Origin of the sequence: Lysobacter antibioticus, from assembly GCF_000731095.1 — a bacterium.
GTDB classification, from domain to species: Bacteria; Pseudomonadota; Gammaproteobacteria; order Xanthomonadales; family Xanthomonadaceae; genus Lysobacter; species Lysobacter antibioticus_B.
The window spans coordinates 114,373-170,939 of record NZ_JMTZ01000021.1 but is presented as its reverse complement, the minus strand read 5'-3'; the positions used below and the strand labels follow the sequence as shown (position 1 = coordinate 170,939).

At 67.3% G+C, this 56,567-nt stretch carries 48 protein-coding genes, 1 other RNA gene, 2 pseudogenes and 1 riboswitch (1 of these 52 running past the window's edge); of the genes and pseudogenes, 16 read left to right on the top strand and 35 right to left on the bottom strand.

Going from position 1 to position 56,567, the window contains the following annotated elements:
* Positions 1-300: 300 nt before the first annotated feature.
* The 6 genes from EX88_RS27060 to EX88_RS0108725 all read left to right on the top strand — a co-directional run bounded on the left by EX88_RS27060 (position 301) and on the right by EX88_RS0108725 (position 6,950).
* Positions 301-714: a pilin gene (locus EX88_RS27060; RefSeq protein ID WP_031371622.1), complete on the top strand. Its 414-nt coding sequence runs from the start codon at positions 301-303 to the stop codon at positions 712-714.
* A gap of 121 nt (positions 715-835) precedes the next feature.
* Positions 836-2,728, top strand: a complete 1,893-nt coding sequence (locus EX88_RS24430) for a hypothetical protein (RefSeq protein ID WP_152566173.1) — start codon at positions 836-838, stop codon at positions 2,726-2,728.
* Between the two features lie 243 nt (positions 2,729-2,971).
* A complete protein-coding gene (locus EX88_RS0108740; protein ID WP_031371620.1) occupies positions 2,972-4,144 on the top strand; it encodes a DegT/DnrJ/EryC1/StrS family aminotransferase in 1,173 nt (390 codons plus the stop codon).
* Positions 4,145-4,259: 115 nt separating this feature from the next.
* Positions 4,260-5,153 carry a lysylphosphatidylglycerol synthase domain-containing protein gene (locus EX88_RS0108735; RefSeq protein ID WP_031371619.1) on the top strand — a complete coding sequence of 298 codons (894 nt, stop codon included), beginning with the start codon at positions 4,260-4,262 and terminating at the stop codon, positions 5,151-5,153.
* Positions 5,140-5,889, top strand: a complete 750-nt coding sequence (locus tag EX88_RS24425) for a class I SAM-dependent methyltransferase (protein WP_051884763.1) — start codon at positions 5,140-5,142, stop codon at positions 5,887-5,889. Before EX88_RS0108735 ends, EX88_RS24425 begins: the two co-directional genes overlap by 14 nt.
* On the top strand, positions 5,886-6,950 hold the full coding sequence (locus EX88_RS0108725; RefSeq protein WP_031371617.1) for an NAD(P)-binding domain-containing protein: 1,065 nt from the start codon (positions 5,886-5,888) through the stop codon (positions 6,948-6,950). Before EX88_RS24425 ends, EX88_RS0108725 begins: the two co-directional genes overlap by 4 nt.
* On the opposite strand, the gene EX88_RS0108720 is transcribed toward EX88_RS0108725, so the two are convergent.
* Genes EX88_RS0108720 through EX88_RS0108710 form a run of 3 tightly spaced genes read right to left on the bottom strand, consistent with a single transcriptional unit; the run spans position 6,921 to position 9,784 of the window.
* Entirely contained in the window at positions 6,921-7,781 is an 861-nt protein-coding gene (locus EX88_RS0108720) for a GNAT family N-acetyltransferase (RefSeq protein ID WP_081930758.1), read from the bottom strand. The genes EX88_RS0108725 and EX88_RS0108720 overlap by 30 nt on opposite strands.
* On the bottom strand, positions 7,774-8,898 hold the full coding sequence (locus EX88_RS0108715) for a glycosyltransferase (RefSeq protein WP_031371615.1): 1,125 nt from the start codon (positions 8,896-8,898) through the stop codon (positions 7,774-7,776). Before EX88_RS0108715 ends, EX88_RS0108720 begins: the two co-directional genes overlap by 8 nt.
* A 25-nt stretch (positions 8,899-8,923) precedes the next feature.
* Positions 8,924-9,784 carry a glycosyltransferase family 2 protein gene (locus EX88_RS0108710; RefSeq protein ID WP_031371614.1) on the bottom strand — a complete coding sequence of 287 codons (861 nt, stop codon included), beginning with the start codon at positions 9,782-9,784 and terminating at the stop codon, positions 8,924-8,926.
* A 135-nt stretch (positions 9,785-9,919) separates the two neighbouring features.
* On the opposite strand from EX88_RS0108710, the gene pilB reads away from it, so the two are divergent.
* Genes pilB through coaE form a run of 4 tightly spaced genes read left to right on the top strand, consistent with a single transcriptional unit; the run spans position 9,920 to position 14,455 of the window.
* Complete coding sequence (pilB, locus tag EX88_RS0108705; protein ID WP_031371613.1) at positions 9,920-11,647, top strand: type IV-A pilus assembly ATPase PilB; 1,728 nt, start codon at positions 9,920-9,922, stop codon at positions 11,645-11,647.
* Positions 11,648-11,650: 3 nt separating this feature from the next.
* On the top strand, positions 11,651-12,919 hold the full coding sequence (locus tag EX88_RS0108700; protein ID WP_031371612.1) for a type II secretion system F family protein: 1,269 nt from the start codon (positions 11,651-11,653) through the stop codon (positions 12,917-12,919).
* Positions 12,920-12,940: 21 nt separating this feature from the next.
* Positions 12,941-13,828, top strand: a complete 888-nt coding sequence (locus tag EX88_RS0108695; RefSeq protein ID WP_031371611.1) for a prepilin peptidase — start codon at positions 12,941-12,943, stop codon at positions 13,826-13,828.
* Between the two features lie 3 nt (positions 13,829-13,831).
* Complete coding sequence (gene coaE, locus EX88_RS0108690; protein ID WP_031371610.1) at positions 13,832-14,455, top strand: dephospho-CoA kinase; 624 nt, start codon at positions 13,832-13,834, stop codon at positions 14,453-14,455.
* A gap of 50 nt (positions 14,456-14,505) precedes the next feature.
* Here coaE and EX88_RS0108685 read toward each other — a convergent pair whose 3' ends face one another.
* The 3 genes from EX88_RS0108685 to EX88_RS0108675 all read right to left on the bottom strand — a co-directional run bounded on the left by EX88_RS0108685 (position 14,506) and on the right by EX88_RS0108675 (position 19,826).
* Positions 14,506-15,462, bottom strand: coding sequence for a Nudix family hydrolase (locus tag EX88_RS0108685; protein WP_031371609.1), 957 nt, complete (start codon positions 15,460-15,462; stop codon positions 14,506-14,508).
* Between the two features lie 106 nt (positions 15,463-15,568).
* On the bottom strand, positions 15,569-18,289 hold the full coding sequence (gene secA / locus EX88_RS0108680; RefSeq protein ID WP_031371608.1) for a preprotein translocase subunit SecA: 2,721 nt from the start codon (positions 18,287-18,289) through the stop codon (positions 15,569-15,571).
* Between the two features lie 625 nt (positions 18,290-18,914).
* Positions 18,915-19,826, bottom strand: coding sequence for a M23 family metallopeptidase (locus EX88_RS0108675; protein ID WP_031371607.1), 912 nt, complete (start codon positions 19,824-19,826; stop codon positions 18,915-18,917).
* Between the two features lie 7 nt (positions 19,827-19,833).
* On the opposite strand from EX88_RS0108675, the gene EX88_RS0108670 reads away from it, so the two are divergent.
* A complete protein-coding gene (locus EX88_RS0108670; protein ID WP_031371606.1) occupies positions 19,834-20,280 on the top strand; it encodes a DUF721 domain-containing protein in 447 nt (148 codons plus the stop codon).
* 305 nt (positions 20,281-20,585) lie between these two features.
* Here EX88_RS0108670 and lpxC read toward each other — a convergent pair whose 3' ends face one another.
* The 16 genes and pseudogenes from lpxC to rnpB all read right to left on the bottom strand — a co-directional run bounded on the left by lpxC (position 20,586) and on the right by rnpB (position 39,327).
* Positions 20,586-21,494 carry a UDP-3-O-acyl-N-acetylglucosamine deacetylase gene (gene lpxC / locus EX88_RS0108665; RefSeq protein WP_031371605.1) on the bottom strand — a complete coding sequence of 303 codons (909 nt, stop codon included), beginning with the start codon at positions 21,492-21,494 and terminating at the stop codon, positions 20,586-20,588.
* A 392-nt stretch (positions 21,495-21,886) separates the two neighbouring features.
* Complete coding sequence (gene ftsZ / locus EX88_RS0108660; protein ID WP_031371604.1) at positions 21,887-23,107, bottom strand: cell division protein FtsZ; 1,221 nt, start codon at positions 23,105-23,107, stop codon at positions 21,887-21,889.
* Between the two features lie 300 nt (positions 23,108-23,407).
* Positions 23,408-24,658, bottom strand: coding sequence for a cell division protein FtsA (gene ftsA, locus EX88_RS0108655; RefSeq protein ID WP_031371603.1), 1,251 nt, complete (start codon positions 24,656-24,658; stop codon positions 23,408-23,410).
* Positions 24,659-24,666: 8 nt separating this feature from the next.
* A pseudogene (locus tag EX88_RS0108650) lies at positions 24,667-25,395 on the bottom strand (cell division protein FtsQ/DivIB); the annotation flags it as partial.
* The gene (locus EX88_RS0108645) at positions 25,392-26,384 is read right to left on the bottom strand and encodes a D-alanine--D-alanine ligase (RefSeq protein ID WP_152566176.1); all 993 of its coding nucleotides are present in this window, start codon (positions 26,382-26,384) and stop codon (positions 25,392-25,394) included. The pseudogene EX88_RS0108650 and the gene EX88_RS0108645, both read right to left, overlap by 4 nt.
* 5 nt (positions 26,385-26,389) lie before the next feature.
* Complete coding sequence (murC, locus tag EX88_RS0108640) at positions 26,390-27,835, bottom strand: UDP-N-acetylmuramate--L-alanine ligase (protein WP_031371600.1); 1,446 nt, start codon at positions 27,833-27,835, stop codon at positions 26,390-26,392.
* A gap of 66 nt (positions 27,836-27,901) precedes the next feature.
* Positions 27,902-29,084 (bottom strand): annotated as a pseudogene (murG, locus tag EX88_RS0108635) (undecaprenyldiphospho-muramoylpentapeptide beta-N-acetylglucosaminyltransferase).
* Positions 29,081-30,406 (bottom strand): putative lipid II flippase FtsW, encoded by a 1,326-nt coding sequence (gene ftsW / locus EX88_RS0108630; protein WP_031371598.1) that lies wholly within the window; start codon positions 30,404-30,406, stop codon positions 29,081-29,083. The pseudogene murG and the gene ftsW overlap by 4 nt, the downstream one beginning before the upstream one ends.
* A complete protein-coding gene (gene mraY / locus EX88_RS0108625) occupies positions 30,406-31,494 on the bottom strand; it encodes a phospho-N-acetylmuramoyl-pentapeptide-transferase (RefSeq protein ID WP_031371597.1) in 1,089 nt (362 codons plus the stop codon). Before mraY ends, ftsW begins: the two co-directional genes overlap by 1 nt.
* Complete coding sequence (locus EX88_RS0108620) at positions 31,484-32,875, bottom strand: UDP-N-acetylmuramoyl-tripeptide--D-alanyl-D-alanine ligase (RefSeq protein ID WP_031371596.1); 1,392 nt, start codon at positions 32,873-32,875, stop codon at positions 31,484-31,486. The genes mraY and EX88_RS0108620 overlap by 11 nt, the downstream gene beginning before the upstream one ends.
* Positions 32,872-34,395 carry a UDP-N-acetylmuramoyl-L-alanyl-D-glutamate--2,6-diaminopimelate ligase gene (locus EX88_RS0108615; protein ID WP_036148358.1) on the bottom strand — a complete coding sequence of 508 codons (1,524 nt, stop codon included), beginning with the start codon at positions 34,393-34,395 and terminating at the stop codon, positions 32,872-32,874. Before EX88_RS0108615 ends, EX88_RS0108620 begins: the two co-directional genes overlap by 4 nt.
* Positions 34,392-36,374, bottom strand: coding sequence for a peptidoglycan D,D-transpeptidase FtsI family protein (locus tag EX88_RS0108610; RefSeq protein WP_081930754.1), 1,983 nt, complete (start codon positions 36,372-36,374; stop codon positions 34,392-34,394). Before EX88_RS0108610 ends, EX88_RS0108615 begins: the two co-directional genes overlap by 4 nt.
* Positions 36,371-36,634 carry a cell division protein FtsL gene (ftsL, locus tag EX88_RS0108605; RefSeq protein WP_031371593.1) on the bottom strand — a complete coding sequence of 88 codons (264 nt, stop codon included), beginning with the start codon at positions 36,632-36,634 and terminating at the stop codon, positions 36,371-36,373. Before ftsL ends, EX88_RS0108610 begins: the two co-directional genes overlap by 4 nt.
* Positions 36,631-37,650: a 16S rRNA (cytosine(1402)-N(4))-methyltransferase RsmH gene (gene rsmH / locus EX88_RS0108600; RefSeq protein WP_031371592.1), complete on the bottom strand. Its 1,020-nt coding sequence runs from the start codon at positions 37,648-37,650 to the stop codon at positions 36,631-36,633. Before rsmH ends, ftsL begins: the two co-directional genes overlap by 4 nt.
* A gap of 11 nt (positions 37,651-37,661) precedes the next feature.
* The gene (gene mraZ / locus EX88_RS0108595; RefSeq protein ID WP_031371591.1) at positions 37,662-38,108 is read right to left on the bottom strand and encodes a division/cell wall cluster transcriptional repressor MraZ; all 447 of its coding nucleotides are present in this window, start codon (positions 38,106-38,108) and stop codon (positions 37,662-37,664) included.
* An 859-nt stretch (positions 38,109-38,967) separates the two neighbouring features.
* Positions 38,968-39,327: RNase P RNA component class A (gene rnpB, locus EX88_RS24435), an RNA gene on the bottom strand.
* 94 nt (positions 39,328-39,421) lie between these two features.
* Here rnpB and EX88_RS0108590 point away from each other — a divergent pair.
* Entirely contained in the window at positions 39,422-39,775 is a 354-nt protein-coding gene (locus EX88_RS0108590; RefSeq protein WP_031371590.1) for a hypothetical protein, read from the top strand.
* Here the strand turns inward: EX88_RS0108590 and rsmI are convergent.
* Entirely contained in the window at positions 39,772-40,599 is an 828-nt protein-coding gene (rsmI, locus tag EX88_RS0108585; protein ID WP_031371589.1) for a 16S rRNA (cytidine(1402)-2'-O)-methyltransferase, read from the bottom strand. The two genes, EX88_RS0108590 and rsmI, sit on opposite strands and share 4 nt — an antisense overlap.
* Before the next feature lie 111 nt (positions 40,600-40,710).
* Here rsmI and EX88_RS0108580 point away from each other — a divergent pair, with 111 nt between their 5' ends.
* From EX88_RS0108580 to EX88_RS0108565, 4 genes are read left to right on the top strand one after another with little or no spacing between them, the layout of a single operon-like run.
* Positions 40,711-42,066: a penicillin-binding protein activator gene (locus tag EX88_RS0108580; protein WP_235186221.1), complete on the top strand. Its 1,356-nt coding sequence runs from the start codon at positions 40,711-40,713 to the stop codon at positions 42,064-42,066.
* Complete coding sequence (locus tag EX88_RS0108575; RefSeq protein ID WP_031371587.1) at positions 42,050-42,463, top strand: YraN family protein; 414 nt, start codon at positions 42,050-42,052, stop codon at positions 42,461-42,463. Before EX88_RS0108580 ends, EX88_RS0108575 begins: the two co-directional genes overlap by 17 nt.
* Positions 42,464-42,475: 12 nt before the next feature.
* Entirely contained in the window at positions 42,476-43,018 is a 543-nt protein-coding gene (locus EX88_RS0108570; RefSeq protein WP_031371586.1) for a metal-dependent hydrolase, read from the top strand.
* On the top strand, positions 43,015-44,400 hold the full coding sequence (locus EX88_RS0108565) for an FAD-binding oxidoreductase (RefSeq protein ID WP_031371585.1): 1,386 nt from the start codon (positions 43,015-43,017) through the stop codon (positions 44,398-44,400). The genes EX88_RS0108570 and EX88_RS0108565 overlap by 4 nt, the downstream gene beginning before the upstream one ends.
* Positions 44,401-44,478: 78 nt before the next feature.
* Here EX88_RS0108565 and EX88_RS25850 read toward each other — a convergent pair whose 3' ends face one another.
* The 12 genes from EX88_RS25850 to glyA form a co-directional block, all read right to left on the bottom strand.
* Positions 44,479-45,765 carry a collagen-like protein gene (locus EX88_RS25850; protein ID WP_051884757.1) on the bottom strand — a complete coding sequence of 429 codons (1,287 nt, stop codon included), beginning with the start codon at positions 45,763-45,765 and terminating at the stop codon, positions 44,479-44,481.
* 151 nt (positions 45,766-45,916) lie between these two features.
* Complete coding sequence (thiL, locus tag EX88_RS0108555; protein WP_031371583.1) at positions 45,917-46,951, bottom strand: thiamine-phosphate kinase; 1,035 nt, start codon at positions 46,949-46,951, stop codon at positions 45,917-45,919.
* A 66-nt stretch (positions 46,952-47,017) separates the two neighbouring features.
* Positions 47,018-47,479, bottom strand: coding sequence for a transcription antitermination factor NusB (gene nusB, locus EX88_RS0108550; protein WP_031371582.1), 462 nt, complete (start codon positions 47,477-47,479; stop codon positions 47,018-47,020).
* Positions 47,476-47,943: a 6,7-dimethyl-8-ribityllumazine synthase gene (gene ribH / locus EX88_RS0108545; RefSeq protein WP_031371581.1), complete on the bottom strand. Its 468-nt coding sequence runs from the start codon at positions 47,941-47,943 to the stop codon at positions 47,476-47,478. Before ribH ends, nusB begins: the two co-directional genes overlap by 4 nt.
* Before the next feature lie 162 nt (positions 47,944-48,105).
* On the bottom strand, positions 48,106-49,266 hold the full coding sequence (gene ribB, locus EX88_RS0108540; protein WP_031371580.1) for a 3,4-dihydroxy-2-butanone-4-phosphate synthase: 1,161 nt from the start codon (positions 49,264-49,266) through the stop codon (positions 48,106-48,108).
* Positions 49,263-49,886 (bottom strand): riboflavin synthase, encoded by a 624-nt coding sequence (locus EX88_RS0108535; RefSeq protein WP_031371579.1) that lies wholly within the window; start codon positions 49,884-49,886, stop codon positions 49,263-49,265. The genes ribB and EX88_RS0108535 overlap by 4 nt, the downstream gene beginning before the upstream one ends.
* Positions 49,887-50,052: 166 nt before the next feature.
* Positions 50,053-50,221: riboswitch (FMN riboswitch) on the bottom strand.
* Positions 50,222-50,482: 261 nt separating this feature from the next.
* Entirely contained in the window at positions 50,483-51,259 is a 777-nt protein-coding gene (locus EX88_RS0108530; RefSeq protein WP_031371578.1) for a class I SAM-dependent methyltransferase, read from the bottom strand.
* Positions 51,260-51,430: 171 nt separating this feature from the next.
* Positions 51,431-52,549: a bifunctional diaminohydroxyphosphoribosylaminopyrimidine deaminase/5-amino-6-(5-phosphoribosylamino)uracil reductase RibD gene (gene ribD / locus EX88_RS0108525; RefSeq protein WP_031371577.1), complete on the bottom strand. Its 1,119-nt coding sequence runs from the start codon at positions 52,547-52,549 to the stop codon at positions 51,431-51,433.
* On the bottom strand, positions 52,546-53,367 hold the full coding sequence (locus EX88_RS0108520) for a hypothetical protein (protein WP_152566171.1): 822 nt from the start codon (positions 53,365-53,367) through the stop codon (positions 52,546-52,548). The genes ribD and EX88_RS0108520 overlap by 4 nt, the downstream gene beginning before the upstream one ends.
* Positions 53,368-53,431: 64 nt before the next feature.
* Complete coding sequence (locus EX88_RS24415; RefSeq protein ID WP_051884755.1) at positions 53,432-54,637, bottom strand: hypothetical protein; 1,206 nt, start codon at positions 54,635-54,637, stop codon at positions 53,432-53,434.
* Between the two features lie 49 nt (positions 54,638-54,686).
* Entirely contained in the window at positions 54,687-55,205 is a 519-nt protein-coding gene (gene nrdR, locus EX88_RS0108510; protein ID WP_031371574.1) for a transcriptional regulator NrdR, read from the bottom strand.
* A 142-nt stretch (positions 55,206-55,347) separates the two neighbouring features.
* On the bottom strand, positions 55,348-56,567 hold the 3' portion of the coding sequence (glyA, locus tag EX88_RS0108505) for a serine hydroxymethyltransferase (RefSeq protein WP_031371573.1). 34 nt of this gene lie beyond the right edge of the window; 1,220 of the gene's 1,254 nt are visible here — the last part of the coding sequence; its start codon lies beyond the right edge, outside the window; its stop codon occupies positions 55,348-55,350.

The window sequence follows — 56,567 nt, the reverse complement described above, 5'->3', positions numbered from 1 at the left end:
GGCGGACAGCGGCTCTGCCCGCATGCGCCCGCTGCATCCGAGTGGGCAAATTTCTGCGGTATCAGCCGATCGCGCCTAGCTAAAAACCAATTGCCGAGCGGCGTTTGAGCGGGGCGCTTCGTACTTTTGCTCGAACAATTGCACGCGACAACGATAAATCGAGTTGTCTATCACATTTTACGGTGCCGCTTACGAAACTTGGCACAGCCTGTGCTTGTACTTGATCAGGTGGCAAAACGTCTCGCCGAAGGCGACGACAGCCAGCCCACGCGAACAGCAAATATCCAGGGGGGATACGCTATGAAGCGGCAAAAAGGCTTTACCTTGATCGAGCTGATGATCGTCGTTGCGATCCTAGGGATCCTGATCGCAATCGCACTCCCCGGTTACCTCGACTACGTCAGCCGGACCAAGAACGCAGAATGCCTCAATGTCGCCGCAGCGGCCAAGCTGTCCGTCTCCGAGACGGCACAGGACCGGGGAGCGCTGAATCAAGTCACTGCAACCAATACCGGCTACAGTTTCGCGGCTTCGAGCTACTGCGCCAGCGTGGCGATCGGCGCGAACGGCGTGGTGACCGCGACGACGTCGCCGAACTCGGGGGTCCCGATAACTTTTACCCTGCGCCCGACCTTGGCGGCCGGCCGCGTGGAATGGGATTGCAGCGTCCCCAGCGGCACCGACTTGACCCGAGTGCCCGCCGAGTGTCGTTGAGAACGATCGCAACCCTGCGCGCGCTCTAAATCGCGCGCTCGGTCACTGCGCGCGCGAGCAGTACTCGGCAGAACCCTGGCCGGCCCGTATAGTCAGCGCCAATCTTTCTGCGGAACGGACTATGCCCGCTCGTATCGTGCTGTTGGTTGCGATGGCTCTGACCTGCTTGATTTACTGGCCGGGTCTTTCGGGCCCGTTCCTGTTCGACGACCTGCCGAATCTCAATCCGGTCCAGAGTTGGCTGACTGGCGAGCTGAGCTGGCAATCGGTGGTGTTCGGCAACCAGTCCGGCATGCTTGGACGACCGTTGTCGATGGCGAGCTTTCTGCTCAGCGCCGAACTGAGCGGTCACAGCCCCTACGCCTACAAGCTGGGCAACCTCGTCATCCACCTGGCCTGCGGATTCCTCGGCTGGCAGGTCATCCGACGGCTTCTCGCCCAGGATCAGCGGCTGTCCACGAATTCCGATCTGTTCGCGAGCATCGTCGTCGCCCTGTGGCTGCTGCATCCGATCAACGTCAGCACCGTGCTCTACTCGGTGCAACGCATGGCGCAGCTGAGCACTCTGTTCGTGTTGGCATCGTTGTGGGCTTACCTCGCCGCCCGCCGCCAACTGATCGACGGCAAGACCCGCAGAGCCTTGCTCGGCCTGTTTTTACTGTTTCCCTTGCTGGTCTTCGCCGGCTTGATGAGCAAGGAGAACGCGGCCGTAGCGCCTGCGCTATGCCTGGTGATCGAACTGGCGTATTTCGTCTCGCGGCCCAAGCCCGATCGGGCCGTCCAAGCCTTCTTCGGGCTGCTCCTGTTGCTTCCGGGACTGGCCGTCGTCGGCCTGTTGATCGCAACGCCCGATCGCCTGCTGAGCGGTTATGCCGAGCGAGACTTCACCCTGGTCGAACGGCTGCTGTCGCAGTCGCGAGTGCTGATGGACTACATCGGGACGGTACTCGTCCCCCGCACACCGTTGCTCGGCCTGTATACCGACGATTTCCAGCCCTCCACCGGCTTGCTCTCCCCACCGACGACTCTGTTCTCTCTGCTCGCTTTGCTGGCGATCAGCGCGGGCTCCATCGCGCTGCGCAAGCGCGCGCCCAGCGTATTTGCCGGCTGGTTCTTCTTCCTCGTGGCCCACGGCGTTGAATCCAGCATTCTTGCCCTGGAACTTTACTTCGAACATCGCAACTACCTCCCCGCGTTCGGCCTGATCCTGGCCGTCGTGGGCCTGGCTTCATTGGTCCCTAAAGACCTGCCCACGAATGTCTTCACTCCCCGCCAATTGGGTCTGGTCATCGCCGCTGGATTTGCCCTGTCGTTCGCCTTTGCGACCGGCGGACGCGCGCATGTCTGGCAAGCCGAGGATCTGATCCTGGAACAGGGCCTCAAGCATCATCCGGACTCGATGCGCGCCCAACTGGTCCGCGCCACGATCGCCCTGAGAAAAGGCGAGACTCAAGCCTCCTACGATGCCTTCGCCGATCTGCTCGCCAGCAAGAACCCGCGCAACCGGGTCATTGGCAGGATCAGCTGGGTGACGCTGGACTGCATGCGGGGCATCGATGTTCCCCCCACGGATCTGCAGCGCGCTCTGATCGAGGCTCGCCCCAAGCTCAGCATGGCCGAGGTTCCGGCCCTGCGCTTGCTCGCCCGCGTCGTCAAGGAACAAGGCTGCGGCAGGCTGACCGACTCGGCGATCGCCGACGGCATTTCGGTCATGCTCGAAAAAGCAAAGACTCAGCCGGACTACTCGCGCTCCAAATGGCTGACCCGGTTCCTGGCTGCGGAAATGTTCCTGCATGCCGGCCGTACGGCAGAAGCCCAGCGGCAGGCGGAACTCGCCTGGAAGGCGAGCGGCGACCTGCCGACCGGCGCCCTGCTCGCGAATATCTATGCGGTCCGAAAGATGCGCCCGGAAGCCGAGCGGTTGCTGGCGGTATTGGATCAACGCATGGGCCCCTACGACACGCAAGGACGCGCGGAACTCGCGAAGACGAAAGCCCTGCTGGGTCAGCAATGAAGTCGAAACGGGCTAACGACGAAATCGCGGCGGCGGTCAGACCGATGCCCCGCCATGCTTCTTGCGCCGCCGTCGACGGAGTCTGCGTCTGATGCAGGCCGGACGGCTGTAACAGGTCGCGAACGCGAGAAGGAGCATCTCGATCCGCGAGACGAGAGCTCAGCCCGGCCGGCCAGATGCTGCCGGCGCCTGCTCTCGAACAAGCCCCAATAGAGCGTCACCCACTCAGGACACCGATCCGCCATGAATTCGACCGAAACCAAGCCCCCCTTTCTGGTTTTTGCCGCTCCGGACATCCAGGAACCCGAGATTGCGGAGGTGGAGGCCTGCCTACGTTCGGGTTGGCTGGGAACCGGTCCGAGGGTCGCTCGTTTCGAGTCCGATTTCGCCCGCTATAAGGGCATCGAGCCGCAGCTGGTCGCAGGCGTGAACTCCTGCACCGCCGCGATGCACGTCAGCATGGTCGCAGCGGGCCTGGAGCCGGGCAGTGAAGTCATCACCACACCGCTGACTTTCTGTGCGACCGTCAACTCGATCATCCATGCCGGCCTGGCGCCGGTCCTCGCCGATGTCGATCCGGTCACCCAGAACATCGATCCGGATGCGATCGAAGCGGCGATCACGCCGCGCACGCGAGCCATTCTGCCGGTGCATTTCGCCGGGCGCCCTTGCAACATGGATCGCATCATGGCGATTGCGAACAAACACAACCTGATGGTGATCGAAGACTGCGCGCATTCCATCGAAAGCGAATACCGCGGCCAGAGGACAGGTACGTTCGGCGACTTCGGCTGCTTCAGCTTCTACGTCACCAAGAACGTCGTAACCGGCGAAGGCGGCCTCATCGTCGGCCGCAATGCCGAATTGATCGCCCGCGCGCGAATGCTGGCCCTGCACGGAATGAGCCAGGACGCCTGGCACCGTTTCAGCGACAAGGGTTACAAACACTATCAAGTCGTCGAGTGCGGCTTCAAATACAACATGATGGATCTGCAAGCCTCGATCGGACTGCACCAACTCGCACGGGTGGAACAGAGCTGGCAGCGGAGACAGGAGTTGTGGGCGGGCTACGGCCACGCGCTTGCGGAGCTGCCGCTGGGCTTGCCTGCCGATCCGGAAAGCCATACCCGGCATGCGTTCCACCTCTACACGGTGATGATCGATCCTGCCCGCGCAGGGATCGAACGCGACACCTTCCTGAATCGCATGAATGCCCACGGCGTTGGTACCGGGGTGCATTATCTGTCCGTTGCCGAGCACCCTTACTATCGCGAGCGTTTCGGTTGGGACCCAGACCAGTGGCCGAATGCCAGAAGGATCGGACAGCAGACCGTGAGCCTGCCGCTTTCGCCCAAGCTCAGCGACTCGGACCTGGAGCGGGTGGTCGATGCGGCGACCCGCGCGCTGACGAGCTGACGAACGAGTCGCGATTGCCTGCTTTATGACCACCCCGCCCCTTAGCACCGACGAGCCCGTAGGCGCAGCGACGACGACGCGCCCGGGTCGCCCCTCGGGCCCGGTCCGCAAGGCCTTGACCTGGCTGCTCGTGCTGGGAGCGCTGGCCTTCCTGGCTCACGCGCTCGAACCGGAAGTCTCGGTGGTCGGCAAGTCCATGGCCGCGATCGGTTGGCAGCAGGTGCTGCTGGCCGTGCTGGTCGCCGTCCCGATGTATGCGATCAAGGGTTGCTACCACCTCGGCCTGCTCGACCGCGTCGCCGGGGAGCGCAGTTCCCGCCGGACCGGGTTGCCGATCTATCTGCAGGCCCAGATCGTGCGCTACCTGCCCGGCAAAGTCTGGGGTATTGTCTACCAAAGCCAGCGCATGTCGGGCACCCATCGCGCGAGCGAGGTGGTGATCGCCAATTTATGGCAAATGGCCACGACCAATGCGCTCGCCGCGGGACTGGTCGTCGCGCTGATGCTCGCTTTTCGCTACTCCCATGCCTGGCTGTTGCTGCTCGTTCCGGTGATCGCTTCGGTGGAATGGATGCATCGTCATCCGGCCATCGAGTCCTGGATGCTGAAACAGCTGTCCCGCTTTCTGCCTCGCCTGGCGCCGCTGACGAGCAGCCGGCCGTTGCCGCCGATGCCCTGGAAAGGCACCGCGCTGCTCTGTTCGGAATGGATTTTCTATTTCGCGTCGTTTGCGATCATGCTGCATGGCCTGGCGGACTGGCCCGAGCGGCTGCTGCTCGGAACCTGGTACGGCGGCGCCTCGATCCTCGCCTTGGCCGCTTTCGTTGTTCCCGCCGGCATCGCCGTGCGCGAGGCGATTTTCGTCGCGGCGCCCGGATTGACCGGGGCGGATGCGGCGACCCTGGCCGTCACCGCGACCCTGGCCAGGCTGGTGTTTCTCGGTGCGGAAATCGCGGCCGCCGCACTGTCCAGCGCGTGGATGCTCGGAGCCCGACGTGAGCCAGGCTGATCGAGAGCAGCGCGCCTACTGGAACTCGTTGGCCTCAATCGATCCCGATGCGGCGATCATCGATCCCCTGGACAGCCGCGGCCACAAGAACAAATATCTGGCGGCCATCCGCAACAGCGCATTTCTAGCCGCATTGAAACGCCGCGGCATCGAATCGGGTTGTCTGCTCGACCTCGGCTGCGGAACCGGCAGTTCCACCCGGCCCTTGCTCGATGCCGGCTACACCATGCTCGGTGTCGATATCGCCGCGGACCTGTTGCGGCATGCCCGGGCACGATGTGGCGATCAGAACTGCCTTTTCGTAGCCATCGACGGCAAACAACTGCCGCTGGCCCCGGGCACGGTCGATGGGGTCATGGTCTATGTGGTCCTGAGCTACCTCGTCGACGACGATCAGGCCAGGGCCTTGCTCGTATCCGTTCGAAACGCGATGAAGCCGGGCGGATCGCTGATCATGATAGAGCAGGCGCGTACGCGCCGATGCGTCACCGAGAAGGGGCTGAAAGTACAACGGACCCGAGAGGAGTGGCAGGCACTGCTGCGCTCGGCCGGGTTTAGCGCGGAGCGATCCTCCGTGCTTCGGCACGGGCGTTTTCCGAGCACTCCGCTGATCGCCATGGGTCTGGTCCCTCGCGCGCTATGGCCGATGCTGCGCGCTGCAGAGGCCGGCATCGCGGCGGTCACCGGCGTCTGGCCGTGGGATTACGCAGAGGTGCTGTTCGAGGCTCGGGCATGATCGCGATCATAGGCGGCGGACCGGCCGGCATCGCGCTTGCGACAGCGCTCGACCGGCTGGGCCTGAACTACGAATTGTTCGAGGCTCGCGAGTTGGGGGCGACCTGGCGGGCCGCGCCGCCCGACCTGCGCGTCCTCAGTCCGTGGTGGACGAACGTGCTGTCGTTCGGCGACGTGCTGCGTGGGAATCCGTTTCGCAAGCCGCATGCGGGCGAATACCTGGATCACCTGTTGCGCATCGCAAAGCGGCTACGCGGAACAATCCATGAGAACAACGAAGTCCTCGGGATCGAAGAGGACGGCAACGGCAACTGGAACGTCCGCACGGCACACGGCATCTCGCCGGGTTATTCGTCGGTCGCGATGGCAACCGGCTATTTCTTTTCGCCGTCGTGGCCGTCCCCGCCCCTGATCGAAGACGGTTCCGTTCGCATTCTCCACGCCTCGGAGATCAGCGACTACGCCCAACTGGAGCAATTGCGTTCGGGCGACCGGCCGGTGGTGGTGGTCGGCAGGCGGGTCACCGCGGGGCAACTGATGCTGGAGCTGCATGATCGCGGCATTCCTTGCGCGTTGAGCTTGCGCTCGCCGATCGAATTCCGACGTCACGGCTTCATAGCCAGCATTCGCGAAACCGTCTATTTCTTCTGGGAAGAGCTGCAGGCTCGATTGAGGCCCGGAATCAAACGCCCCTCCTACCCGGTTATGGACGGAGGACGCAATCGGGGGTTGGTCGAAAGCGGAAAGGTCGAGGTGTGGCCCACGCTCAAGCGAATCGAGAACGGCGAAATCGTCCTCGACGATGGCCGACGGGCGCACGCCGCTGCGGTGATCATGGCGACCGGGTATCGCGCGCTACTCGATCTATTGCCCCGCCCCGTCACTCGCGACGGATTCGACGTGCCACTCAACAGCCGATTCGAAGTGCAGAGCCTGCCCGGCGTGTATCTGCTGGGCTTCGACAATCTCTACGACCATCGCAGCCGCTATCTACGGGGAATCCGCTTCGACGCGGCGCGGCTGGCGAAGGTGCTAGCCGCCCGTCGAACCCCGGCGGATTGAGCCCAGCTTGTTCGACAAGCGCAATGCCGCGGCGAAAGCCCGCGCACGCAGGGGATTCAGCGCGAGATCGCTGACCAACAGCGGGGCGTCGCTGCCGCCCCATGCGCGCTTGTAGGCCCCAAGACTACCTTGGCCGGCCGGCGATGGCAGGAAATCGAAACTGCTCATCCCGGCATCGCGCGCGCAGCGCAACATCGTCAGGAACAATTGATCGGAGGGATAGTGCCCGCGGGCTTCCGGCAGATGCGCGCCATGCATGTAGCACGCTCGCTTGCCGCGAAATCCGGTGCAGACGAAGCCGGATATCGTCCCGTCCAACACCGCCACCAGCGCGGCATGCGGCGCAATGGACTCGAAGTAGGCTTCGGTGTAGCGCGCCGCGCCGCTATGGCGATGCAGCGTCGAAAGATACAAACGATGCAGATGGACGCCGTCGCCCCGGCGCCCTGCCCGGATCTCGAGCTCCGACCTGACCAGACGATTCGCTGCCCGACGCGCTTTCTCCCAACTGCGCTCGTTCCATTCGCCCAGAGCCGGGATGACGATGCTGCCGAGATCATGTCGGGCGAAAACCCGCGCATCTTCGCACACACGCTCCGCCTGGACCCGTATCAAGTCCGCGCGCAAACCGCGGGCGGCATCGACTCTTGCGGCCAAGGCCTCTGCGCCGATGTCCTGTGCGCCGATCAGGAAGTCCGGATAGGCGACCCGGAAAGGGCCGGCGCGAAAACACGCGACCGAGCCGCCTTGCTGTCCGGGCAGCCGGCGTATCTGCGCACCGAGCCCGTCGCGAAGCGCATCCATCCAATGATCCGAGTCCAGGTCAATCATGGCTGGCGATCCGCTGGGCGATCCTCTCTAGCGAGAAGCGTTCGTTCATGCTGCCCAGGGCGCCATCGTCGTGACCGGAATGAAGGCAGGCGCGAATCGCATCGGCAAAGGCATCGGCATCGACGCTTAGTGCCAGCCATCCGGTTCCTTCCCTGATCAGACTCGGCAAATCGCCGACCGGCATCGAAACCACGGGAAGCGCGAACTTCATCGCATCGGAGAACACCACCGGAATGCTTTCGATGCGCGAGGGCAAAAGCAGGCGATCCGCCTCGCCGAACGCTCGCGAAGCTTGTTCGCGATCGAGATATCCGCTGAGACGGACCGGCCGGCCGGCGGCCCGCAGCGCCGCGACGCCCTCAGTGACCTCGTCCTTCAGCGGCCCACCACCGGCGAGGTGAACTTCGTCGATGCGCGCCCAATCTTCGTCGCCGAGGAGCGCCAAGGCGGCGATCAAGAGGTCGACCCCCTTGTTCGGATGCCAGCGGCCGAGAAACAGCAAACGATACGGCGCGGCCCTCGACACCGGACGCAACCGCACCGCAGTCAATTTCCGCGTACTAGGAAGAAAGTCGAACCGGCGCCCCGTAACCCGTTCGGCATCCTGCCCCAAGCGCATACCGTCGGCGTAAGCCTGGGCTGCATCACGCGATACGCCTCGCAAGAACCCTCGAATCAGGGGGATGCGACCGAGCGACCAGATGTCGCTGCCTAAGGCCCACACACTGTACGGGATCCCGCTCTTGCGCTTTAACGCACGCGCGGCCCATCCCGAGGGCAACACCCAGAATGCGAGCGCATGCCGAATACGCGCGTCGCCGTTCGCGGCCAACACCGTTCGCCGCAGCGAGCGCAAGGTCCGCACGATTGCCAGCCAATTACGCGGATCGCCCGGCGACAACAACGACAGGGGCTTATCGGGAGCTTCGAACGACCATACCTCGACGGCCCCATGCATGCCGACCTCTTCCGAGCGCCCGGGCGCTACGACTCTGACCGGCATCAGGCCGGCGAGCTCTTGCGCAAGATCGGATACGAAGGCACCGGCCGCCTCGCTTCCGTCGCCTGCGCGCGCATAGGAAGTGGTGATCAACAGGGCGACATCGGCGCCGCTCATGATTCGCTGACAGCTCGCCGACGGCTCATGGCCTGTCGGCGCGGGTATAGGTAAGCGAGGTAATCTGCTCCGACACCAGACCGATCAGGAAGACGATCACCGACGCACTGAGCATCAAAGCGCTCATGTTGGTAAATCTCCCCTGGGTAGCGAAGGTCCAGGCGTAATGCCCCAGCCCGAGCATGGCAAAGCTCACCGCGGCGGGCGCGAACAACTTAAGCGGCGAATACAGCGTGGCGATCTTGAAAATGATGAGCAAGAAGCGGACGCCGTCGCGCAAGGGGCGGATATGACTTTGGGTGCCGACCCGGCGCGCAACCTCGATCGGCACGTAGGTGACCGGATAGGCGCTGCGGAAAAATGCCATCGTGCTCGTGGTCGGGTAGCTGAAACCGTTAGGCAGCAGATGCAGGAATTCGCGGAACTTGGCCGCGCGCACGGCCCGGAAACCCGAGGTCAGGTCCTGGATCTTGTGCCCGGTCATCCAACTGGCCAGGCGGTTGTACAGGGCATTCGCGGCGCCGCGGCCGACGCTGGCCTGACCGCCGGAATTGCGCGCGCCCACGGCCATGTCATAGCCCGCCTCGAGCCGCTCCAGCAGTAGCCGGATATGGGCCGGGTCGTGCTGGCCGTCGGCATCCATGAACACGATGACCTCGCCGCTGGCGGCTCTGGCGCCACGCTTGATCGCGGCGCCGTTGCCCATCGAATAGGGCGAAGACAATACTTGGGCACCCAGGCCCGTCGCGACCGCGGCGGTGTCGTCGGTCGAACCATCGTCGACTACGATGATTTCGGCGCCGGGCAGGGCCTGGCGCAGGGCTGGCAGGGTGCGGCGAAGCCCTTCCGACTCGTTTTTGGCCGGCAAAACTACAGATACGTGCATGTTCTCTCCCCGAAGGCGCAGGATAGCCTGTCCGCACTGGAGCTAGAACCGTCCGACTCCAGAAAAGCGACAGCGGTCAGCTCGCCAAGGTCTGAGATTGAGGTAAAGTCAGGGTGGGGAAAACTGAGGGCTGAAATGTCCAGCGTCGCGACCGCCAACTTGGTGGGTATCACCGGCATTGCCCGGCGTTTGGTCTTGGATGGAGCTTTGGACGAGGTCAAGGCACGCGAAGCCATGGCCGCGGCCAGCGCCGAGCGCAAACCGCTGGCCACCTACCTGGCCGAGCATCGGCTTGCCACCTCCGCTCAATTGGCCGCCGCCAACTCGATCGAGTTCGGCGTGCCGCTGTTCGATCCCAGCACCCTGGACCCGAGTCAATCGGCAGTGCGGGCGATCAGTGAGGAGCTGATTCGCAAACACAGCGCACTGCCGCTGTTCAAGCGCGGCAACAAATTGTTCATCGGCCTGGCCGACCCGACCAATACCGCCGCCCTGGACGAGATCAAGTTCCAGACCAATGCCGCGGTTGAAGCGATCCTGGTCGATGAGGAGCTGATCCGACGGACCCTGGACCGTTGGCTCGAGAACTCCGACGCCCTCGCCAACGCGGTCGGCGACAGCGATGGGCTCGACACTCTGGAGATCGGCAAGGACGACGATCTCAGCACGACCAGCGACACCGGCATCGACGCCAAGGGCGACGACACCCCGGTCGTCAAGTTCATCAACAAGGTCCTGGTCGATGCGATCCGCCGCGGCGCTTCGGACATCCACTTCGAGCCCTACGAGACCGACTACCGGGTGCGCCTGCGCATCGACGGCCTGCTCAAGCAGGTCGCCAAGGTCCCGAACAAGCTGCACTCGCGCATCGCCGCGCGCCTGAAGGTCATGGCGCAGCTCGACATCGCCGAGAAGCGCGTGCCGCAAGATGGACGCATCAAGCTCAATCTGTCCAAGACCAAGCAGATCGACTTCCGTATGAGCACCTTGCCGACGCTGTTCGGCGAGAAGATCGTGCTGCGTATCCTCGACGGCAGCGCCGCCCGCCTCGGCATCGAGAAGCTCGGCTACGAGGATTACCAGAAAGAATTGTTCATCAATGCCGTGGTCAAGCCCTACGGCATGGTGCTCGTGACCGGCCCGACCGGCTCGGGCAAGACAGTCTCGTTGTACACCGCGCTGAACATTCTCAACGACGAGCAACGCAACATCTCCACGGTCGAAGACCCGGTCGAAATCCGCGTGCCCGGCATCAACCAGGTGCAGATGAACGTCAAACGCGGCATGACCTTCGCCGCCGCGCTGCGCAGCTTCCTGCGCCAGGATCCGGACGTGATCATGGTGGGCGAAATCCGCGACCTGGAGACCGCCGAGATCGCGATCAAGGCCGCCCAGACCGGCCACATGGTGCTGTCGACCCTGCACACCAACGACGCACCGCAGACCATCGCCCGCCTCATGAACATGGGCGTCGCGCCCTATAACATCACCTCGTCGGTGACCCTGGTCATCGCCCAGCGCCTCGCCCGCCGTCTGCATGACTGCAAGCGCGAGGTGCATCTGCCGGAACACGCCCTGCTCGCCGAAGGCTTCAGTGCGGAAGAGATCGCGTCCGGATTCAAGCTGTACGAGCCGGCGGGATGCCCGGACTGCACCGAAGGCTACAAGGGACGTACCGGCATCTACCAGGTCATGCCCATGACCGACGAAATCCAGGCCATCGTGCTGGAGGGCGGCAACGCGATGCAGATCGCGGCCGCCGCCATCAAGTCCGGCGTGAACGACTTGCGCCGCTCCGCACTGATCAAGGTGATGAACGGCGTCACCGGCCTGGCCGAAATCAACCGCGTAACCAAGGACTAAATCATGTCCGCGACCCGACCCGCCACCCGTACCGCAGCCAAGCAAGCCCCCGCGGTACGCCGCGCCAACCCGCTGGACATGTTTGTCTGGCAGGGCACCGACAAGCGCGGCATCGTCATGAAGGGCGAGCAAGCGGCGAAGAACGCCAACCTGCTGCGTGCCGAACTGCGCCGCCAAGGCATCACCCCGACGGTGGTCAAGCTGAAGGGCAAACCCCTGTTCGGCGCGAGCGGCAAGCGCATCACGCCGGGCGAGATCGCGATCTTTAGCCGTCAGATCGCCACGATGATGAAATCGGGCGTGCCGATCGTGACCTCGCTGGAAATCATCGGCGAAGGGCACAAGAACCCACGCATGAAGACCTTGCTCAACACCATCCGCGCCGATATCGAAAGCGGCTCGTCGTTGAATGAATCGTTGTCCAAGCATCCGGTCCAGTTCGACGAACTGTACCGAAACTTGGTCAAGGCCGGCGAATCGGCCGGTGTGCTCGAGACCGTGCTGGACACGATCGCGAGCTACAAGGAAAACATCGAGACCCTCAAGGGCAAGATCAAGAAGGCCCTGTTCTATCCCGCGACCGTCGTCGCCGTCGCGATCCTGGTCAGCGCGATCCTGCTGATCTTCGTGGTGCCGCAGTTCCAGGCCACCTTCAAGAGCTTCGGCGCCGATCTGCCGGCGTTCACCTTGATGGTCATCGGCATGAGCGACTTCATGATCAAGTGGTGGTGGGCGATCCTGCTCCTCGTGGTCGGCGCCGCCATCGCCTTCATCATGACCAAGAACCGCTCGCCGGCATTCGCTCACTTCCTCGACCGGGCCATGCTCAAGATCCCGGTGGTCGGGCAGATCCTGCACAACGCCGCGATCGCCCGCTTCGCCCGCACCCTCGCCGTGACCTTCCGCGCCGGCGTGCCGCTGGTCGAGGCCCTCGACACGGTCGCGGGCGCGACCGGCAACGTGGTCTATGAAAAGGCCGTGTACCGGATCCGCGACGACGTCTCAGTCGGCTATCAGGTCAACATGGCGATGAAGCAGGTCAACCTGTTCCCGCACATGGTGGTGCAGATGACCGCCATCGGCGAAGAGGCCGGCGCGCTCGACACCATGCTGGTCAAGGTCGCCGAGTTCTACGAGCAGGAGGTCAACAACGCCGTCGACGCGCTGTCGAGCCTGTTGGAACCGCTGATCATGATCATCCTGGGCGTCATCGTCGGCGGCATGGTGGTCGCGATGTACCTGCCGATCTTCAAACTTGCTGCGACGGTCTGATCGGGGAAGTATCCTTTCCGCATGGCATTCCTAGATCAGAACCCCGGCCTCGGGTATCCGCTCGCGGCCGGTTTCGGGCTGCTGCTCGGCAGTTTCCTCAACGTCGTCATCCTGCGCCTGCCCAAGCGGCTGATGTGGCAGTGGAAGAAAGACGCGCGCGAAATCCTGGAGCTGCCGGAGGTCTACGACCCGCCGCCGCCCGGGATCGTGGTCGAGCGCTCGCATTGCCCGCACTGCAAGCATCAGCTGTCCTGGTACGAGAACATTCCGCTGTTCAGCTACCTGGTCCTGCGCGGGCGCTGCCGCAGCTGCAAGACCCCGATCTCGATCCAGTACCCGGCGGTCGAGCTGCTGACCATGCTGCTGATGGTGGCCTGCGTCTGGCGCTTCGGCTTCGGCTGGCAGGGCTTCGGCGCGATGGTCTTCACCGGCTTCCTGATCGCGATGTCGGGCATCGACTTCAAGACCCAGCTGCTGCCCGACCAACTGACCCTGCCGCTGATGTGGCTGGGCATCGTCGCCAGCAGCGACAACCTGTATTTCCAGACCAAGCCGGCGGTGCTCGGCGCGATCGCCGGCTATATGAGCCTGTGGCTGGTCAATTGGGTCTATAAGCAGTACCAGGTGGTGGTCAGAAGGGTCAAAGACCCGCACGAGGGCATGGGCCACGGCGACTTCAAGCTGCTCGCCGCGATCGGCGCCTGGGTCGGCCTCAAGGGCGTCCTGCCGACGATCCTGTTGTCGTCCTTCGTCGGCGCCGTGATCGGTTCGATCTGGCTGGCGGTCAAGGGTCGCGACATGGGCATTCCGATCCCGTTCGGCCCGTACCTGGCCATTGCCGGCTGGCTGACCTTCTTCTGGGGCGAGTCCCTGCTCCAGGCCTATCTGCAGTTCTCCGGCCTCGCCTGAGCCATGGCGGCGTTCTGCGTCGGCGTCACCGGCGGCGTGGCTTCGGGGAAAAGCGAAGTCACCCGGCATTTCGAAGCACTGGGCATCGTCGTGGCCGATGCCGATCTGGCCGCGCGTGCGGCAGTCGCAGCCGGCAGCGCCGGGCTGGCTGAAGTAGTCGCCGAGTTCGGCGCGGCCGTCCTGGATGCTCAAGGCGCGCTCGACCGCGCCGCCATGCGCAAACTCGTATTCGGCGACGACGGCGCACGGCGCCGCCTCGAAGCCATCGTCCACCCGCGTGTGCGCTCGATGCTGCGCGACCACTGTGCGGACGCGCCCGGCGCCTACGCCATCGCGGCGATTCCTCTGCTGGCCGAAGGCGGCGGACGCGACGCCTATCCGTGGTTGGACCGCGTGCTGGTGGTCGACGTGCCGGTCGATATCCAGCAAGCCCGGGTGATGCAGCGCGACCGCATCGACGGCGAACTCGCCGCGCGCATGATCGCGGCCCAGGCCAGCCGCGGCGAGCGGCTCGCGATTGCCGACGACGTCATCGTCAATGATGGCCCGATCGAGGCCTTGGCGGCCCAGGTCGCGGCCTTGGACCGCCGCTATCGGGCCTTAGCTTCGAGCCGCGCGGCCGGTTGAATCCGCTGCGGTGCGGACGATCCGGATCGATCCGGACCGGCGGCCGGTAACTAACTCGCGACCCAAAGGCCCCGAATGGCGGCGATGCCCTGCGCGCCGTAGCGACGCGCTTCGGCCACTTCGTCTGGGACCAGGCCGCCGATCGCATAGATCGGCAGCGAGACCGACTCACGCAAGACCGAGAACGCCTCCCAGCCGATGCCCAACACGCCGGGGTGGCTCGGCGTCGGCTTGATCGAGCCGACCACGGCGAAGTCGCAGCCCAAGGCCTGGGCCGCTTTCAGCTCGTCGGCGTCGTGGCAGGAGGCCGCCAAGGGCATCCCGGCCGGGACCGGCCGTTCGCCCAGCTCACGCAGTTGCACGGCACGCAGATGCAGGCCGACACCTAATGCGTTCGCCATGGCGATGTCGCCGTTGACCAGCACTTCGGCCTGCACGGCCCGGCAGCGGGCCGCGGCGGCCGCGGCCAGCCGCTGGCTGCGTTCGGCCTCGACCGTGCGCAGGCGCAGCTGCACGCGGCGTACCCCGGCCTGCAGCGAGCGCGACAGCGCATCGAGCCAGGCGACGTCGCTCTCGCCCGGCTCGGGCGTGACCAGATAGTGTTCGGATTGCTGCAATGCGGCGACCACCGGGCGATCCGCCGGCGGCATCGCATAGCTGGCCAGTTTGTGCGGCGGCACCCAGACCAGGGCCTGGCCTTCGCGGCCGCGCGCGCTGCCGCGCCATTGACGGATCTCGCGCACGTCCAGGACCAGGCGCTTGTCCGGGTAGGCCTGCGGCACGCGAATCACCGCTGCGCCGACGTCGGCCTCGATGCCCAGCTCTTCGTGCAGCTCGCGTGCAAGCGCCGCCTCGGGCGTCTCGCCGGGCTCGCGTTTGCCGCCGGGGAACTCCCACAGCCCGGCCAGATCGCGGCCTTCGGTCCGGCGCGCGAGCAGGACTCGCCCGCGCGCGTCGCGGATCACCCCCGCGACGACTTCTACCAGCCGGGAGCGGGGATTCGGGATTCGGGATTCGGAGGCGGCCAACGCTGCTGCAGCGGCCGCGTCGCCGGGAACGGATTCGGATTCCGCCTTGCGATTCCCGATTCCCGACTCCCGACTCCCGCCGTCCTCAGCCCAACTGCCCATGGCAGTGCTTGAACTTCTTGCCGCTGCCGCAGGGGCAAGGATCGTTGCGACCGGCGTTGGCGAAGGCTTCCTCGGACACCTGCGCGGCTTCCTCGTCGGCGCCGAAGCCACCGGCGGAAGCGTGCTGGAACTGCATCTGCCGCGCCTGCGCTTCGGCCTGGGCGCGTTCGAGCGCTTCCATCTCGGCGACTTCCTGCTCGCTCTGGATGCGCACGCGGGCCAGGATCGTCACCACCTCGCGCTTGACCTTGTCGAGCATCTCCGAGAACAGCTCGAAGGCTTCCTTCTTGTATTCCTGTTTGGGCTGCTTCTGCGCGTAACCGCGCAGATGGATGCCCTGGCGCAGATAGTCCATGCGCGCCAGATGCTCCTTCCAGTTCTGGTCTAGCACGTTGAGCATGATGTGCTTCTCGAGCATACGCATGGTCTCGGCACCGACCTGGCTCTCGCGGGTCGTGAAATGCGCCTCGACTGCGTCCTGCACGTTCTGGGCGACCGTCTCGGCATCGAGCTCTTCGGCCGTGCGCGCGGTCTCGACCAGCGGCACCTGCACGTTGAACTCCTGCGCGATCGTCGCTTCCAGACCCGGCAGGTCCCATTGCTCGTCGACCGAATTGGCCGGCACGTAGCGCTGGACCATGTCGGCGACCACGTCGCCGCGGATGCCCACCACGTTGTCCTGCACGCTCTCGGCTTCCAGCAGCTCGTCGCGCTGGCCGTAGATGACCTTGCGCTGGTCGTTGTTGACGTCGTCGAAGTCGAGCAGGTTCTTGCGGATGTCGAAGTTGTGGGCCTCGACCTTGCGCTGCGCGTTGGCGATCTGCTTGGTCACCAGCGGGCTTTCGATGATGTCGTCTTCCTTCAGGCCCATGCGCGCCATCACGCGCTGGACCCAATCGGCGGCGAAGATGCGCATCAGGTTGTCTTCGAGCGACAGGTAGAAGCGCGAGGAGCCCGGGTCGCCCTGGCGACCGGCGCGGCCGCGCAGCTGGTTATCGATACGACGCGACTCGTGGCGCTCGGTGCCGACGATGTGCAGGCCGCCGGACGCCTTGACCTGGTCGTGGCGCTCCTGCCAAGCCGCCTTGAGGCGCTGGTGGGTCACTTCGTCGACCGGCTCGCCGCCGTTCTGCGCGGCCAGGTCGGCGAGCTCGGCTTCGAGCGAACCGCCGAGCACGATGTCGGTACCGCGGCCGGCCATGTTGGTGGCGATGGTGATCGCACCGGGGCGACCGGCCTGGGCGATGATGTTCGCTTCGCGTTCGTGCTGCTTGGCGTTGAGCACTTCGTGCGCGACGCCGGCCTCGGTGAGTTGCTGGCTCAGCATCTCTGAGACTTCGATCGAGGTCGTACCGACCAGCACCGGCTGGCCGCGCTCGTGCGCCGCCTTGATTTCGCCGAGCACCGCGCGGTACTTGCCGGTGCGATTGAGGAACACCTGGTCGGAGTGATCCTTGCGCTGCATCGGCCGGTTGGTCGGGATCACGATCACTTCCAGGCCGTAGATGCTCTGGAATTCGTAGGCCTCAGTGTCCGCCGTACCGGTCATGCCGGCCAGCTTCTTGTACATGCGGAACAGGTTCTGGAAGGTGATCGAGGCCAGCGTCTGGTTCTCGCGCTGGACCGGCACGCCTTCCTTCGCCTCGACCGCCTGGTGCAGGCCGTCCGACCAGCGTCGGCCCTGCAGGGTGCGGCCGGTGAACTCGTCGACGATCACCACCTCGCCGTCGCGCACGATGTAGTCCACGTCGCGCTGGTAGATGGCATGCGCGCGCAGCGCGGCATTGAGGTGATGGACCACGCTGATGTTGTGGCCAGCGTACAGCGAGTCCTCGTCTTCCTGCAGGATGCCGGCCTTGCGCAGCAGGTCTTCGGCGTGTTCCTGGCCGGCTTCGGACAGATGGACCTGCTTGCCCTTCTCGTCGACCCAGTAATCGCCCTCGCCGTCTTCCTTCTCCTGGCGGATCAGCGACGGCACGATGCGGTTGACCTTGATGTACAGCTCCGGCGATTCGTCGGCCGGGCCGGAGATGATCAACGGCGTGCGCGCCTCGTCGATCAGGATCGAGTCGACTTCGTCGACGATCGCGTAATGCAGGCCGCGCTGATAGCGGTCTTCCTTCGACAGCGCCATGTTGTCGCGCAGGTAGTCGAAGCCGAATTCGTTGTTGGTGCCGTAGGTGATGTCGCTGGCGTAGGCGGCATGCTTGTCGCTGTGCTGCATGCCCGGATAGACCACGCCGACGCTCAGGCCGAGCCAGTTGTAGAGCTTGCCCATCCACGCCGAGTCGCGGCGTGCCAGGTAATCGTTGACCGTGACCACGTGCACGCCCTGGCCTTCGAGCGCGTTGAGGTAGACCGGCAGCGTGCCGACCAGGGTCTTGCCTTCGCCGGTGCGCATCTCGGCGATCTTGCCCAGATGCAGGACCATGCCGCCGATCAGCTGGACGTCGTAGTGACGCATGCCGAGCACACGCCTGGACGCCTCGCGGCAGACCGCGAACGCCTCCGGCAGCAGCTTGTCGAGCGACTCGCCGTCGGCGATGCGCTTCTGGAACTCCGGCGTCTTGGCCTGCAGCTGTGCGTCGGAGAGCTTCTGCATCTCCGGCTCGAGCGCATTGATCCTGACGACGGATCGTTGCAGTTGACGCAGCAGACGATCGTTGCGGCTGCCGAAAACGCGGGTAAGCAAGCTGTTGAGCATGAACGGGTCCGTGTAAAGCGAACGGGGTGGCACAGGCGGGACGGTTTAAGAGCGCGCCGCCGCCGGCAAGTTCCCCAGGAATCCAGACGACCAGCCTGTTCTTGCGTTTCGGCATCCCGAAAACGCAATCGGAGGCGCCGTGCGCCCCCGATCGAATCGAGCCTGGTCTTTGGCCACACGCATTCTAGCGTGGGGGGCGACCTGAACGGTATCAAGGGGGATGTGCGCCGATCGAATGTGGGACTTTGCTCAATTCCACAGTTCGGCGGATTCCCGGGGCTCGGGCGAGCCCGGTGCTCGGCGGGTTTGGACGGACTCGGCAGCCGGCTATTGACCGCCCCGCGCGGGAAGCATTTCGACTTGGATGGCTGTGGAGCCGTATCAGGTCGGTATGCGAGCCAGCGGGCATCGACCAGGACGATGCCTCTCCCGCTCGGTTGACCCGCCGCAGCGCGGCGGGCGTTCGACAGGCCCGCGAGCCAGTGGCTCGCGAGGGGATCGCTATTCGGCAGATGATCGGCCAGCGATGAGCGAATGCTCCCGCTTGGTTTTCCTCGCCCAGCCCGCCGCAGCGCGGCGGGCGTTCACCAAGCCCGCGAGCCAGTGGCTCGCGAGCGGGCTTGGTTCACCCCCTCAGCGGGGATTGCTGGTTGAGGAACTTGAGCGGGTTCACGACCCGGCCGCCTTCCCAGACTTCGAAATGCACGTGGGCGCCGGTGGAACGGCCGCTGGAGCCGGCCTTGGCGATCTCCTGGCCGGCACGGACGAGTTCGCCGACCTTGAGCAGCAGGCTGGAGTTGTGCGCATAACGCGTCACGTAGCCGTTGCCGTGGTCGATCTCGATCACGTTGCCGTAGCCCGAACGCACGCCGGAGTAGCTGACCACGCCGTCGGCCACAGCCAGCACCGGGTCGCCCACGTCGGCCTCGAAATCGATGCCCTTGTGGAACGCGGCGCCGCCGTTGAACGGGTCGGCACGGCCGCCGAAGCCGGAGGTGATATAGCTGTTGGCGATCGGCGCACGCGAGGGCACCGCATTCATGTCGACCTGGCGATTGAACAGCAGCGACTCGAGCACCGAGAGCTGTTCGCCGGAGGCCTTGAACTGGCGATCGAGCAGGTCCATGCCGGCGTCGAGCTCGGGCTTGGCCATGTCGCGCACCGGACCGGCGCCACCGACGCCGACCGGCTTTTCGAAATCGAACTCGCCGTCCTGCAGTTGGCCGATCCGGGTCAGGCGCTCGCCGAGCGCGTTGAGACGGTTGGCTTCGGCCTGCAATTCGCCCATGCGTGCGGCGAGGGCGTTGATCTCGCGCTGCGCGTCGCGGCGCGTCGCGGTGATCTGGGCCTGCTGCTGGGTCAACTGCGCGCGTAGCATGCGGTTGTCGGCGATGCCCGCACCGGCACCGATGCTGACGCCGGTGCCGAGCAGCAATGCGATGGCGAGCGCCGGACGGCGGGAGCCGATCCGTCCGGCCTGCTGGAAGAACTCGCCCAGCCTGGCTCGTGTGTTGTCTACGATGGTTTTATAGGTCATGTGTCCGATGTCTTATTCCAAGCCCAAGCCGCCGTCGCGCGGCCCCTCTAAGCCGCGCATCGCCTTGGATGCACTGCTCGAAGACCCCGCTGGCAACCCGATCCGCCGAGCCCTATGGCTCGACGAACTGGACCGTCGGTTACGCCCCTACCTGCCGCCTTCGCTCGCCGCGCACGCGCGGTTGGCCAATTTCGAACGCGGCAGGCTCGTGTATGTCGTCGATGCTCCGGTGTGGCGCGCCAAATTGAGGCTCGCAGCTCCGGAACTGCTCGACGCAGCCCGATCCGTCGGGCTGGAAGCGGCCGAATTCGTCGTCAAGACGACGATTCCCATGCCGGCGGCAGCGCCGGTGAGGAAGGCCAAACCCATGTCGGCTGCGACGCAAGAAGCGCTGCAAGCCGCGCTGGCATCGCTGAAGAAACCTGATCCGTCAGGGCCCAGCGACGCCGGCTGACACTCGGGGCGGTCCGCGTCGTCGACGCAAACCGGCGGGGGTCCGAGAGCCGGGGTCGGAGAATCCTACTGGCCCTACCCCTCGGCTTTGTTAAAGAGCCGGAAGCATTTCAGAAAGGTTTCGTTAGAAATTAGTTAAGACGTCACGCGCCGTTCACGAGTGTGATCGCGTTAACGTTCTTGATTTTCCGGGCCGGGCGCCGGTCGCGCATTCAGTTTCGGGCGCCGTTTACCGGCCTCCGCACCCGGCCCGATCAGGCCGGCGCGAGTTCCCGATCGGGCCCGAACAGGCCCAATCAAGCCGAATCAGGCCGGAATGGGCTCGCCGTAGGCCACCGGAGTCGGCTCCGAGCCGGTATAGGTGACCTGCTCCCAAGCCGAGCGTTCGGCCAGCAGGGCGCGCACGAGCTTATTGTTGAGCGCGTGGCCGGACTTGTAGCCCTCGTAGGCGCCGATGATCGCGTGGCCTGCGAGGTAGAGATCGCCGACCGCGTCGAGGATCTTGTGGCGGACGAATTCGTCGGCGTAACGCAGGCCGTCGTCGTTGAGCACGCGGAACTCGTCGAGCACAATCGCATTGTCCATCGAGCCGCCAAGGCCGAGGTTGCGCTCGCGCATGTATTCCAGGTCGCGCATAAAGCCGAAGGTGCGGGCGCGGCTGACTTCGCGGATGTAGTTCTCGGTCGAAAACTCGACCTGCGCGCGCGACTGCGCCGCCGGAATCGCCGGATGGTCGAAGACCACGGTGAAACCCAGGCGGAAACCGTCGAAGGGCTCGAAACGGGCGACCTTGTCGCCGTCGCGCACCTCGACCGGATGCTTGATGCGGATGAAGCGCTTGGGCGCGTCCTGCTCGGCGATGCCCGCCGACTGCAGCAGGAACACGAACGGACCGGCCGAGCCGTCCATGATCGGCACTTCCGGTGCCGACAGTTCGACATAGCAATTGTCGATGCCGAGCCCGGCCATCGCCGACAGCAAGTGTTCGACCGTCATGACCTTGCCGGCGCCGTAGGTCAGGCCCGTGCACAGAGTGGTCTCGGTGACCAGGTCGGCGCGCGCAGGCAGCTCCACCACCGGGTCGAGATCGACGCGGCGGAACACGATGCCGGTATCGGTCGGCGCCGGGCGCAGGGTGAGAAAAACCTTCTCGCCGCTGTGCAGGCCCACGCCGGTGGCGCGGATCACATTCTTGAGGGTGCGCTGACGCAGCATGGTCGTGGGGAGACTTTCCGCGGACATGGAGTGTTGGTGTCGGCATCGGTCCGCAAAGCCTGCGGACGCGAAGGGGACCGACCACTGGATGGGGGTGAAACGAAGCCGCGCAAGATTAGCACGCGCAACCCTGAACCTGAACGGAAAGGACACAGTGTCCCGCCGTTGTCAACAGCGTTCGTCAAACTGACCGGTCGACCGCCCCGAGGGGTAGGGCCGACCGGCCCAAAAGCCCCCTGCGCCGGGGCGCGGGGGCAAGATGCCTGAGGCCGGGGACGAGTCCGGCCCGAGGGTGTTCCTTGAAGCAGGAACGAGTCGAGAACAGTGAGGAGTGAGCGAAAGCCGCCCTACTCGTTTCTCACTCCTGCCCACTCATTCCTGGCTCCAACGCTTCAATCCGCCTGGCGGCGCAGGAACGCCGGGATGTCCAGGTAGCTGTTGTCGCTGCCGAAGTCCGCCACGGCCGGGCCGGTCGGTTCCTGGCGCGAGCTGCCGCGCAGGCTGCCGCCGAAGCTCGGCATCGGCGCATGGCCGACATCGTCCATCGCCGAGAACTCCGGCTGGCCGGTGGTCGCGTTGCGCACCAGCTGGATCGGCGCGCGCTGCGATTCGCGGTCGTGGCCGTGACCGCGCACCGACTGCTTGGCGGCGACGCGGTTGAGGCCGGTGGCGACCACGGTGACCTTGACCTCGTCCTGCATGTCCGGGTCGAGCACGGTGCCGATGACCACCGTCGCGTCTTCGGAAGCGAAGTTCTCGATGGTGCGGCCGACTTCGTCGAACTCGGCCATGGTGAAGTCCGGACCGGCGGTGATGTTGACCAGGATGCCGTTGGCGCCGGCCAGGTTGACGTCGTCGAGCAGCGGGTTCTGGATCGCCGATTCGGCCGCGGCCTGGGCGCGGTCGTCGCCGCGTGCGGCGCCGGTGCCCATCATCGCCAGACCCATCTCGCTCATGACCGTGCGCACGTCGGCGAAGTCGACGTTGATCAGGCCCGGACGCACGATCAGGTCGGCGATGCCCTGCACGGCGCCGAGCAGCACGTCGTTGGCGGCACGGAAGGCCTGGATCATGGTCGCGTTGCGGCCGAGCACGGTGATCAGCTTCTCGTTCGGGATGGTGATCAGCGAATCGCAGTGGTGCGACAGCTCTTCGATGCCCTTCAGCGCGACCTGCATGCGGCGGCGGCCTTCGAACGGGAACGGCTTGGTGACGACCGCGACGGTCAGGATGCCCATCTCCTTGGCGAGTTGGGCCACGACCGGCGCCGCGCCAGTGCCGGTGCCGCCGCCCATGCCGGCGGTGATGAAGACCATGTCGGCGCCGGTCAGCGCGTCCATGATGCGTTCGCGATCTTCCAGCGCGGCTTGGCGGCCGACCTCCGGATTCGCGCCTGCGCCCAGGCCCTTGGTGACGTTGCTGCCGAGCTGTAGCTGCAGCTTGGCGCCGCAGTTCTTGATCGCCTGCGCGTCGGTGTTGGCGGTGATGAACTCCACGCCGTCGACGTTGCCGCTGACCATGTGCGCCACGGCGTTACCGCCGCCGCCGCCCACGCCAACGACCTTGATGACCGCGTTCGGGGCCATTTTTTCAACCAGTTCGAAATGTGCCATGTCCTCGTCCTCTTATTAGTGCCGGGATTCGGGAATCGGGATTCGGGATTCGTAAAAGCGAAGCCCTGGTCTCGATGCCGTCCTCTCCGACGTTTTTGGTTTTTTTCTGCCGGGAATCGGGAATCGGGATTCGGGATTCGCAAAAAGCGAAGCCTTGGTCTCGATGCCGTCCTCTCCGACGTTTCGCTACTCGTTTACCGCTACTGCCGTTGCCACAACCTGCCAGTGCTGTTGCTCGTGCTTATTGCTGTTGCCTTTACGATTCCCGAATCCCAACTCCCGGCTCTCGAATCCCGGCCGTCAGAACTCGCCGCGATACCAGTTCTTGATCTTGTTGAAGAAGCTGCCGGCGCGACCGGTGGAGATCACCGGACGGCGCGGGTTCTCAATCTGGCTGCCCATCAGCAGCAGCCCGACGCCGGTCGCGTGGACCGGGTTGCCGACCACTTCGCCCAGGCCGGTGACGTGCTGCGGAATGCCCACGCGCACTGGCATCTGCAGCATTTCCTCGGCCAGCTCGACCACGCCTTCCATCTTCGAGGCGCCGCCGGTCAGGACCATGCCGGCGCGCACGTGATGCTCGAAACCCGAGCGGCGCAGTTCGGCCTGGATCATTTCGAAGATTTCCTCGTAACGCGCCTGCACCGCTTGCGCCAGCGAGTGACGCGGCATGCGCCGCGGCGGGCGGTCGCCGACGCTCGGCACCTGGATCGATTCCTCGGCCGTCGCCATCTGCGCCAAAGCGCAGGCGTAGCGGACCTTGATCTGCTCGGCTTCCGGGGTCGGCGTGCGCAGCATGTGGGCGATGTCTTCGGTGACCTTGTCGCCGGCGATCGGCAGGCTCGCGCTGTGGGCGATCGCGCCCTGCACGAACACCGCGATGTCGGTGGTGCCGGCGCCGATGTCGACCAGGACCACGCCGAGCTCGCGCTCGTCGCTGGTCAGCACGGCATTGCTCGAAGCGAGCACGCCGAGGATCAGGTCGTCGACCTGCAGTCCGCAGCGCTGCACGCACTTGCTGATGTTGGCCGCGGCCGACTGCGCGCACACGACCAGATGCGCGTGCACTTCCAGGCGCACGCCGGTCATGCCGACCGGGTTGCGGATGCCTTCCTGCGAATCGTCGAGCACGTAGTCGCGCGGGATCGCATGCAGGATCTTCTGGTCGGCCGGAATCGCCACCGCCTTGGCCGCTTCGAGCACGCGGTCGAGATCGCCGTAAGTGACCTCGCCGTCGCGGATCGGCGCGATGCCCTGCGAGTTGCGGCACTGGATGTGGTTGCCGGAAATCGAGGCGTAGACCGAGCGGATCTCGCAGCCGGCCATCAGCTCGGCTTCCTCGATCGCGCGCTGGATCGACTGCACCGTCGATTCGATGTCGACCACGACGCCGCGCTTGAGACCGCGCGATTCGTGCGAGCCGATGCCGATGACTTCGATCGGAGTGCCGGGCCGGCCGTCCGAAGGCGTGTACTCGCCCACCAGCGCCACCACCTTGGAGGTGCCGATGTCGAGGCCTACGATCAGCGACTTGTCGCCTTTGCGGTTCATGACTGTCCTTGCTGCTGTTTCGGTGCCGCCTCGGGTGCCTGCACGGGCGCCCAGGACAGCGAAAAACCATTGGTATAACGAAGATCGGCGCGCGCGAGCACTTGCACGCGCTGGGCCAACAACTGCGGCAACAACCTGACGAAGCGGCCCAGGCGGGCGCGCGCTTCGCTGCGTCCGACCACGATCTGCGCGCCGTTGCCCAGACCGAGCGTCCAACTGCCGCGCTGGTCCACCTCGACCTGCCTTACGTCCATGCCGACCGGGGCGAACAGCTCGCGCGACTCGTTGTAGAGCGCGACCACGTCGGCGACCCGCGCGTCGGGCCCGCCGAACTGAGGCAGACCGTCCGGCACCTGGATGCCGTCGACCGGGAACAGGCGTCCCTGCTCCGACAGCAACTGGTCCTTGCCCCAGCGCGCGAACGGCTTGTGTTCGATCACGCTGACTTCCAGCACGTCGGGCCAGCGCTTGCGCACTTCGGCATGCTCGACCCACGGCAACTTGGCGACCGAGTCCTGCGCGGCCGCCAGATCCACCGCGAAGAAACCGCGCTGCGCATACGGCAACAAAGTCTTGCGCAACGACGCCGCATCCACCCGCTCGAACTCGCCGGTCACGCGCAGGCGCTTGAGCGGCCATTGGTTCGCGCCGACCCAGCCGTTGAGCACGGCGACGACCGGCAGCGCGACCAAGGTCAGCGCAAGCAACCATCCGACGAGGCGGAGCATGGCGTTCACGCCGCGTCACCTCCTACGGCGGGCGGCGCGACCACGGTGGCTTCGAGCACACGCCAGCACAGTTCGTCGTAATCGATACCGACCTGGCGCGCGGCCTTCGGCACCAGCGAGTGGCTGGTCATGCCCGGCGCGGTGTTGACCTCGATCAGATACAGCTGGCCGCTGTTGCGGTCGCGCATCACGTCGACCCGGCCCCAGCCCTTGCAACCCGCGGCGACGAAGGCTTCCATCGCCAGCCGGCGGATCTCGGCTTCGTCGGCGCCGTCCAGGCCCGGACACAGGTACTGGGTGTCGTCGGCGATGTACTTGGCGTGGTAGTCGTACCACTCGCCCTTCGGCACGATGCGGATCGACGGCAGCGCGGTATAGCCCTCGCCGTTGACCAGCACGGCCACGGTCAGCTCGTCGCCGATCACCATCTGCTCCATCAACATCTCGCCCGGATAGCGCGCGGCGAGCGCCACGGCCTCGTCGATGTCGGCGTCCTTGAGCACGCGCGACACGCCGACGCTGGAGCCTTCGCTGGAGGGCTTGATGATCACCGGCAGGCCGATCTCGCGCGCCGCCGCATGGACGTCGTCGCCCTTGGCGACGCGCTTGTAGCGCGGGGTCGGCAGGCCGGTCGACATCCACACCTGCTTGGTGCGGATCTTGTCCATCGCCAGCGCCGAGCCGAGCACGTCCGAACCCGTATACGGCACGCCGAGCGCTTCCAGCACGCCCTGCAGCACGCCGTCTTCGCCGCCGCCCTTGTTGCCGTGGAGGATGTTGAAGACGCGGTCGACGCCGCCGGCGCGGATGGTGTCCATCAACGCCGGGATGCCGTCGACCGCGAACGCATCGACCCCGCGCGAACGCAGCGCTTCCAGCACGCCGCGCCCGGAATCCAGCGACACTTCGCGCTCGGCGCTGGTGCCGCCCATGAGCACGGCGACGCGGCCGAACACGGCCGGGTCGGTGACGCGCAACGGCGCGAACTGCGGACTCACCACGCTCACTTCGATTCTCCCTGGAAACCATGGCTGGCGAGCTGCTGCGCGGCCGCGCCGATGTCGCCGGCGCCCATCAGCAACAACAGATCCCCGTCGTTGAGTACGTCGGGCAGCACGCCGGCGAGATCGCCGGCACCGCTGACCACGACTGGATCGATGCGGCCGCGCGCGCGGATCGCGCGCGCCAGCGACTTGGCGTCGGCGCCGGCGATCGGCGCCTCGCCGGCCGGATAGACCTCGGTCAGCACCAGGGCATCGACCGAGGACAGCACCGCGGCGAAGTCGTCGAACAGGTCGCGGGTGCGGCTGTAACGATGCGGCTGGAAGGCCACCACCAGGCGCTTGTCCGGCCAGCCGCCGCGCGCCGCGGCGAACACCGCTTCGAGCTCTTTCGGGTGATGGCCGTAGTCGTCGACCAGTTGCACCACGGCGCCCTTGTCGGTGCGCAGTTCGGCAAGCAGGTTGAAGCGGCGGCCGATGCCTTCGAATTTCTCCAGCGCGCGCGCGATCGCGTCGGCCTGCACTCCGAGCTGCCAGGCCACCGAAGCGGCGGCGAGCGAGTTGAGCACGTTGTGACGGCCCGGCAGCGCCAGGGTCACCGCGGTGCGCGAAGCGTCCGGCAGGCACAGGGTGAAGTACATCGCCCCGCCGCGCTGAGTGACGTCTTCGGCGCGCACGTCGGCGGTCTCGTCGAAACCGTAGGTCATCACGTGACGCGGCGTCTCGGCAGCGAGCCGGGCGACGTTGGCGTCGTCGATGCACAACACGGCCAGGCCGTAGAACGGCAGGCGGTGCAGGAATTCCTCGAACGCGGCCTGGACCTTGGCGAAATCGCCGCCGTAGTTTTCCAGGTGATCGGCGTCGATGTTGGTGACGATGGCGATCTGCGGGTTCAGGCGCAGGAAGCTGCCGTCGCTTTCGTCGGCTTCGGCGACCAGCCACTGGCCGCCGCCGAGGCCGGCGTTGGCGCCGGCGGCGAGCAGCTTGCCGCCGATCACGAAGGTCGGGTCGATCCCGCCTTCGGCCAGCACGCTGGCGGTCAGCGAAGTGGTGGTGGTCTTGCCGTGGGTGCCGGCCACGGCGATGCCGCGGCGGAAGCGCATCAGCTCGGCCAGCATCTCGGCGCGCGGCACCACCGGAATGCGCTGGGCGCGCGCTTCCATCAGTTCGGGGTTGTCGCGCTTGATCGCGCTCGACACCACCACGCAGTCGGTGCCCAGCACGTTGGCCGCGGCGTGGCCGCGGTGGACGCTGACGCCCATCGCCTCGAGCCGGCGGGTCACCGCGTTGTCGGCCATGTCCGAGCCCGACACCTGATAGCCGAGCGTGCACATGACTTCCGCTATCCCGCTCATGCCGGTGCCGCCGATGCCGACGAAGTGCACGCGCGGGAAGGCCTTGGCCAGGTCGCCGGTGTGTTGCAGGCGGCGGCGAAGTGCGGTGCTCATACTGTGTCTCTCGCCGGGAATCGGGAATGGGGAATCGGGAATCGGTTCAAGCAGCTACAACCACGGTTACAAATACGAGTGAAGAAACAACCCGGCATCGACTGCGAACGGACGACGCTCGCGCACCGATTCCCCATTCCCCATTCCCGATTCACGGCCTTCATCGCCCCGCCTCCAGCACCGCATCGGCGACGCGTTCGGCGGCGTCGGGTTTGGCCAGGGCGCGCGCGGCGTTGGCCATCTGCAACAGCACGCCGCGTTCGGCCAGGATTTCGATGGTCGCCGACAGGCGTTCGGCGAGGTCGCCGGCCTGCGGCAGCAACTGCGCCGCACCGCGATCGACCAGGAAACGCGCGTTCTTGGTCTGGTGGTCGTCGACCGCCTGCGGGAACGGCACCAGCACGCTGCCGACGCCGGCCGCGCACAGCTCGGCCAGGGTCAGCGCACCGGCGCGGCAGACCACCAGGTCGGCCCAGGCGTAAGCCGCGGCCATGTCGGCGATGAAAGGTTCGACCGAAGCGACCACGCCGGCCGCGGCATAAGCGCGCTCGGCTTCCTCGCGCAGCTTCTCGCCGCACTGGTGCCGCACCTGGCACGGCACGCGGCCGCGCAGACCGGCGATCGCCGCCGGCACGCCGGTGTTGAGCGCGCGCGCGCCCTGGCTGCCGCCGAGCACGAGCAGGCGCAACGGGCCGCTGCGTTCGGCGAAACGTTGCGCCGGCACCTCGATGGCCGCGATCTCGGCGCGCACCGGGTTGCCGACCACTTCTTCGCGGCCGCCCGGGAAGGTGTCCGGAAAACCGGTCAGCACATGGCGCGCGAAACGCGACAACACGCGGTTGGTCATGCCCGGGGCGCGGTTCTGTTCGTGCACGATCAGCGGCACACCAGCCAGGCGCGCGGCCAGGCCGCCGGGGCCGGCCGCGTAACCGCCGAAACTCACCACCGCGCGCGGCTGGCGCTGGCGCAGCACGCGCTGCGCCGCGCGCACCGAGGACAGCAGGCGGAACGGTGCGCGCAGCAACGTGGCCAGGCCCTTGCCGCGCACGGCGCTGATCGCGATGGTGTCGATGGCGACGTCGTGCTGCGGCACCAGGCGCGTTTCCATGCCGCCGTCGGCGCCGAGCCAACAGACCGGAACATGGCGGCCACGCAATGCCTTGGCCACGGCAAGCCCCGGGAAGATATGGCCGCCGGTGCCGCCGGCAAGAATCATCACCGGGCGTTCGCTCGAACGAAGCTCGCTCATGCGGACCTCCCGAGCGATGGCTCGACGCGCTGACGCAGACGGCTGGTTCCGCGCGCGTTGTCGTGGTTGCGCGTATTGGACGGCGCTGCCGGACCGGCATTCGACGCAGCCGCTGCCGGCGACGCCACGCCCTGCCCCTGCCCCTGCCCGGCTTCGCCGCGCAGGCGCGCGACCTGGCGCTGGGCGCGGTCGAGTTCGTAGGACACGCGCAACAGCACGCCGAGCGCGGCGCAGCTCATCAGCACGCTGGAGCCGCCGTAGGAAATCATCGGCAAGGTCAGGCCCTTGGTCGGCAACAGCCCCAGATTCACGCCGATCGAAACGAAGCTCTGCAGCCCCATCCACAGGGCGATGCCGAAGGCGACGTAGCCGGAGAAATGGCGGCGCATCTCGACGCACTTCAGGCCGATCCACAGCGCGCGCCCGGCCAGCAGCACGTACAGACCGACCACGGTGCAGACGCCGGCGAAACCGAATTCCTCGCCGATCACCGCCATGATGAAGTCGGTGTGCGCTTCGGGCAGGTAGGACAGCTTCTGCACCGACGCGCCGAGGCCGACCCCGGTCCATTCGCCGCGGCCGACCGCCATCAAAGCGTTGGTCAGCTGATAGCCGGTGCCGAACGGGTCGACCCAGGGGTTCAAGAACGAGGTCAGGCGGGTAACGCGGTAGGGCTCGGCGATGGCGATGATCGCCAGCACCGGCAGACCGATCAGCACCGGCCCGAACATGCGCGGCATGTTGACGCCGCCGAGCACCAGCATGCCGGCGGTGATCGCCAGCAGCAGCGAGGACGAACCGAAGTCGGGCTGCATCAGCAACAGCGCGACCAACACCACGGCTACGCCGATCGGCTTGAGCATCGCGCCCCAGGTCGCCGAGATGTCTTCGCTGAAACGCTTGAGATAGCTCGCCAGCCAGACGATGTAGAGCAGCTTGACCGCCTCGACCGCCTGGAAGCTGGCCGGGCCGAGGTTGATCCAGCGCTTGGCGCCGTTGACCTGCTTGCCGATCACCGGCACGAACACCAGCAACAGCAACACCACGCAGACCAGCAGCAGCCACTGGTTGTGCTGCTCGATGGTCTTGAGCTCGGTGCGCATCAGCCAGAAGCCCAGGCCCAGGCCGACCGACAGGAAGATCAGGTGGCGGGTCAGGAAGTAGAACGGATCGACGGCATGGGTCGCGGCGACGCCGAGCGAGGCCGAGCCGACCATGATCACGCCCGCGCAGGCCAGCGCCGCGGACACGGCGAGCAACCACGGGTCGTAGCGCCCGTGGATGGCGTCGAGTCGCGTTGCCTGGCGTGCGGAATTTTCCATCAACGGACCTTGAGCGTTGCCAGACCGACCAGCACCAACACCACCGAGATGATCCAGAAGCGCACGATCACGCGCGGCTCGGGCCAGCCCTTGAGTTCGAAGTGGTGATGGATCGGCGCCATGCGGAACACGCGCTTGCCGGTGAGCTTGAACGAGGCGACCTGGATCATCACCGACAGGGTCTCGATGACGAACACGCCGCCCATGATCACCAGCACCAGTTCCTGGCGGACGATCACGGCGATGGTGCCGAGCACCGCGCCGAGCGCGAGCGCGCCGATGTCGCCCATGAACACCATGGCCGGATAGGTGTTGAACCACAGGAAGCCGAGCCCGGCGCCGGCGATCGCCGCGCAGATGATCACCAGCTCGCCGGCCCCGGGCACCTGCGGGATCTGCAGGTACTTGGAGAACTCGGCGTGGCCGGAGGCATAGGCGAACACGCCCAGCGCGCAAGCGACCAGCACGGTCGGCATGATCGCCAGGCCGTCGAGGCCGTCGGTCAGATTGACCGCGTTGGAGAAGCCGACGATCCAGAAATAGGCGACCACGATCAGGCCTGCACCGAGCGGGATCGCGATGGCCTTGATCAGCGGCACGTAGAAGGTCGTGCTGGCCGCGGTCGACGGATCGGCGGTGAAATACAGGAAAGCGCCCGCGGCCAGGCCGAAGATCGACTGCAGCAGGTACTTCCAGCGCGACTTCAGGCCGTTGGGATCGCGGTGGACGATCTTGATCCAGTCGTCGTACCAGCCGATCGCGCCGAACGCCAACATCACCGCCAGCACCAGCCAGACATAACGGTTGCGCAGGTCGCCCCACAGCAGCACCGAGGCCAGCACCGTGACCAGGATCAGCGCGCCGCCCATGGTCGGCGTGCCGGCCTTGGAGAAATGCGTCTGCGGGCCGTCCTGGCGGATCGGCTGGCCGCCCTTGTACTGGGCGAGCTTGCTGATCACCGCCGGGCCCCACCACAACGACAGCGCCAGCGCAGTCAGCGCGCTGAGGATGCCGCGGAAGGTGAGATAGCCGAACAAGCCGAACAGGCTCTGCAGTTGTTCGAGCCAGCGAGTCAATTCAAGCAACATGCGACGTCCCCTTCCCCTGTTCGGGCTTCTGCGCGGACAGCAACGCCGTCACGATCCGATCCATCGCACTGCTGTGCGAACCTTTGACCAACACCCGTACGCCGTCGCGCAAGTCCGCGGCCAGCGTCTGAGCGAGCGCGGCGTGGCTCTCGTGCACGCTGCCGCCTTCGCCGAAGGCCTTCGCTGCTGCGCTGCTGAGCGCGCCGAGCGCGTACAGGCGGCGGATACCGGAAGCCTTGGCACGGCGGCCGATCTCGACGTGCATCGCGATCTCGTCCTGGCCGATCTCGCGCATGTCGCCGAGCACCAGCCAGTTCTCGCCGCCGATCTCGGCCAGCGCGTCGATCGCCGCCGCGGTCGAGCCAGGGTTGGCGTTGTAACTGTCGTCGATCAGCACCGCGCCGTTGTCGAGGCGGTGGGTGATCAGGCGTCCTTCGACCGGGCGCGCAGCGTTCAGGCCGGCGACGACCGCGTCGAAGCCGGCGCCGGCGGCGAGCGCCAGCGAGGCCGCGGCGAGCGCGTTGCGCACGTTGTGCCGGCCGACCAATTGCAGCGCGATCTCGGCCCGCCCCTGCGGCGCGACGAGCACGAAGGTCGAGCCTTCGGTGCCTAGGCGGACGTCGTGGGCGGTGACCTCGGCGCTGGCGTCCAGGCCGAAGCGGATCATCCGGCGCCCGGCCGCACGCTCGCCGAAGTACGGGGCGAAAGCGTCGTCGGCGTTGATCACCGCCACGCCGTCCGCCGGCAAGGCGTCGTAGATCGCCGCCTTGGTGTCGGCGATGCCGAGCAGGCTGCCCATGCGCTCCAGATGCGCCGGCGCGATGTTGTTGACCAGGGCCACCTGCGGGCGCGCCACCCGCACCAGATAGGCGATGTCGCCGGGCTTGCCGGCGCCCATTTCGTAGATCGCGAACTGAGCGTCTTCCGGTGCGTCGAGCACCGCCAACGGCAGGCCGATCTCGTTATTGCGGTTGCCCGGCGTCGCATAGGTGCGGCCGGCGCGTTCGAGGATCGCCGCGGTCAGGGTCTTGACGCTGGTCTTGCCGTTGCTGCCGGTGATGGCGACGACGGTGTTGCCGCTACGCTGCGCCTGCACCGCGGCGGCGAGGTCGGCGAGCGCGCGCTCGCTGTCGGCGACTACCACCTGGGCGATCGGGGCATCGATCTCGCGCGCGACCAGAGCACCGACGACGGCGCTGCCGGCGAGCTTGGCGACATGGTCGTGGCCGTCGAAACGCTCGCCCTTGAGCGCGACGAACAGCGCTGCGCCCGCCTCGGGCAGCGCACGGGTGTCGGTGACGACCAGTTCGATGGCCGCATCGGCGCCGTGCAGGCGGCCGCCGGTCATGCGCGCGATCTCGGACAGCCGCAGACTCTTCATGGCCGCTCCTGCCCATCCTGGGCCCGCGACACTTGCGCATCCATGTGCGGCGCGCGGGCCTCCAGCGCCGCTCGGGCTACGTCGGTGTCGTCGAAGGCATGGCGCACGCCCTGGATCTCCTGATAAGGCTCGTGCCCCTTGCCGGCGATCAGCACGATGTCGTCGGCGTCGGCCTGGGCGATGGCGTAGTCGATCGCCGCGCGGCGGTCGCGCAGGACCAGCGCCCGCTGCGGATCGCGCAAGCCGGCCATGATGTCCGCGACGATGACGTCGCCGTCTTCGCCGCGCGGATTGTCGTCGGTGACGATGACCAGGTCGGCGCCGTACTCGGCGATCGCCGCCATCTGCGGGCGCTTGCCGCGATCGCGCTCGCCGCCGCAGCCGAACACGCAGATCAGGCGCGCGCCGGCATGCGAGCGCAGCGAGGCCAGCGCCTGTTCCAGCGCGTCGGGCGTATGCGCGTAGTCGATCACCACCAACGGCGCGACGCCGTCGCCGCCGAGGCGGTTCATGCGTCCGTGGATGGGCTGCAACTGCGACAGGGTTTCGGCGATCTGCACCGGCTTGTCGCCGAGCGCGTACAAGGTGCCGGCCACCGCCAGCAGGTTGTCGACGTTGAAGCGGCCCAGCAAGGGCGACACCACCGCGTGGGTCTGGCCGTCGACGACCAGGTCGAAGCCGATGCCGCGGTTGTCGAAGCTCAGGGTCTCGGCACGGACGACGGCGTTGTCGCGATCGCGCGAGCTCAGGCCCACCGCGCGCACCGACTTGGGCAGCTTGGCGATCAGTTCGCGGCCGAACTCGTCGTCGAGATTGATCGCCGCGGCCTTGAGTCCGGGCCAGGCGAACAGACGCGCCTTGGCTGCGCCGTAGCTCGCCATGTCGCCGTGATAGTCGAGATGATCGCGGGTCAGATTGGTGAACACGCCGACGTCGAAATGCACGCCGGCGACGCGGCCCTGGTCGAGCGCGTGCGAACTGACTTCCATCGCGATCGCGCTGGCGCCGGCCTCGTGCATGTCGGCGAGCAGTTCGTGCAACTGCAGCACCAGCGGGGTGGTGAAACCGGTCGGCACGATCTCGCCGTACAGGCCGGCGCCGAGGGTGCCGACGGTGCCGCAGCGGATACCGCGCAAGGCCCAGGCCTGCGCGATCAATTGCACGGTCGAGGTCTTGCCGTTGGTGCCGGTCACGCCGACCACGGTCATCGCTTCGGTGGCGCGGCCGTGGAAGCGGTCGCCCATTTCCCCCAGGCGCGCACGCAGTCCGGGCACGGCGATCGCATCGGCCGGGGCCGGCAGCTCGTCCGGCGCGGGCGGCTCGAACAGGATCGCGCTGGCGCCGTTGGCGCGCGCCTGCTCGACGAAACCCAGGCCGTGCGCGCCGAAGCCGGCGATCGCGACGAAGGCATTGCCGGGGCGCACCGCGCGGCTGTCCATCACCAGGCCGGTGATACGCAGATCGCCGGGGATGCCGGCGATGTCGGGCAACAGTTCGGCCAAGGGCATCAAGCGGCTCATCGCGCGCCTCCCTGGACCAACGCACTCGCGGCGATCGGCGGTGGCGAAGCGACGGTCTGCGTCGCCACCGGAACCACCGGGCCGCTCGGCTTGCCGCCGTTCTGCTTGAGGCGCTTGGCTTCGGCCGCGGCCTGCACCGCCAGCCAGGTTTCGATGTCGTCGGGCGCCACGTCCATCAGGCGCAGGGCGCCGTCCATGACGTTGCGGAACACCGGGCCCGACACCGAACCGCCGTAGTAGCCGCGCTTGGTCGGGTCGGGCTCGCTGACCACCACCACCATCGAGAAGCGCGGCTTCTCCACCGGCACCACGCCGGCGAACAAGGACACGTACTTGCGCGAATAGCCGCCGGTGGCGCTGAATTTACGGGTGGTGCCGGTCTTGCCGGCGACGTGATAACCGAGGATCGCCGCCTGCTTGGCGGTGCCGCCCGGCTCGGTCACGGTCTGCATCATGCGCATGATCTCGCCGGCCACCGCCGGCTCCAGCACCTGCCGCGCTTCGTTGCGCTGGCCCTTGACGAAGGTCGGCTGGATCAGGCGGCCGCCGTTGGCCATCGCCGCATAGGCCATGGCGATCTGCACCGGTGTGGCCGACAGGCCGTAGCCGTAGGACATGGTCGCCTTGGTGGTGCCGCTCCAGCGCGACGGCGGCGCCAGCAGACCCGAGGACTCGCCCGGGAAGCCGCTGTTGGGCTTCTGCCCGTAACCGAAGCCGCGAATGAAGTTGTAGTAATAGTCGTTCGGCAACGGCAGGGCGAGCTTGGCCGCGCCGACGTTGGAGCTCTTGGTGATCACGCCGGTAACGGTCAACACGCCGTTGTTGTGGGTGTCGGTAATGCGATAACGGCCGTTGGGCATCCAGCCCGGCGTGGTGTTGACCAGGGTCGTCGGCTTGACCGCGCCGGCGTTGAGCGCCGCGGCGACGGTGATCGGCTTCATCGTCGAACCCGGCTCGACCACGTCGGTGACCGCGCGGTTGCGGTGGGTGTCGCGGTTGCCGGCGCTGAGCAGGTTCGGGTTGTAAGTCGGCAGATTCGCCATCGCCAACACTTCGCCGGTCTCGATGTCGAGCACCACCGCCGAAGCGCTGCTGGCGCCGGTCTCGACCAGCGCGCGGCGCAGCTCGCGGTAGGTCAGGTACTGGATGCGGCGGTCGAGGGTCAGGGTCAGGTCCTTGCCCGGCTCGGCCGACTGCACCAGGTCGACGTTCTCGACGATGCGGCCGGCGCCGTCGCGGATCACCCGCTTGGTGCCGGGCTTGCCGCGCAGCTCGTGGTCGAACGCCAGCTCCAGGCCTTCCTGGCCGCGGTCGTCGATGTTGGTGAAGCCCAACACGTGCGCCATCGCTTCGCCCTGCGGGTAGAAGCGGCGGAACTCGCGCTGCGAGAACACGCCCGGCACCTTGTGCGCGAGGATCTTGCGCGCCTCGTCCGGATTGATCCGGCGCTTGAGGTACATGAATTCCTTGCCGGCGCGCTGGGCCAGCTTGCGGGTCAGCTCGTCGCGCGACACGCCCAGCGCCTTGGCCAGTTCCGGCAGGCGCTCGGGGTTCTTGGCCAGTTCCTTGGGGTTGCCCCAGATCGACTCGACCGGCGTCGACACCGCCAGCGGCTCGCCGTTGCGGTCGGTGATCATGCCGCGCGAGGTCGGGATCGGGATCTCGCGCAGCGAACGCGCATCGCCCTGCTGGCGATAGAAATCGTTGCTGATGACCTGCAGGTCCAACGCGCGCCCGACCAGGGCGACCGCGCACAGGCCGAGCGAGCCGCCGACTAGGATCAGGCGGTTGCGCAGGTTGAACTGGGCGACGCGACCGCGCGGCTTGTTGCCGCGCGAGCCGCGGTCTTCGCGGGCGCGTGCGAAGCGTTCGCCGATGCCTTCGACGAGACGGTCGAAGCCGCCGCCGCGGCCGCGGTCGCCGAGCACGCGATCGAGCGGCCCGCTGCGGGTGGGGCGCTGCGGCTTGCGACCGTTCATGGCCGGATCACCACGGTTTCGGCGCCTTCCGGGAACTTCATCCCGATGCGCTCGCGCGCGACCTGGTCGATGCGGTTGCTCTCCGCCCAGGTCGCCTGTTCCAGTTGCAGGCGGCCGAACTCGATATTGAGTTCGTCGCGCTCGCGCTGGAGCTTGTTGAGTTGCACGAACAACTGGCGGTGCTCGTGGCGCGCGAACACCACCAACAGGGCCGAAACCACGTTGGCGACGATCAGCAGGGCGAGCAGCAGGCGCATCATGCTGCGCCTCCCTGGTCCGGGAATCGGGAATCGGGAGTCGGGAGTCGGGACGGCGAATGCACGATTCCCGATTCCCCATTCCCCATTCCCAGCTTTTCGGCCACCCGCAGCACCGCGCTGCGCGCGCGCGGGTTGCTCGCGGTTTCTTCGTCGAAGGCCTTCTGCGCACCGCCGATCGCCAGCAGGGTCGGGGTGAACGCCAGCTCGATCGGCATGCGCCGGTTGGCCGGCGGCGCCTTCGAGTGGCGGGCGATGAACTGCTTGACGATGCGGTCTTCGAGCGAGTGGAAGCTGATCACCGCGAGGCGGCCGCCGGGCTTGAGGCGGGCCAGCGCGGCGTCGAGGCCGGCTTCGAGATCGGCCAGTTCGCGGTTGATGAAGATGCGGATCGCCTGGAAGCTGCGGGTCGCCGGATGGATCTTGTTGTCGCCGCGCGGCATCACCGAAGCGATCAGGTCGGCCAACTGGGCGGTGCGCAGCAAGGGCTGCTCGCTGCGGCGGGCGACGATGGTGCGGGCGATCTTGCGGCTCTGGCGTTCTTCGCCGTAGGTCCACAGCACGTCGGCGATCTCTTTCTCCGACGCCGAGGCCAGCCACTGCGCCGCGCTCTGGCCGCTGTCCGGGTCCATGCGCATGTCGAGCGGGCCGTCCTTGCCGAAGCTGAAGCCGCGCTCGGCGACGTCGAGCTGCGGCGAGGACACGCCCAGGTCCAGCAGCACGCCGTCGAGGCCGGCGGCGGTTTCGTCCCAGTGGGCCAGGTCGGCGAAGCTGCCGCGATAGATCGACACGCGCGGGTCGTCACCGAACTCGCGTTCGGCCACGGCGATCGCTTCCGGGTCTTTGTCCATCACCAGCAGCCGGCCTCGCGCTTGCAAAAGCTCAAGTACGCCGCGGGCATGCCCGCCGCGTCCGAACGTGCCGTCGAGATAGGCACCGTTCCCGAGCACCCGCAGGCCATCCAGCGCCTGCCGGTACATCACGGGAAGGTGGCCGGATCGCGCGTGCGTGCGTTCCATGCCACCGCCCGTCATAGCTGCAGGTCGAGCAGCTCGTCGCTCAGATCGTCGTCGGTGATCGTCTGACGGATCTGCGCGTGATGCGCCTGCTCGCTCCATAACTCGAATTTGTCGCCCATGCCCAGCAAGACGGCTTTCTTCTCGATGCCGACCGCGGCGCGATGGCTGCCCGGCAGGGTGATACGGCCGTTGCCGTCGAGTTCGACGAACGCGGCCGCGCCGACCAGCTTGAGCTGCATGTTGCGGTTGACCTTCTTGGCCTTGGGCAGCTTGTTGACCTGGTCGCGGACGCGTTCCCAGATCGACAGCGGATACAGATAGAGAGAGCCCGACTCGAACGGGTTGTAGGTGATGACCAGGCGGTTGTCGCATTCACGCGCGACGACGTCGCGGTAGGCGGTAGGTACCGCCAGCCGTCCCTTGTCATCGATCGTGATGGCGGTTTCGCCCTGGAACATTGCGCACCTTTGCGGTTCCCGTCTCTACCGGACGGGTCACCTCGTTCATTCGCCCGGTTGGACGGCTGGCCTCGAAAACCCACAAAAACCCAGGTTTTCCCTCGGATGTCCACATTAGCAGGGTGCACAAGGTTGTCAACAACTTTCCGGGGCAAATTTCACCAAGCACATCAATGGCTTGCGGCGGACTTCAGAGTCTTATTCAAGACTTATCCACTAACCTTTGTTTCGTCTCACATTTTGAGACTCAGCACGTCACAAAGTGACCCTCACGCGATGGCCGTCACAGTTGTTAAAGTCCTGTTGCGAAGCAGCAAGCTGCGCCGATCAGCGCAGAAGGTCGGATTTGCGTGCACGATCAGCGGCAACTATCGGAACATCCACAAGCGAATGGACAGCCAATGGCTGCCGCATTCCGGCACCCGCCTGCCCCCGCAAATCAGCGAGACGATCGCGCCGAGACGGGCCGCCCAGGCCCTCCACCTGCCCATCCGTCAGGCCCCTGCACCAGGCCCCGAAGAGCAAGGTCCGCAGGGCAATAGCCGAATCCGAGGCACGCCCACCCTCACCCCAGCCCTCTCCCGCACACGGGAGAGGGAGCCAAGCCGCAGCATTGAAGCGACGCAACAACGCCCGTCCACCCTCGTTACCGAGAACCCCCTTTAGTAAAGGGGGCGCCCCGAAGGCGCGGGGATTTGGGTGCACATAGCGGGGCCCGAAATTTGCAACGCAAATTTTGGGGTTCACAGGGCGTAGCCCGGAGAACGCCGCCCCGAAGGGGCGGGGATTTGGAGATGCATAGCGGAGGCCCAAAATTTGCCCTGCAAATTTTAGGGTTTTCCAGGCGCAGCCTGGAAAAGCGCGAAGCCGGCCGATAAGCCGGGTTCTGTCGTGGACAGTCATTCCTCTAGGCGCAACGTCGCCGTTACGCTCAAGCAACCTACCCGGAGACATCGCGGGCCGCGACATAGTCTCCCTATTTGGTTTTGCTCCCGGTGGGGTTTGCCGTGCCGGTCTGTTGCCAGACTCGCGGTGCGCTCTTACCGCACCGTTTCACCCTTACCACGCACCCTTGCGGGCCGTTCGGCGGTCTACTCTCTGTTGCACTTTCCGTCGGCTTGCGCCGCCCAGGCGTTACCTGGCACCGTGCCCTGTGGAGCCCGGACTTTCCTCGGCACCGGATCTTACGATCCGATGACGCGACTGCCTGGCCGACTCCGCACCGGCATTGTCGCACGCGCCGGGCCGAATCGCCGGCGCGCGGTTAAATTGGCGGAAACCACGTCATCCCACGGCAAGGATCGGCCGCCCTCATGCAAAGCGACGACCCCGAAGATCATTACCCGCTGTATCCATTGGGCATGCTGCGCCGCCATGGGCTGACCGGCGCTGAGGATTTGGCCGAGCGTCTGCCCGCATGGAGCGAAAGCGAACTGCGCTCGGCCTTCTGGCCGGCCTATCGCTCGATTCGTGAAACCGAAGCCGAGTTGGAGCGCTGCTTCGGCATCGACGGCGGCGAACACGTCCTGCAGCTCAACGGCCAGCCGATCTTCGTCTCGGAAGACATCTGGAACTTCCAGGTGCGGGCCGGCCCGGAGCTGATGAATGCACTGGTGGCCGCGCTCGAACGTCAGCGCGCGGCGTCGCCAGACACAGCGGCGCCTTAGTCGCCGCTGCCGTACAGGGCTTTGCGCGGCGCGCCGCTGAGTTCCGCGGCCACTTTCGCCGCCGTCGACGGCGGCAGGTGCTCTTTCAGTTTGGCGTACAGGCGCAAACCTTCGACCACCTTGGCGTCGGCATCGTCGCCGGCGCCCTCAACCATCACCACGAACTCGCCCTTGCGCTGGTTCGGGTCGGCCTTGACCCGCGCGGCCAGTTCGCCGAGCGAGCCGTCGAGCACGGTCTCGAACAACTTGGTCAACTCACGCGCCAGCACCGCCGGCCGCTCGAAGCCGAACACGTTGACCATGTCGTCGAGCGTTTCCTCGATGCGATGCGAGGATTCGTAGAACAACAAGGTCTGCGGTTCGGCGGCGAGCCGGGTCAGGCGTTCGCGCCGGGCCGCACCCTTGGCCGGCAGGAAACCTTCGAAACTGAACCGATCCGAGGCCAGGCCGGCGACGCTGAGCGCGGCGATGGCGGCGCAGGCGCCGGGTACCGGCGAGACGCGGATGCCGGCTGCGCGCGCCGCGCGCACCAGGCGGAAGCCCGGGTCGCTGACCAACGGGGTGCCCGCATCGGACACCAAGGCCAGCGAATCGCCGGCCTGCAAGCGCGCCACCAACTGCGCCGCCTGCTGTTCCTCGTTGTGCTGATGCAGCGCCAATAACGGCCGTTCCAGGCCGAAATGCGCCAACAACTGACGGGTGTGGCGCGTGTCCTCGGCGCAGATCGCCGCGACCGTGCGCAAGGTGTCGAGCGCACGCGGCGACAAATCGCCGAGGTTGCCGATCGGAGTTGCCACAATATGAAGGGTGCCGGAGGTCTGCATCGTACGGTTACGGTAAGGGCGGGTAGAATCCTAACCGGTCCCACAGGAACGCCGCTGGACGGCGGATGCAAGCCGATGAATCAAAAGAAAAACCGGCCCGCGATGACATGGATGTTCAGCCTTCTGGCCGCAACCGCCCTGCTCGGCGGCTGCGCCACGGTCGAAACCCGTCCGGTCGCGGCGATCAACGCGGCCAATCCGCTGATCGCCCAGGCGGCCCACCTCGCCCGCAATAACGCCAGCCTCAGCGGCGCGGCGCGGACCGAGAACGAACAACAGATCGAACGCCTGCTATCGCAACTCGACAACGCCGCCCTGGCGCGCGAAGCCGATGCCGTGCCGGTCGGCGATCCGCTCTACAACTACCTCGGCCGCCAGCTGATGCAGCGCGGCCTGCCCTTGCCGCGCCCGTTCGACCAGACCTCGAACTGGAGCTTCAGCGGCGCCGGCCAGCGTCCGCCGGCCGAAAGCGACGGCTACCGTCCGCCGGTCAAGCTCGCGGTGTTGCTGCCGCTGACCGGTGCACTGGCGACCGCTTCGGCGCCGGTGCGCGACGGTCTGCTCGCCGGCTATTACGGCGAAAGCCGTCGTCGCCCCGAAATCGTCTTCTACGACACCTCCGGCACCGCCGGCGGCACTCTGGCCGCCTACGACAAGGCCGCGGCCGCGGGCAACGACTTCGTGATCGGCCCGCTCGGCCGCGACGAGGTCAGCGCCCTGTTCAGCAAGACCGTCCTGCCGGTGCCGGTGCTCGCGCTCAATCGCGGCAACGTCGCTCCGCCCAGCGGCAACGTCAGCTTCTCGCTGACGCCCGAGGACGAAGGCATCGCCGCGGCCGACTACCTGCTCGAGCGCAAGGTCGTGCGCGTGCTCGCCATCGGCGGCGGCGACGAAGGCCAGCGCCGCGCGATCGCCGCACTCAAGGAACGCCTGGCCGCACGCGGCGCCCAGGTCACCGACACCGTCGGCGAAGGCACCGCCGACCTGGCGCCGTTCGTGGCCAAGGAAGGCGGCGTCGATGCCGTGTTCCTGGCGACCAAGGGCAGCGCCGCACGCACCCTGATTCCGAAGCTCGCCCTGGTCGGCTTGGCCGACAAGCCGCGGGTGGCTACCTCGCAACTGCTGTCGGGCACCGGCAAGCCGGAGCAGGACCGCGTCCTCGACGGCATCGCCTTCCCGTCCGAGTCCTGGACCAGCGGCGGCGTGCGCGGCTTGCCGCCGGCCGTCGGCGCCGCCGCGACCCTGCCGACCGCGCGCGGTCCAGGCGCGCGCCTGTTCGCCTTCGGTTACGACGCCTGGTTGCTGTCGGCCTACCTCGAACGCCTGGCCACCCGCTCGGACGCGTTCGTTTCCGGCGCCACCGGCGTGCTGCGCATCGACGGCTTCGGCACCGTGCTGCGCACGCCGGCGTGGTCGACCTTCAGCAGCGGCGTCGCGGTGCCGCTGGCGGATGCCTCGCGCCGCTGATCGCACCCCAGGCCCGACGCCGCCGGCGTCGGACCGGCGCGCGCGCGGCGCCGCGGTCGAAGCCGCCGCGCGGGCGCATCTGCTCGCCGCCGGCCTGCGCGAAGTCGCGGCGAACGCCAACTACCGTTTCGGCGAACTCGACCTGGTGATGCTCGACGGCGCCGTGCTGGTGTTCGTCGAAGTGCGTTACCGCCGCGACGACCGCTACGGCGGCGGCGCGGCCTCGGTCGACGCCCGCAAGCGCCGCAAGCTGGTGTTGGCGGCGCAGAGTTTCCTCGCCGCCCATCCCCGCCTCGCCGACGGCGCCTGCCGCTTCGACGTGGTCGAGGCCGACGGCGATCCCGCCGCGCCGCGCCTGAACTGGTTGCGCGACGCCTTCCGCGCCGACGATCTCTGAGACGACTGCCCGATGCCGACCGTGATGACCCATGCCGTGGTACCGCTCGCCCTGGGTTGGGCGCTCGGGTCGCGGGTAATCGACCGCCGCCTGCTGGTCGCCGGCGCGCTCGCGGCGATGTTGCCGGACGCCGACGTGGTCGCCTTCAAGCTCGGCATCGCCTATGCCGACGACTTCGGCCATCGCGGCGCCAGTCATTCCTTCGCGTTCGCCATGCTGATCGCCGCGCTCGGTGCGCTCGCCGCGCGTTGGTTGCGTGCGCCGCCATGGACCGCGGCCGCGTGGTTGTTCGTCTGCACCGTCTCGCATCCGTTGTTGGATGCGCTGACCGACGGCGGCCTCGGCGTCGCCCTGTACTGGCCCTGGTCGGACCAACGCATCTTCGCGCCGTGGCGGCCGATCGAGGTCTCGCCGATCGGCGCACGCTTCTTCAGCGCGCGCGGCCTCGAAGTACTGTGGTCGGAAGCGCGCTGGATCGCCCTGCCCGCGCTCGCGGTCGGCCTGCTCGGCGCGACGATGCGGCAGTGGTTGCCGCGTTCGGAACGCGCGCAATGACCGCCCTGCCCGACGAACTGCAACACGAGTTGTCGGGCCTGCTCGGCGAAGCCTGGTTGACCGATCCCGGCGAACGCCTCGCTTACGCCTACGACAACTCGCGCCGCCACGCCATGCCCGATGCGGTGGCGCTGCCGCGCACGCGCGAACAGGTGCTCGCGTTGGTGCGCGCCTGCCGTCGCCACCGCGTGCCGGTGATCGCGCGCGGGCGCGGCACCAACACCACCGGCGCCTCGGTGCCGGTCGCCGGCGGCGTGGTGGTCTCGTTCGAGCGCATGAACCGCATCCTCGAGATCCGTCCGGGCGACCGCTGCGCGATCGTCGAGCCCGGCGTGCTCAACGGCGATCTGCAGGCCGCGCTGAAGTCGCACGACCTGTTCTGGCCGCCGGACCCGACCAGCGCCGCCTTCAGCACGGTCGGCGGCAACCTGGCCTGCAATGCCGGCGGGCCGCGCGCGGTGAAGTACGGCGCCAGCCGCGACAACGTGCTCGCGGTGACCGCGGTGACCGGCGCCGGCGAACTGATCGTCTGCGGCACTGCGACCACCAAGGGCTCCACCGGCTACGACCTGCATCGCCTGCTGGTCGGCAGCGAAGGCACCCTGGCCTTGATCGTCGAGGCGAGCTTGCGCCTGACCCCGGCGGCGCCGGCGCGCGCGGCCTTGCGCGCGATCTACCGCGACGTCTCGGCGGCGGCGCAAGCGGTGGCGCGGCTGATGGCGCAGCCGGTCACTCCGTCGATGCTCGAATTCATGGACGCGCGTGCGGTGCAACTGGCACGCGACGTCGGCGGCGCCGATCTGCCCGCGCAGGCCGGCGCCTTGCTGATGATCGAAGCCGACGGCGACGCGCAGACCCTGCCGCATTCGATCGCCGCCTTGAAACGCGCGGCGCAGGGCGAGGGCCTGATCTCGCTCGACGACGCCAGCGACGAAGCCGCGCGCGAAAAACTCTGGGCCGCGCGCAAGGCGCTGTCGCCGTCGCTGCGCACGCTGGCACCGGGCAAGATCAACGAAGACGTGGTGGTGCCGGTGTCGCGCATCCCCGAGCTGGTCGACGGTGTGCAGGCGCTGGCGCGCGAGTTCGATCTGCCGATCGTCTGCTTCGGCCATGCCGGCAACGGCAACCTGCACGTCAACCTGCTCTACGACCCTGCCGACGATGCGCAGAACGAGCGTGCCCACGCGGCGATGTCGCGGGTGTTCGCGCTCGCCCTGGCGCTCGGCGGCACCTTGTCCGGCGAGCACGGCATCGGCCTGGCCAAACGCGAGTTCATGCCGCAGGCCGTCGATGCGGCCACGTTGGCACTGATGCGTCAGTTGAAAAGCGTGTTCGACCCCGACGGCATCCTTAATCCGGGCAAGCTGCTGCCCGACGCATAGCGCTGCGGCTAAGGCGTGCGGCCGCGAGATTTCGTCGATTGACTGCCGACGGCGCGCTTGAGGCTCACGCCTCGCCGCTTACAGCCTGCGCACTCCGGGCAAGCCGCTGAAATACGCGCCGACCTCGCCTGCATTCGCCTCGACCTGTCCTGGCCTGCCGGGCGCGCCGACCGGGCCGGAACGGCCGGAGAACCCATTGCGGCCGGTCCTCCCGCTACTGCCGCCGGCCCCGCTGCTGCCGCCGCTGCCCTGGCTGCCGGCGCTGCCGCTGCGGCCGCCCTCGCCACCCGGGCCGCCCGCGACATCGAACCGCAGCCACTGCGCCAGCTCGGGATAACGCCGATCGTAGGTCAGCTCGATCCGGCCGCCGCTTCCTCCGATGCCGCCGGGTGCGCCATCGCCACCGTCGCCACCGTCGCCGCCATCGCCACCGGAACCGCCGTTGCCGTTGTTACCGAAGCGGCGCTTCTCGCTTTGCTCCCGCGCGCCTTCGCCCCGGCCGCCATCGCCGCCGCGACCGCCACTGCCGCCGTTTCCACCTGCGCCACCGAGGCCGCCGGCCGCAACCAAGGTCAGCGGACGGTCGGCAGGCGCCAGCACGAAGTCGTCGAAATCGCCGGTCACCCGCACGGCGATCAACTTCGGATGCGAGCGCGTGCTCACGTAGGTGGCGTACATGCGCAGTTGCGGTCCCTCGTAGCCCGGACCGCCGCGTTCGCCATCGTCGCCGTCGCGAGCATGATCGCCGTGCTCTCCATCGACGCCGCTGCGGCCGTCGCGACCGTCGGAACCGCTGCTGCCGTCGCGACCTCGCTCACCCGGTCCACCGGGCGTGCCGACGCTGACGATGCAACCGTAGTCGGCGAGGTAATGCCGCGACTGCGCCAATTGCGCCCGCGGATGCAGCAATCGCGTGGATATCGCGAAACCGCTGTCCACGCTCGCCAGCACGTCGGGATTGGGCGTGAACCACCCCATCTCGTCGAACCGGCCATGCGCGCTCGAGAAAGCGAAGTTGCGGAAATCCAACATGCCGTTGCGGCGGGTACCGGTGCCGCCATGCCAGGTTTCGTAACCGGCCGGCGCCGGCTCGCGCGCCAGCCGTGCGGTGACGGCCACGTGCATCTGCACCGGCTGGCGCGGGCAGATCGTGCTCACGCCGGGGCCGATGTCGGTTTCCATCGCGCTGACCTGGGCGTCCTGCAACTGGATCGTGTTGATGCCGGCGATCGAACGTACCGCGCCGCAGCCGCTCGCCACGGCGCCGATCGCCAGGGCCAACGCGATATTGAAGCCGGTCGCGACACCGCCGGTTCGCTCCGATTCCAGGGTGAGCAGATCGCGTTCCGGAGCGGAGTGGCGCATGAGCGAAGGCTCGGTTGAGAAGGTGCGCCACCCTCGCACTCGGGCGATTAAGCGGGTCTGAACTTTTTAGTAATGCGACCTGAGCGATGTCACACACTCGCCTCATGATCAGCCCGGCGCGCAGCGGCTGCGGCGCAAAAACGAAGAACGATCAAGCGAAGTGTTGGTATCCCTTCCGGGCCGGTGTCCACACCGAGCCATCGCTCGTGTGCACACGCACCGCGCACTCCGCACCCGCTTGCCGCGCTTCGATCCGGCCGATCACCCGCGCCGCCGAATCGACCCGGCTCAAGGCCTGTTCTATCGCCGCGCGTCGAGCCGGCGGCGCGGTGAAACACAGCTCGTAATCGTCGCCGCCGCTCAGTTGCAAGGCCCTGCGGGCGTCGCCGGCGCAGGCCGCGGCCAAAGCGCGCGACACCGGCAACGCATCGGCGTCGATGCAAGCGTCCACGCCGGACGCCGCGCAAACATGGCCGAGGTCGGCGAGCAAACCGTCGGAAACATCGATACCGGCATGGGCCAGGCCGCACAAGGCACGGCCTGCGCTCACCCGCGGTGTGGGCCTGTGCAGGCGTTCGAACAATCGCTCGGCATCGGTGTGCGCGTCGCCGTCGTTGCGGCGCACTTCGTATTCGCAGTACGGCGCGATGCCGGCCAAGGCCAGCGCCGCGGCGGCATCGCCGAGCGTGCCGGTGACCCAGACCTCGTCGCCGGCCTGCGCACCATCGCGGCGCAAAGCCGCGCCGGGCTCGACGAAACCGAGCACGGTCACGCACACCGACAAGGGGCCGCGGGTAGTGTCGCCGCCGACCAGGGCGACCCGGTGTCGGGCGGCGAGTTCGACGAAGCCATCGAGAAAACCATCGACGAAGGCCTCCGTCGCGAAGCCGGGCTCGGCCGGCAAGGACAGCGACAAGGTGCACCAGGCCGGGCTCGCGCCCATCGCGGCGAGGTCGGACAGATTCACCGCCAGCGACTTCCAGCCGATGCCGGCCGGCGCCGCATCGTCGGCGAAATGCACGCCACGGTTGAGGGTATCGGTAGCGACGACCAATTGTTGGCCGGCAGGCGGCTGCAACAAGGCGGCATCGTCGCCGATGCCCAGCACCACATCGTCGCGCGGCGCCTGGCCGGCGCCGATGCGGGCGCGAATGCGGGCGATCAGGTCGAACTCGGCTGCGCTCATCGCGGTCTCATCGCGCTCTCGTCCGGGCGCGGGCGTCGCCTGGGCGACGCCCGGATGGGTGCGGAATCAGCGCTTCTTCGACGCCCCGAATTCGGTCGCGCGCCAATCGGCGGCGGCATGATCGAGCACGCCGTTGACGTAGGTGTGGCCGTGCTCGGCGCCGAAGCGCTTGACCGTTTCGATCGCCTCGTTGATCACCACGCGGTACGGCACATCGAGACGATGGCGCAGCTCGTAAGCAGCGATGCGCAGCGCGGCGCGCTCGATCGGGTCGACCTGTTCGACATCGCGGTCGAGGAACGGCGCCAGGGCGACGTCCAACTCCTCCTGGTGCTTGTCGACGCCGCGCACCAGGTCCTCGAAGTAATCGAGGTCGGCGACTTCGTGGGCCTGCTCGTGGGCGAACTGGCCGATCACGTCGTTGACCCGGGAACCCGACAGCTGCCAGGCGTACACGGCCTGCAAGGCGCGGCGGCGGGCGCGCGAACGCGCGACCGGATCTATTCCATCCTGACGACGGCGGTTCATGGCAATTGCCCCAGCAGATGGCTCATTTCGAGGGCGGCCAGCGCCGCTTCCTCGCCCTTGTTGCCGTGATTGCCGCCGGCGCGGGCCTCGGCATCCTCGTGACGTTCGACCGCCAGCACGCCATTGGCGATCGGCAGGCCGTAGTCGAGCGACACGCGCATCAGGCCGTCGGAACAACCGTCGGCGACTTGTTCGTAGTGACGGGTATCGCCGCGCACGACGCAGCCGAGCGCGACCACGGCGGCGTGCCGGCCGGCGACGGCCAAGCGGGCGGCGACCACCGGCAATTCCCAGGCGCCGGGGACGCGGACCACGTCGATGGCGTCCTCGGCGACGCCGTGCTCGGCGAAGGTCTTGCGGGCGCCGGCGACCAGGGTGTCGGTGATGCGCGGGTTCCAGCGGCTGGCGATGATGGCGTAGCGCGCGCCCTCGGGGCTGCGCAGGTCGCCTTCGTAATGGGGCATGAGGGGAAATCGGCTGGACGAAAGGGGTAGTTTAACGGCTGGGGGCCGCCGGTGCCGGAGGACGGAACGCTCAAGTCCGTTGCCTCGGGCCGGCGCGGCACGGAATCCACGCCTGCGATGGGCCGGCCGCCGCGAGCGGCCGCCGGCCCCAGGCCTGAAGCCTCAGCCCAGCTTGGCGATGTCGACGTACTCGACGACTTCCAGGCCGAAGCCGGCCAGGCCGATCTGCCGGCGCGGGGTGCCGAGCACACGCAGCTTGCCCAGGCCGAGGTCGGCCAGGATCTGCCCGCCGGCGCCGTTGCGGCGCCACTCGGCTAATGCATGGCCGCGGGTCGGCACCGGCACGACGGTGTGGGCCGCCTCGTCGCCGCCGGCGCCATCGTGCGCGGCTTCGGGTGCGGCCTCGCGCACCCGCGCCAGCAGGCTGTCGGCGTCGGCGTGATCGGCCAACACCACCAACGCGCCGCTGCCCTCGCGCGCGATCGCCGCCAGCACGTCGCCGACCGCCGGACCGAAGTCCGGCCGGCGCCAATGCAGCGCATCGGCGAGCGGGTTCTGGATGTGCACGCGCACCAGCGTCGGCACGTCGGCATCGGGCTCGCCGCGCTGCAGGGCGAAGTGCAAGGCATGGGTCAGGCGGTCGCGATAGCTCAGCAGGCGGAACGGCCCGTGCTCGGTGTCTATGGTGCGCGCATCGACGCGCTCGACCGTGTGCTCGGTGGCGAGGCGATAGCGAATCAACTCTTCGATCGAACCGATCTTGAGCCCGTGCTCGGCGGCGAACGCCTCCAACTGCGGGCGCCGCGCCATGCTGCCGTCGGCGTTGAGCACCTCGACCAGCACGCCGGCCGGTTCCAGGCCCGCGAGCAGGGCCAAATCGCTCGCCGCCTCGGTGTGGCCGGCGCGGCTGAGCACACCGCCGGGCTGCGACATCAGCGGAAAGATGTGACCGGGCTGGGCCAGGTCGGAGGGCTTGGCATCGGGGCGCACCGCGGTGCGCACGGTGTGGGCGCGGTCGTAGGCCGAGATGCCGGTGGTCACGCCTTCGGCGGCCTCGATGCTGACGGTGAAATTGGTGTGGTGCGAGGAAGTGTTGTCGCGCACCATCGGCCCCAGGCCGAGTTGCAGACAGCGCTCGCGCATCAGCGACAGACACACCAGCCCGCGCGCATGCGTGACCATGAAGTTGATGTCGGCCGGGCGCACCAGTTCGGCGGCCATGATCAGGTCGCCTTCGTTCTCGCGGTCTTCGTCGTCGACGATCACGACCATGCGGCCGGCGCGGATTTCCTCGAGCAATTCGGGGACGGTCGCGAAATTCATGCAGCGGCTCCTGCGGCAAAGGTGTCGACGCGGGCGCCGAGCAGGCGCTCGACGTAACGCGCGACCAGGTCGATTTCCAGGTTGACCGCATCGCCGACCGCGGTCTGCGCGAACGCGGTGTGCTCGACGGTGTGCGGGATCAAGGCGACCTCGAAGCCTTCGTCGTCGACTTCGTTGACGGTCAGGCTGACGCCGTCGACGCAGATCGAACCCTTCTTGGCGATGTAGCGCAGCAGCGATGCCGGCGCGCGGAAGCGCCAGCGCTGGGCGCGTGCGTCTTCGTGCACGCTCAGCACCGCGCCGACGCCGTCGACGTGGCCGCTGACCATGTGCCCGCCGAGGCGATCGGTCGGGCGCATCGCCCGCTCGAGGTTGACGATGGCGCCGTGCTTGAGCGCGCCGAGCGTGGTCAGCGACAAGGTCTCGGTGGAGGCATCGGCCTCGAACGAGCGTTCGTCGAACGAAATCACGGTCAGGCAGACGCCGTTGACGGCGATGCTCTCGCCGAGCTTGGGCGCGCTGAAATCGAGGCTGCCGGTGGCGATGCGCAGGCGCACGTCGCCGCCGAGGTCTTGGCTGGCGGCGAGCGAGCCGACGCCTTCGATGATGCCGGTGAACATCAGCGGATCTCCTGGCGGAGCGCCGCTGCGGTGTCGCGATGGAAGTGGGTCATGAAACGTTTCCCGCATGATGGTGAGCGAAAAACGCCTCAAGGCATGGCCAACGCACGACCCGCGGCGTCGCCGCGGGTTCGGTCTCCCTGCTCTTGCGAGAGGAGTCGCGCGTAGCCGTCTTCTTTCATCCGGACTGTGACCGTCGGCTCCGGCATCGGACCGGATCTGCTGACCCTCCGCGCCGGGTCCCGAATCGGAACCGCGGCCCGAAGGCGCTCGCGGGCTCGCGCGTAACCGCGCCTACCGCCGGTGGGGAGTTTCGCCCCGCCCTGAAGACGTTACGTAATGAAGCGCCGGCGAACCGGCGGGCGCAGTTTAGCACCCGGGTCGCGCCGGGCCGGTTGTCCGCCGCGGTCGGCTGCGGATGCAGTGTTCCGCCCATGGCGCTGCGGCCATGCCCGACCTGGCCGGACCTGGACGACATGGGCTTCAGGCATACTCGTAAGAAACGCTCGGATTTCCGGCCCTGCCCGCGGCATCCGCCAGACCGCGCCGGCCTCGGCAGCCCGCCACGCCTCCCCGCCTCGCTCCCGCCCCGGCGTTCAGCCCGGCTTGCGGCGCAAATGCAGGAACAGCGGCCATTGCAGGGTCCGTATATCGCCCGAAGCGCCCCAGGCCGCCGACAGCGCCGGCCTGTGACGCGCGACCGGGTCCTCGCCGGTGGCCGCGCGGCAGCGCGCCGTCGCCGACATGCTGTTCAAATAACCGAGAAAGCGCCGCAGCCCCCACTCCGCCTCCAGCCACAGCGCCGGCGCCGGCAAGGCCGGGAACGGCCATTCGTAGCCGGCATAACGCTGTTCGATCTGGACCCGCTCGGGCGGCCAGTACTCCTCGATCTGCTCGCGGAAGTCGGCGACCGCACCGACCATGCCTTCCGGAGCCAGGAAATCGCAGTAGCCCCAGGCCGCGAGCACGCCGCCGGGCGCCAACACCCGCTCGCACTCGGCGAAAAAACGCTCGCGCTCAAACCAGTGCAGCGCCTGCGCGACCGCGATCAGCTGCACGCTGGCGTCGGCCTGGTCGGTGCGCTCGGCCGGTTCGATCGCCAGGCTGACGTTGCCGCTGCCGCGCAGGGACGCGTCGTGCGCCCAGTGTTGTTCGATCTGTTGCGCGCTCGGCTCGGTCGCGTGGACCTGGGCGAAGCGCGCGGCCAGGCCGCGCGTAGCCTGGCCGCTGCCGCAACCGGCTTCCCAGACCCGCGCCGTCGCCGGCACTTGGGCCGCGATCAGGTCGAACAAGGCCTCGGGATACTCGGGCCGCGCCGCCGCATAGGCGCCGGCGAGCGCGGAGAAATGATCCTTGAAGGCGTTTTGATTCATGGGAGGTGAGGAGTGAGGAGTAAGGAGTGAGCAGAGCCGAAACGCGGCGAGCTTTTCGCCCGGTCCCGGCTTCCGCCGTCGAGCTTGCATCACCCAAGAGAAGCAGGAAGTGAGGAGGGAAAAGTCAGAAGTGAGTAAAACGGACGCCCCCGGGCTTGCGCTCACTCCTCACTACTCACTCCTGGTTCCTAGCTCCCCCCGCCGCGGCTGCAACAGCACGCGAGTGTCCTCGCCGATGCGGCGCACGTCGACCAGGTCGAGGCGCAGTTTGTCCTTCATCGCTTCGATGCCGAGCCCGTCGAACAAGGGCCGTGCGCTCTCGCCGAGCAAGACCGGTGCGACGTACAGCAGGACCTCGTCGACCCAACCGCCGGCGAGGAAGGCGCCGGCCAGGGTCGCGCCGGCTTCGAGCTGGATCTCGTTGACGCCGCGCTCGGCGAGCAGCTTGAGCACCGCTTCCAGGTCGATCCGCCCCTCGCGCATCGGCACCGCCGCATGCTGGGCGGCGAAGCCGCGCGGCGGCTTGGCGTCGGGCGCATGCAGGTACAGGGTCGGCGCATCGCCTTCGCGCACACGGCCGCGCGCGACCGTGGCCAGGCCCGGATCGAGCACCACCCGCAAGGGCGCGACGAAGGCGGTGTCGTCGCCGAGGCGCACGGTCAGCGAGGGATCGTCGGCGAGCACGGTGCCGGCGCCGGTCACGATCGCACCGGCGCGCGCACGCCAATGCTGCACGTCCAGGCGCGAGGCCTCGCCGCTGATCCACTTGGATTCGCCGCTGGCGAGCGCGCTGCGCCCATCCAGGCTGGTCGCCAGCTTGACCCGCAACCACGGCCGGCCGCGCTCGATGCGCGACAGGAAGCCGCGATTGAGCGCACGCGCCTGCGCTTCCATCAAACCGCTTGCGACTTCGATGCCGGCCGCCTGCAGTTTCGCGAAACCGGCGCCGTCCACCTGCGGGAACGGGTCGCGCATCGCCGCGACCACGCGGGCGACACCGGCGCCGATCAAGGCCTCGCTGCACGGCCCGGTGCGTCCGGTGTGGGCGCAGGGTTCCAAGGTCACGTAGGCGGTCGCGCCGCGTGCGCGCTCGCCGGCCGCGCGCAGCGCATGCACTTCCGCATGCGGCTCGCCGGCGCGCTCGTGCCAGCCTTCGCCGACCACCTCATCGCCATGCGCGATCACGCAACCGACCATGGGATTGGGCTTGGTGGTGTAGGCGCCTTTCTCGGCCAGGCGCAACGCGCGGGCCATGTGGAGGTGATCGATGGCGGTGAATGCTAGGGTCATGGTGCGCGCTTGAAGTGGGTGGCGTCGGGGAAATCGGAGATCAGACTGCGGTCGGCCTGCACGGTCAGCGTCATCACGCCGCCTTCGGCCGCGCCGGTGGCCTGCGCGTCGAACTCGATCAGGTACAGCAGCTTGGTCGGGTCGTCCACCGTCAGCCAGCGTGGCGTATCGGGCTGCTCGGGGAAGCGTACGCCGATCGCCTTCACCGCGGCGTCGGCGGGCAAGGCGTCGAACTCGAACTCGCCATCGGCGCCCTGCACTGCGCTTTGCTCGACCACTCGGCCATCGGCCAATCGCAGCATGGCCTTGGCATCGCCCACCGCCAGACCATAGCGCGGCTCGTAAACCTTCAGCCGCAGCGTTTCGCCGGGCCTACGCGGCCGATGCGCCCACCAAGCCCCCGGCGGCAGCAGACCCGCGTCGACGGCCTGCTGCAGGGTGCCGATGCCGTCGCCGCGCACCTCGTTCAGATCGGCTTCGGTCAACGGCGGCGGCAGCTTGCGCCGGAGTCCGTTCTCGCTGTCGGGCGCGCGCTCCACCAGCACGACGGTTTGCTCGCTGCGTTGCCAGCAGCCGGCCACGTCCATGCCGGGCATCGGCACCTCGCGCATGCGGAAGCTGCCGTCCCGGTTCAACTGCAGGCGCGGCGCCGTCTTCGCTTCGATACCGGCATAAGCCCCCGCCAGCGCCGCGTCGGCCGGTTCGCAAGCGGCGACGGCGGAGTTCGCCGGAAGCGCGAAGCACGCGATCACGGCGAGCGCATTGGCGTAAACCGCAGGGCTTCGGCGTCGCGTGGATCGATCGGCGCCGGTCTGCACGACCGCGGCCCTGATGCCATCTCGCGTGGCGGTCCCATCGTTCATCGCATCCTCCTGCAGACACTCAATGCCGCACATAACGGCCGGGTATTCGGGGTGCGATCAGATCGCCGCCGTCCTGGGTCAGGATGAGTTGTTCGAACGAGGCGGGCATCGCCGCGGCGGTGTCCAGGCGTATCGCGAAAATGCGGCCTTTGCTTTCGTCCAGCGCCAGGGTTTCGCGCGGACGGTCGGCGGGTTGCAGGATCGCCTGGACGAGTCGCACGCCGGGACGCCGCACCGCCAGGGCCCAACCGCCCGGGCTGGTTTCGGTGCGCTCGCTGCGGCCGTCGGAATACACGAACTCGACGCCGATCCCCTGGGCCCGGTAGCCGCGCTGCGGGTCGCCGATCACGAGCGCATAGCCGCCGCGCCCATCGGCCTTGGCCGCCGGGTCGAGGCAGCGTTCGCGGTCGAATCGCGGAGCGGGCTGCTTCGGCATGGCGCGGCCCGCGGCCGCGTGCAGTGCGCCGACTTGCTCGAGCCGCTGCAGATAGGTGCGCACCGCGATATCCGCCGCGACCTGACTGTCTTCGAGCGTGCCGTCTTCAAGCGCACCGTCTTGTTCTGCGCCGTCTTCTTCAGCGCCCGCCGCAGCCGCTGCAGCCGAGGCCGCATTGCTCGGCGGCGGCGCTTGCCAGGCTTTCGGCTTCGTCTGCGCAGCCGTCGCTTCCAGCGCCAGCCGCGATTGTTCGAGCGCCGCCAGCGCCGGCGCCAGCGAGGCTTCGGCGGCGCTGCGGCCCGCGCGATCGGCCGGATCGGCCTCGGGCAAGCTGGCCGCAAGCAACTCGGCATATTCCGAACCGGACCGGTAGGTCTTCAAGTAACCGCAGGCTTCCTCGATCAAAGCGTCTTGCCGTTCTACCGCGAACTCCTCCAGGCGCTTTTGCGCGTCCGGCGTCCAGGCCACGACCTGGTCGAGCGAGAACACCGTCTGCTCGCGCGCGGGCGCTTGCACGCTCAGCACGATGCCGTTGCCGCCGACGTTCCACTGGCCGCTGGCCGACTCGACCATCAAGCCGTAGCTGAGGCTCCATTGGAAACGTCCGTCGGGCTCGAGCACCAGCTCCGAACCGGCGTCGTCGGCGCCTTCCAGGTAATAGTGGCCGGCCAGCGCCGCGCGCTGCCGCTCCTCGATCGGATCGGTCGGATCGGTCGCGAAGGCCCAGCACGGCAGCAGGGCCAGCATCAACAAGGCGGGCAGCAGTGCGGATCGGTATGCCTTCAACATGCGCGAACTCCCTTCGCCGCGTAACAATGGCCCGCGTCGGCCGATGCGCTCAGCGCCTCTTCTTGTCCGGACGCGGCTCGTCCTCGCCGAGCAAGGGCAGTTGCCCCTCGCCCGGTATGTCGCGTTCGAGCCGGTCGAGCTCTTCGCGGAAATCGGCGACGTCCTCGAACGAGCGATACACCGAGGCGAAGCGCACGTAGCCGACGTGATCGAGCTTGCGCAGCTCGGCCATGACGAACTCGCCGACCCGGCGCGAAGCGAGTTCGCGCTCGGCGGTCATGCGCAGTTGGTGGACTACCGCGCGTACCGCCGATTCGATCTGTTCTTCCGAGACCGGCCGCTTCTGCAGGGCGCGGTCGAAACCGGCGCGCAGCTTTCGCGCGTCGAAGGCCTCGCGGCGGCCGTCGCCCTTGATGATGACCGGCAGCTTGAGTTCGATCGTCTCGATCGTGCTGAAACGCTCCCCGCAAGCCTCGCAGACGCGACGGCGGCGGATCGTCGCGCCGTCGTCGGACACCCGCGAATCGATGACGCGGGTGTCCTGGTGCTGGCAGAAGGGGCAATGCATGGGCTAGGAATGAGTTGAAAGGAGTGAGAAACGAGTGGAAAAGCCGAAGGTTTGACCACTGTCCTCTGAACCTGCGATAAGAACAAGCCACGAGGCAGTTGTTCTTACTCGTTCCTCACTCTTCATCACTCGTTACTCGCCTTCAGCCGTACACCGGGAACTGGGCGCACTGCTTGGTCACGTTCTCGCGTACCCCGGCAATGACCTTTTCGTCCTTCGGGTTGTCGAGCACGTCGCAGATCCATTCGGCCAGGGCGACGCAATCGGCTTCCTTGTAGCCGCGGGTGGTGACCGCCGGGGTGCCGATGCGCAGGCCCGAGGTCACGAAAGGCTTCTGCGGGTCGTTCGGCACGGCGTTCTTGTTGACCGTGATGTGGGCCAGGCCCAGCGCGGCTTCCGCGTCCTTGCCGGTGATGCCCTTGCCGATCATGTCGACCAGCATCAGGTGGTTCTGGGTGCCGCCGGAGACGATCTTGTAACCGCGCGCGGTGATGGTCTTGGCCATCGCCTGGGCGTTCTTGACCACCTGCGCTTGGTATTCCTTGAATTCCGGCTCCAGCGCTTCCTTGAACGCGACCGCCTTGGCCGCGATCACGTGCATCAGCGGACCGCCCTGGATGCCCGGGAAAACGATGCTCTGCAGCTTCTTGACCAGGTCCTCGGACGGGTCCTTGGCGACGATGATGCCGCCGCGCGGGCCGCGCAGGGTCTTGTGGGTGGTCGAGGTGACGACGTGGGCGTGCGGCACCGGGCTCGGGTAGACGCCCGCGGCGATCAGACCGGCGACGTGGGCCATGTCGACGAACAGGATGGCGCCGATCTTGTCGGCGATGGCGCGGAAACGCGCCCAGTCGACGACCTGCGAATAGGCGCTGAAGCCGGCCACGACCATCTTCGGCTTGTGCTCGACCGCCAGGCGCTCGACTTCGTCGTAATCGATCAGGCCCTGGTCGTTGACGCCGTACTGCACGGCGTTGAACAGCTTGCCGCTGGCATTGACCTTGGCGCCGTGGGTGAGGTGGCCGCCGTGGGCCAGGCTCATGCCGAGGATGGTGTCGCCCGGGTTGAGCAGGGCGAAATACACCGCCTGATTGGCCTGCGAGCCCGAATGCGGCTGGACGTTGGCGTAGTCGGCGCCGAACAGTTCCTTGACGCGGTCGATCGCCAGCTGCTCGGCGATGTCGACGAATTCGCAACCGCCGTAATAGCGCTTGCCCGGATAGCCCTCGGCGTACTTGTTGGTCAGGACACTGCCCTGGGCTTCGAGGACGCGCGGGCTGGCGTAGTTTTCCGAGGCGATCAGCTCGACGTGGTCTTCCTGGCGACGGACCTCGGCGGCGATGGCCTGGGCGAGTTCATCGT

Excerpts from the sequence above, each read along its gene's own strand:
- EX88_RS25850 (WP_051884757.1), bottom strand. The coding sequence starts at position 45,765 with ATGCGCCACTCCGCTCCGGAACGCGATCTGCTCACCCTGGAATCGGAG.
- ribB (WP_031371580.1), bottom strand. The coding sequence starts at position 49,266 with ATGAATTTCGCGACCGTCCCCGAATTGCTCGAGGAAATCCGCGCCGGC.
- coaE (WP_031371610.1), top strand. The coding sequence starts at position 13,832 with ATGGCGGCGTTCTGCGTCGGCGTCACCGGCGGCGTGGCTTCGGGGAAA.
- EX88_RS0108565 (WP_031371585.1), top strand. The coding sequence starts at position 43,015 with ATGACCGCCCTGCCCGACGAACTGCAACACGAGTTGTCGGGCCTGCTC.
- EX88_RS0108590 (WP_031371590.1), top strand. The coding sequence starts at position 39,422 with ATGCAAAGCGACGACCCCGAAGATCATTACCCGCTGTATCCATTGGGC.
- murC (WP_031371600.1), bottom strand. The coding sequence starts at position 27,835 with ATGAGCACCGCACTTCGCCGCCGCCTGCAACACACCGGCGACCTGGCC.
- EX88_RS24430 (WP_152566173.1), top strand. The coding sequence starts at position 836 with ATGCCCGCTCGTATCGTGCTGTTGGTTGCGATGGCTCTGACCTGCTTG.
- nrdR (WP_031371574.1), bottom strand. The coding sequence starts at position 55,205 with ATGCATTGCCCCTTCTGCCAGCACCAGGACACCCGCGTCATCGATTCG.
- ribD (WP_031371577.1), bottom strand. The coding sequence starts at position 52,549 with ATGACCCTAGCATTCACCGCCATCGATCACCTCCACATGGCCCGCGCG.
- EX88_RS0108720 (WP_081930758.1), bottom strand. The coding sequence starts at position 7,781 with ATGATTGACCTGGACTCGGATCATTGGATGGATGCGCTTCGCGACGGG.
- EX88_RS0108710 (WP_031371614.1), bottom strand. The coding sequence starts at position 9,784 with ATGCACGTATCTGTAGTTTTGCCGGCCAAAAACGAGTCGGAAGGGCTT.
- EX88_RS0108610 (WP_081930754.1), bottom strand. The coding sequence starts at position 36,374 with ATGAACGGTCGCAAGCCGCAGCGCCCCACCCGCAGCGGGCCGCTCGAT.
- ftsA (WP_031371603.1), bottom strand. The coding sequence starts at position 24,658 with ATGAACCGCAAAGGCGACAAGTCGCTGATCGTAGGCCTCGACATCGGC.
- mraZ (WP_031371591.1), bottom strand. The coding sequence starts at position 38,108 with ATGTTCCAGGGCGAAACCGCCATCACGATCGATGACAAGGGACGGCTG.
- lpxC (WP_031371605.1), bottom strand. The coding sequence starts at position 21,494 with ATGCTGCGTCAGCGCACCCTCAAGAATGTGATCCGCGCCACCGGCGTG.
- EX88_RS0108675 (WP_031371607.1), bottom strand. The coding sequence starts at position 19,826 with ATGACCTATAAAACCATCGTAGACAACACACGAGCCAGGCTGGGCGAG.
- ftsW (WP_031371598.1), bottom strand. The coding sequence starts at position 30,406 with ATGGAAAATTCCGCACGCCAGGCAACGCGACTCGACGCCATCCACGGG.
- EX88_RS0108700 (WP_031371612.1), top strand. The coding sequence starts at position 11,651 with ATGTCCGCGACCCGACCCGCCACCCGTACCGCAGCCAAGCAAGCCCCC.
- EX88_RS27060 (WP_031371622.1), top strand. The coding sequence starts at position 301 with ATGAAGCGGCAAAAAGGCTTTACCTTGATCGAGCTGATGATCGTCGTT.
- ribH (WP_031371581.1), bottom strand. The coding sequence starts at position 47,943 with ATGCCCCATTACGAAGGCGACCTGCGCAGCCCCGAGGGCGCGCGCTAC.
- pilB (WP_031371613.1), top strand. The coding sequence starts at position 9,920 with ATGTCCAGCGTCGCGACCGCCAACTTGGTGGGTATCACCGGCATTGCC.
- nusB (WP_031371582.1), bottom strand. The coding sequence starts at position 47,479 with ATGAACCGCCGTCGTCAGGATGGAATAGATCCGGTCGCGCGTTCGCGC.
- mraY (WP_031371597.1), bottom strand. The coding sequence starts at position 31,494 with ATGTTGCTTGAATTGACTCGCTGGCTCGAACAACTGCAGAGCCTGTTC.
- EX88_RS0108620 (WP_031371596.1), bottom strand. The coding sequence starts at position 32,875 with ATGAAGAGTCTGCGGCTGTCCGAGATCGCGCGCATGACCGGCGGCCGC.
- thiL (WP_031371583.1), bottom strand. The coding sequence starts at position 46,951 with ATGAGCGCAGCCGAGTTCGACCTGATCGCCCGCATTCGCGCCCGCATC.
- EX88_RS0108695 (WP_031371611.1), top strand. The coding sequence starts at position 12,941 with ATGGCATTCCTAGATCAGAACCCCGGCCTCGGGTATCCGCTCGCGGCC.
- rsmH (WP_031371592.1), bottom strand. The coding sequence starts at position 37,650 with ATGGAACGCACGCACGCGCGATCCGGCCACCTTCCCGTGATGTACCGG.
- EX88_RS0108615 (WP_036148358.1), bottom strand. The coding sequence starts at position 34,395 with ATGAGCCGCTTGATGCCCTTGGCCGAACTGTTGCCCGACATCGCCGGC.
- EX88_RS0108715 (WP_031371615.1), bottom strand. The coding sequence starts at position 8,898 with ATGAGCGGCGCCGATGTCGCCCTGTTGATCACCACTTCCTATGCGCGC.
- EX88_RS0108530 (WP_031371578.1), bottom strand. The coding sequence starts at position 51,259 with ATGAATCAAAACGCCTTCAAGGATCATTTCTCCGCGCTCGCCGGCGCC.
- EX88_RS0108575 (WP_031371587.1), top strand. The coding sequence starts at position 42,050 with ATGCCTCGCGCCGCTGATCGCACCCCAGGCCCGACGCCGCCGGCGTCG.
- EX88_RS0108670 (WP_031371606.1), top strand. The coding sequence starts at position 19,834 with ATGTCTTATTCCAAGCCCAAGCCGCCGTCGCGCGGCCCCTCTAAGCCG.
- ftsZ (WP_031371604.1), bottom strand. The coding sequence starts at position 23,107 with ATGGCACATTTCGAACTGGTTGAAAAAATGGCCCCGAACGCGGTCATC.
- EX88_RS0108740 (WP_031371620.1), top strand. The coding sequence starts at position 2,972 with ATGAATTCGACCGAAACCAAGCCCCCCTTTCTGGTTTTTGCCGCTCCG.
- EX88_RS0108725 (WP_031371617.1), top strand. The coding sequence starts at position 5,886 with ATGATCGCGATCATAGGCGGCGGACCGGCCGGCATCGCGCTTGCGACA.
- EX88_RS0108535 (WP_031371579.1), bottom strand. The coding sequence starts at position 49,886 with ATGTTCACCGGCATCATCGAAGGCGTCGGCTCGCTCGCCGCCAGCCAA.
- rsmI (WP_031371589.1), bottom strand. The coding sequence starts at position 40,599 with ATGCAGACCTCCGGCACCCTTCATATTGTGGCAACTCCGATCGGCAAC.
- ftsL (WP_031371593.1), bottom strand. The coding sequence starts at position 36,634 with ATGATGCGCCTGCTGCTCGCCCTGCTGATCGTCGCCAACGTGGTTTCG.
- secA (WP_031371608.1), bottom strand. The coding sequence starts at position 18,289 with ATGCTCAACAGCTTGCTTACCCGCGTTTTCGGCAGCCGCAACGATCGT.
- EX88_RS0108570 (WP_031371586.1), top strand. The coding sequence starts at position 42,476 with ATGCCGACCGTGATGACCCATGCCGTGGTACCGCTCGCCCTGGGTTGG.
- EX88_RS24415 (WP_051884755.1), bottom strand. The coding sequence starts at position 54,637 with ATGTTGAAGGCATACCGATCCGCACTGCTGCCCGCCTTGTTGATGCTG.
- EX88_RS0108580 (WP_235186221.1), top strand. The coding sequence starts at position 40,711 with ATGTTCAGCCTTCTGGCCGCAACCGCCCTGCTCGGCGGCTGCGCCACG.